The 57400-nt window shown below is 64.2% G+C and carries 46 protein-coding genes and 1 pseudogene (2 of these 47 cut by a window edge); 21 read left to right on the forward strand and 26 right to left on the reverse strand.

What is annotated here, in order from left to right; genetic code table 11:
* The 5 genes from dnaE to EPD81_RS06455 form a co-directional block, all read right to left on the reverse strand.
* Positions 1-3224 carry the 5' portion of a DNA polymerase III subunit alpha gene (gene dnaE / locus EPD81_RS06435; RefSeq protein ID WP_142804626.1) on the reverse strand. The gene continues 241 nt to the left of window position 1, outside the view, so 3224 of the gene's 3465 nt are visible here — the first part of the coding sequence; the start codon lies at positions 3222-3224; the stop codon falls past the left edge of the window.
* Entirely contained in the window at positions 3224-4207 is a 984-nt protein-coding gene (locus tag EPD81_RS06440) for a quinone oxidoreductase (RefSeq protein ID WP_142804680.1), read from the reverse strand. Before EPD81_RS06440 ends, dnaE begins: the two co-directional genes overlap by 1 nt.
* A gap of 19 nt (positions 4208-4226) precedes the next feature.
* Positions 4227-6527: an NADP-dependent malic enzyme gene (locus EPD81_RS06445; RefSeq protein WP_142804627.1), complete on the reverse strand. Its 2301-nt coding sequence runs from the start codon at positions 6525-6527 to the stop codon at positions 4227-4229.
* Between the two features lie 99 nt (positions 6528-6626).
* Positions 6627-8159, reverse strand: coding sequence for a diguanylate cyclase (locus EPD81_RS06450; protein ID WP_142804628.1), 1533 nt, complete (start codon positions 8157-8159; stop codon positions 6627-6629).
* Positions 8160-8198: 39 nt separating this feature from the next.
* The gene (locus tag EPD81_RS06455; RefSeq protein ID WP_142804629.1) at positions 8199-9101 is read right to left on the reverse strand and encodes a LysR substrate-binding domain-containing protein; all 903 of its coding nucleotides are present in this window, start codon (positions 9099-9101) and stop codon (positions 8199-8201) included.
* Positions 9102-9260: 159 nt separating this feature from the next.
* On the opposite strand from EPD81_RS06455, the gene EPD81_RS06460 reads away from it, so the two are divergent.
* From EPD81_RS06460 to EPD81_RS06475, 4 genes are read left to right on the forward strand one after another with little or no spacing between them, the layout of a single operon-like run.
* On the forward strand, positions 9261-10115 hold the full coding sequence (locus EPD81_RS06460; protein WP_142804630.1) for a MaoC family dehydratase N-terminal domain-containing protein: 855 nt from the start codon (positions 9261-9263) through the stop codon (positions 10113-10115).
* Between the two features lie 24 nt (positions 10116-10139).
* Positions 10140-11309 carry an acyl-CoA dehydrogenase family protein gene (locus EPD81_RS06465; RefSeq protein WP_142804631.1) on the forward strand — a complete coding sequence of 390 codons (1170 nt, stop codon included), beginning with the start codon at positions 10140-10142 and terminating at the stop codon, positions 11307-11309.
* An 11-nt stretch (positions 11310-11320) separates the two neighbouring features.
* Entirely contained in the window at positions 11321-12499 is a 1179-nt protein-coding gene (locus EPD81_RS06470; RefSeq protein ID WP_142804632.1) for a CaiB/BaiF CoA-transferase family protein, read from the forward strand.
* 9 nt (positions 12500-12508) lie between these two features.
* Positions 12509-13870 carry an MmgE/PrpD family protein gene (locus tag EPD81_RS06475; protein WP_142804633.1) on the forward strand — a complete coding sequence of 454 codons (1362 nt, stop codon included), beginning with the start codon at positions 12509-12511 and terminating at the stop codon, positions 13868-13870.
* A 190-nt stretch (positions 13871-14060) separates the two neighbouring features.
* Here the strand turns inward: EPD81_RS06475 and EPD81_RS06485 are convergent, their stop codons facing one another.
* The 5 genes from EPD81_RS06485 to EPD81_RS06505 form a co-directional block, all read right to left on the reverse strand.
* Positions 14061-15194, reverse strand: a complete 1134-nt coding sequence (locus tag EPD81_RS06485; RefSeq protein WP_142804634.1) for an FAD-dependent monooxygenase — start codon at positions 15192-15194, stop codon at positions 14061-14063.
* Positions 15195-15210: 16 nt separating this feature from the next.
* Complete coding sequence (locus tag EPD81_RS06490) at positions 15211-16560, reverse strand: aminopeptidase P N-terminal domain-containing protein (RefSeq protein WP_142804635.1); 1350 nt, start codon at positions 16558-16560, stop codon at positions 15211-15213.
* Complete coding sequence (locus tag EPD81_RS06495; protein ID WP_142804681.1) at positions 16557-17261, reverse strand: nucleotidyltransferase family protein; 705 nt, start codon at positions 17259-17261, stop codon at positions 16557-16559. Before EPD81_RS06495 ends, EPD81_RS06490 begins: the two co-directional genes overlap by 4 nt.
* 13 nt (positions 17262-17274) lie before the next feature.
* A complete protein-coding gene (locus EPD81_RS06500; RefSeq protein WP_142804636.1) occupies positions 17275-18270 on the reverse strand; it encodes an aminoglycoside phosphotransferase family protein in 996 nt (331 codons plus the stop codon).
* A 313-nt stretch (positions 18271-18583) separates the two neighbouring features.
* Positions 18584-18805 (reverse strand): hypothetical protein, encoded by a 222-nt coding sequence (locus EPD81_RS06505; RefSeq protein WP_142804637.1) that lies wholly within the window; start codon positions 18803-18805, stop codon positions 18584-18586.
* 37 nt (positions 18806-18842) lie between these two features.
* Here EPD81_RS06505 and EPD81_RS06510 point away from each other — a divergent pair, with 37 nt between their 5' ends.
* The 4 genes from EPD81_RS06510 to rsmA all read left to right on the forward strand — a co-directional run bounded on the left by EPD81_RS06510 (position 18843) and on the right by rsmA (position 23852).
* Positions 18843-21026 (forward strand): LPS-assembly protein LptD, encoded by a 2184-nt coding sequence (locus EPD81_RS06510; RefSeq protein ID WP_221929253.1) that lies wholly within the window; start codon positions 18843-18845, stop codon positions 21024-21026.
* Between the two features lie 119 nt (positions 21027-21145).
* Entirely contained in the window at positions 21146-22078 is a 933-nt protein-coding gene (locus EPD81_RS06515; RefSeq protein ID WP_185955377.1) for a peptidylprolyl isomerase, read from the forward strand.
* On the forward strand, positions 22075-23052 hold the full coding sequence (gene pdxA, locus EPD81_RS06520) for a 4-hydroxythreonine-4-phosphate dehydrogenase PdxA (RefSeq protein ID WP_142804639.1): 978 nt from the start codon (positions 22075-22077) through the stop codon (positions 23050-23052). The genes EPD81_RS06515 and pdxA overlap by 4 nt, the downstream gene beginning before the upstream one ends.
* On the forward strand, positions 23049-23852 hold the full coding sequence (rsmA, locus tag EPD81_RS06525; RefSeq protein ID WP_255446495.1) for a 16S rRNA (adenine(1518)-N(6)/adenine(1519)-N(6))-dimethyltransferase RsmA: 804 nt from the start codon (positions 23049-23051) through the stop codon (positions 23850-23852). Before pdxA ends, rsmA begins: the two co-directional genes overlap by 4 nt.
* Positions 23853-23855: 3 nt before the next feature.
* Here rsmA and EPD81_RS06530 read toward each other — a convergent pair whose 3' ends face one another.
* Positions 23856-24068: a DUF2892 domain-containing protein gene (locus tag EPD81_RS06530; protein ID WP_142804640.1), complete on the reverse strand. Its 213-nt coding sequence runs from the start codon at positions 24066-24068 to the stop codon at positions 23856-23858.
* 77 nt (positions 24069-24145) lie between these two features.
* On the opposite strand from EPD81_RS06530, the gene rmuC reads away from it, so the two are divergent.
* Entirely contained in the window at positions 24146-25618 is a 1473-nt protein-coding gene (gene rmuC / locus EPD81_RS06535) for a DNA recombination protein RmuC (protein WP_142804641.1), read from the forward strand.
* A 48-nt stretch (positions 25619-25666) separates the two neighbouring features.
* Here the strand turns inward: rmuC and EPD81_RS06540 are convergent, their stop codons facing one another.
* From EPD81_RS06540 to EPD81_RS10840, 3 genes and pseudogenes are all read right to left on the reverse strand, one after another.
* The gene (locus EPD81_RS06540) at positions 25667-27409 is read right to left on the reverse strand and encodes a cation acetate symporter (protein WP_221929254.1); all 1743 of its coding nucleotides are present in this window, start codon (positions 27407-27409) and stop codon (positions 25667-25669) included.
* Positions 27410-27411: 2 nt separating this feature from the next.
* Positions 27412-27720 carry a DUF485 domain-containing protein gene (locus tag EPD81_RS06545; protein ID WP_142804643.1) on the reverse strand — a complete coding sequence of 103 codons (309 nt, stop codon included), beginning with the start codon at positions 27718-27720 and terminating at the stop codon, positions 27412-27414.
* Between the two features lie 70 nt (positions 27721-27790).
* Positions 27791-27990 (reverse strand): annotated as a pseudogene (locus EPD81_RS10840) (hypothetical protein); the annotation flags it as partial.
* 172 nt (positions 27991-28162) lie between these two features.
* Between EPD81_RS10840 and EPD81_RS06550 the strand changes: the two are divergent.
* A complete protein-coding gene (locus EPD81_RS06550; RefSeq protein WP_142804684.1) occupies positions 28163-29809 on the forward strand; it encodes a fatty acid--CoA ligase in 1647 nt (548 codons plus the stop codon).
* Here the strand turns inward: EPD81_RS06550 and mnmH are convergent.
* Positions 29794-30921 carry a tRNA 2-selenouridine(34) synthase MnmH gene (mnmH, locus tag EPD81_RS06555; protein ID WP_142804644.1) on the reverse strand — a complete coding sequence of 376 codons (1128 nt, stop codon included), beginning with the start codon at positions 30919-30921 and terminating at the stop codon, positions 29794-29796. The genes EPD81_RS06550 and mnmH overlap by 16 nt on opposite strands.
* A 49-nt stretch (positions 30922-30970) precedes the next feature.
* Between mnmH and selD the strand changes: the two genes are divergently transcribed.
* Positions 30971-32029 carry a selenide, water dikinase SelD gene (gene selD / locus EPD81_RS06560; RefSeq protein ID WP_142804685.1) on the forward strand — a complete coding sequence of 353 codons (1059 nt, stop codon included), beginning with the start codon at positions 30971-30973 and terminating at the stop codon, positions 32027-32029.
* Positions 32030-32042: 13 nt separating this feature from the next.
* On the opposite strand, the gene EPD81_RS06565 is transcribed toward selD, so the two are convergent.
* Entirely contained in the window at positions 32043-32717 is a 675-nt protein-coding gene (locus EPD81_RS06565; RefSeq protein WP_142804645.1) for an arylesterase, read from the reverse strand.
* Here EPD81_RS06565 and EPD81_RS06570 point away from each other — a divergent pair.
* Positions 32716-33411 carry an ABC transporter ATP-binding protein gene (locus EPD81_RS06570; protein WP_142804646.1) on the forward strand — a complete coding sequence of 232 codons (696 nt, stop codon included), beginning with the start codon at positions 32716-32718 and terminating at the stop codon, positions 33409-33411. The genes EPD81_RS06565 and EPD81_RS06570 overlap by 2 nt on opposite strands.
* Here the strand turns inward: EPD81_RS06570 and EPD81_RS06575 are convergent.
* From EPD81_RS06575 to EPD81_RS06585, 3 genes are read right to left on the reverse strand one after another with little or no spacing between them, the layout of a single operon-like run.
* Positions 33405-34310, reverse strand: a complete 906-nt coding sequence (locus EPD81_RS06575) for a DMT family transporter (RefSeq protein WP_142804647.1) — start codon at positions 34308-34310, stop codon at positions 33405-33407. The genes EPD81_RS06570 and EPD81_RS06575 overlap by 7 nt on opposite strands.
* A gap of 27 nt (positions 34311-34337) precedes the next feature.
* Positions 34338-35657 (reverse strand): FAD-dependent oxidoreductase, encoded by a 1320-nt coding sequence (locus EPD81_RS06580; protein WP_142804648.1) that lies wholly within the window; start codon positions 35655-35657, stop codon positions 34338-34340.
* Positions 35654-36499 carry a squalene/phytoene synthase family protein gene (locus EPD81_RS06585; protein ID WP_142804649.1) on the reverse strand — a complete coding sequence of 282 codons (846 nt, stop codon included), beginning with the start codon at positions 36497-36499 and terminating at the stop codon, positions 35654-35656. The genes EPD81_RS06580 and EPD81_RS06585 overlap by 4 nt, the downstream gene beginning before the upstream one ends.
* Positions 36500-36744: 245 nt before the next feature.
* Between EPD81_RS06585 and apbC the strand changes: the two genes are divergently transcribed.
* From apbC to EPD81_RS06610, 5 genes are all read left to right on the forward strand, one after another.
* On the forward strand, positions 36745-37833 hold the full coding sequence (apbC, locus tag EPD81_RS06590; protein ID WP_142804650.1) for an iron-sulfur cluster carrier protein ApbC: 1089 nt from the start codon (positions 36745-36747) through the stop codon (positions 37831-37833).
* 85 nt (positions 37834-37918) lie between these two features.
* Entirely contained in the window at positions 37919-38485 is a 567-nt protein-coding gene (dcd, locus tag EPD81_RS06595) for a dCTP deaminase (RefSeq protein WP_028874211.1), read from the forward strand.
* A gap of 57 nt (positions 38486-38542) precedes the next feature.
* Positions 38543-40777, forward strand: coding sequence for an arginine/lysine/ornithine decarboxylase (locus EPD81_RS06600; protein WP_142804651.1), 2235 nt, complete (start codon positions 38543-38545; stop codon positions 40775-40777).
* A 41-nt stretch (positions 40778-40818) separates the two neighbouring features.
* On the forward strand, positions 40819-42132 hold the full coding sequence (locus tag EPD81_RS06605) for an ABC transporter substrate-binding protein (RefSeq protein ID WP_142804652.1): 1314 nt from the start codon (positions 40819-40821) through the stop codon (positions 42130-42132).
* 10 nt (positions 42133-42142) lie between these two features.
* A complete protein-coding gene (locus EPD81_RS06610) occupies positions 42143-44254 on the forward strand; it encodes a bifunctional diguanylate cyclase/phosphodiesterase (RefSeq protein WP_185955378.1) in 2112 nt (703 codons plus the stop codon).
* Here EPD81_RS06610 and EPD81_RS06615 read toward each other — a convergent pair.
* Positions 44226-44723 carry a dihydrofolate reductase gene (locus EPD81_RS06615; RefSeq protein WP_142804654.1) on the reverse strand — a complete coding sequence of 166 codons (498 nt, stop codon included), beginning with the start codon at positions 44721-44723 and terminating at the stop codon, positions 44226-44228. The genes EPD81_RS06610 and EPD81_RS06615 overlap by 29 nt on opposite strands.
* Positions 44720-45514: a thymidylate synthase gene (locus EPD81_RS06620; RefSeq protein ID WP_142804655.1), complete on the reverse strand. Its 795-nt coding sequence runs from the start codon at positions 45512-45514 to the stop codon at positions 44720-44722. Before EPD81_RS06620 ends, EPD81_RS06615 begins: the two co-directional genes overlap by 4 nt.
* 227 nt (positions 45515-45741) lie before the next feature.
* Between EPD81_RS06620 and EPD81_RS06625 the strand changes: the two genes are divergently transcribed.
* A complete protein-coding gene (locus EPD81_RS06625; RefSeq protein ID WP_142804656.1) occupies positions 45742-46506 on the forward strand; it encodes an MBL fold metallo-hydrolase in 765 nt (254 codons plus the stop codon).
* Positions 46503-48674, forward strand: a complete 2172-nt coding sequence (locus EPD81_RS06630) for a bifunctional diguanylate cyclase/phosphodiesterase (RefSeq protein WP_185955379.1) — start codon at positions 46503-46505, stop codon at positions 48672-48674. Before EPD81_RS06625 ends, EPD81_RS06630 begins: the two co-directional genes overlap by 4 nt.
* Before the next feature lie 26 nt (positions 48675-48700).
* Here EPD81_RS06630 and EPD81_RS06635 read toward each other — a convergent pair whose 3' ends face one another.
* Genes EPD81_RS06635 through EPD81_RS06645 form a run of 3 tightly spaced genes read right to left on the reverse strand, consistent with a single transcriptional unit; the run spans position 48701 to position 51425 of the window.
* Positions 48701-49000: a lipid-A-disaccharide synthase N-terminal domain-containing protein gene (locus tag EPD81_RS06635; RefSeq protein ID WP_055422788.1), complete on the reverse strand. Its 300-nt coding sequence runs from the start codon at positions 48998-49000 to the stop codon at positions 48701-48703.
* Positions 48997-49725, reverse strand: a complete 729-nt coding sequence (locus tag EPD81_RS06640) for a glycosyltransferase family 2 protein (RefSeq protein WP_142804658.1) — start codon at positions 49723-49725, stop codon at positions 48997-48999. Before EPD81_RS06640 ends, EPD81_RS06635 begins: the two co-directional genes overlap by 4 nt.
* 5 nt (positions 49726-49730) lie before the next feature.
* Positions 49731-51425, reverse strand: coding sequence for a glycosyltransferase family 39 protein (locus EPD81_RS06645; RefSeq protein WP_142804659.1), 1695 nt, complete (start codon positions 51423-51425; stop codon positions 49731-49733).
* 125 nt (positions 51426-51550) lie between these two features.
* Between EPD81_RS06645 and EPD81_RS06650 the strand changes: the two genes are divergently transcribed.
* Positions 51551-52243 (forward strand): response regulator transcription factor, encoded by a 693-nt coding sequence (locus tag EPD81_RS06650; RefSeq protein WP_142804660.1) that lies wholly within the window; start codon positions 51551-51553, stop codon positions 52241-52243.
* Positions 52221-53477 (forward strand): HAMP domain-containing sensor histidine kinase, encoded by a 1257-nt coding sequence (locus EPD81_RS06655; RefSeq protein WP_142804661.1) that lies wholly within the window; start codon positions 52221-52223, stop codon positions 53475-53477. Before EPD81_RS06650 ends, EPD81_RS06655 begins: the two co-directional genes overlap by 23 nt.
* On the opposite strand, the gene ettA is transcribed toward EPD81_RS06655, so the two are convergent.
* Positions 53478-55145 carry an energy-dependent translational throttle protein EttA gene (gene ettA / locus EPD81_RS06660; RefSeq protein WP_142804662.1) on the reverse strand — a complete coding sequence of 556 codons (1668 nt, stop codon included), beginning with the start codon at positions 55143-55145 and terminating at the stop codon, positions 53478-53480.
* Between the two features lie 22 nt (positions 55146-55167).
* Positions 55168-57400 carry the 3' portion of a glycosyltransferase gene (locus EPD81_RS06665; RefSeq protein WP_142804686.1) on the reverse strand. It continues 434 nt past the right edge of the window, so the window shows 2233 of its 2667 coding nt (coding positions 435-2667); its start codon lies beyond the right edge, outside the window; the stop codon is at positions 55168-55170.

The following is a 57400-nucleotide window of genomic DNA, read 5'->3' on the forward strand; positions in this document are numbered from 1 at the left end:
GCGCGTTCTTCGCGCAACTGCGCGAGCGTGGTGAATCGCTCGGCCACCACCCTCAAGCCCCCGGAATAGTCGTCGGGGCTCACCTTGACTTCGGCAAAGAGCGGCTCGTCGAGCACGATCGCGCTGCGATGGGCTTCGAAGACTTCGCTATAGGCGAGTACCTCGACCTGGGCCGTGCCGTCGTCGAACTCGACGAAGGCCATTTTGCCGCGATTGCCCATCTTGGTGCGCAGGTTGGTGACCACCCCGGCGATCCACACCGGCTCCCAGCCGGGTTCGAGGCTGGCGAGCGGTCTCGAGACCAGACGGCGTACTTCCTCGGCCCAGGCATGGAAGGGGTGCCCCGAGAGGAAGAAACCGATGGCGATCTTCTCTTCCTTGAGCCGTTCGCGCTCGGTCCAGGGGCGGACGGCGGCGAAGGCCGGCTGCATCGCCTCGGCCTGGGGCAGGTCGTCGAAAAGCCCCCCTTGCAGGACGTTCGCCTGCGCCTGCTCGGCCGCTTCCATCGCAAGCCCGACGGTGGCGAGCAACTGCGCCCGGTCGCGTCCGATGTGACCAGGTAAGGTGTCCAGCGCCCCGGCGCGTACCAGCGCCTCGAGCACACGGCGATTGACCGCCCGCCGGTCGATGCGCGCGCACAGTTCGAAGAGGTCGCGGAATGGACCGTTGCGTTCACGCTCGGCGACGATGGCCTCGGCCGCGGGGCGACCCACCCCCTTGATCGCCCCCAGGCCGTAGCGGAGGGTGCGGGTGTCGACCGGTTCGAAGCGATAGGCGGAGGCGTTGACGTCCGGCGGCAGGATCTCGAGGCCGTTGGCGCGCGCGTCCTCGACGAAGATCTTGACGCTGTCGGTATCGTCCATGTCGGAAGACAGCGTCGCGGCCATGAACGCAGCGCAGTGATGTGCCTTCAGCCAGGCGGTCTGGTAGGTGACCACGGCGTAGGCGGCAGTGTGGGACTTGTTGAAACCGTATTCGGCGAATTTCTCCATCAGGTCGAAGAGGCGCATGGCAAGGGACTCGTCGTAGCCTTTCTTGCGCGCCCCTTCGCGGAAGATCTCGCGGTGCTTGGCCATCTCCTCGGGTTTTTTCTTGCCCATCGCCCGGCGCAGCAGGTCGGCGCCGCCCAGCGTATAGCCGCCGATGATCTGCGAGATCTGCATCACCTGTTCTTGATAGACGATGACGCCATAGGTGGGTTCGAGGCAGGGCTTGAGATCCTCGTGGAAGTAATCGATGGCCTGCTCGCCTTTCTTGCGCAGGATGAAGTCGTCGACCATGCCCGACCCGAGGGGGCCTGGGCGGTAGAGGGCGAGCACGGCGATGATGTCTTCGAAACGGTCGGGCTGCAGCTTCTTGAGCAGCTTCTTCATCCCTTCCGATTCGAGCTGGAAGATGGCGGTGGTGTTCGCGTCTTTCAGGATCTGGTAGGTGGCCGGATCCTCGTAGCCCAGGGTTTCGAGTTTGGGACGGCTGCCGGTGAGCCGCTCGACGTACTCGAGGGCGAGGTCGATGATAGTGAGGTTGCGCAGCCCCAGGAAGTCGAACTTGACGAGCCCGATCGCCTCGACGTCGTCCTTGTCGAACTGCGACACGGGCACGGCGTCCTCGCCGTCGGCCAAATACAGGGGGCAATAGTCGGTGAGCTTGCCCGGGGCGATGAGCACACCGCCGGCGTGCATGCCCACGTTGCGCGTCAGCCCCTCGAGCGGGCGGGCGAGCTGCCACAGTTGCTGGATCGCCTCGCCATCGTTGGCATCTTCCATCAGCTCGCGCAGCTGCGGTTCGAGCTCGAGTGCCTTGTCGAGCGAGACGGGTTTGACGCCCTCGAGCGGGATGAGCTTGGAGAGGCGGTCGCACAGGCCATAGGGTAGGTCGAGCACGCGCCCCACGTCGCGTACCACCGCCTTGGAAGCCATGGTGCCGAACGTGGCGATCTGGCTCACCGCGTCGTGCCCATAGCGCTCGCGTACGTACTCGATCACCCGGTAGCGCCGATCCTGGCAGAAGTCGATGTCGAAGTCGGGCATGGATACCCGTTCGGGGTTGAGGAAGCGCTCGAAGAGGAGCGCATAGCGCAAGGGGTCGAGGTCGGTGATGCGCAGGCTGTAGGCCACGAGCGAGCCCGCGCCCGAGCCGCGTCCCGGGCCGACGGGCACGCCGTTTTCCTTGGCCCAGTTGATGAAGTCGGCCACGATGAGGAAGTAGCCGGAAAAACCCATCTGGACGATGGTTTCGGTTTCGAAGGCAAGCCGTTCCTCGTAGCGCGGACGTTGGCGTTCGCGCTCGGCATCGATGGGGTAGAGCTCGCGCAGGCGCACTTCCAGCCCCTCCTTGGCGCGCGCGACGAGGTAGTCGTCCAGCGTCATGCCCGGTGGCGTGGGGAAGGGCGGCAGGAAGTTCTTGCCCAGCGTGATGGAGAGCGAGGCGCGGCGCGCGATCTCACCGGCGTTCTCCAGCGCCTCGGGCAGATCGGCAAACCGCTCGGCCATCTCGGCGCGGCTGAGGAAGTACTGCTCCGGGGTGAAGGGCTTGGGGCGACGGGGGTCGGCGAGCACCGTGCCTTGGGCGATGCACACGCGCGCCTCGTGCGCCTCGAAATCCTCGGGGCGCATGAACTGGATGGGGTGCGTCGCCACCACCGGCAGCCCCAGACGGGCGGCGAGCTCGACGGCGGCGTCGATGTAGACCTCCGTGTCCGGCTGTCCGGCGCGTTGCAGCTCGAGGTAGAACGCGTCGGGGAAAACCTCGGCCCAGCGTCGGGCCGCGGCCTCGGCTTCGGTTTCTTTCTGGGCGAGCAGCAAGCGTCCCACTTCGCCCTCCATCGCCCCGGAGAGGGCGATGAGGCCGCGGCAGGATTCCCGCTCGAGCCAGGCCGGATGGATCTCGGCGCGGCCGCGGTATTGGTTTTCCAGATAGGCGCGGGTGAGCAGTTCGCACAGCTGGCGGTATCCCTCGCGGTGGCGGGCAATCAGCAGCATCCGCCACGGATGGGCGCGGTCCTCTTCGTTGCTGATCCAGGCGTCCACGCCGATCACGGGCTTGATGCCCTTGGCGCGCGCGGCCTTGTAGAACTTCACCATGCCGAAGAGGTTCATGGCGTCCGAGATGCCCAGGGCGGGCATTCCGTCGTCGGCGGCCGCGGCGACGGCCTCCGGCAGGGTGCAGATACCGTCGGTGAGCGAGTATTCCGAGTGCAGGCGTAGATGGACGTAAGGCGTCATCAGGGCAACAGCAAGGTGGCGCCGGTGGTGCGACGGGATTCGAGCGCGCGGTGGGCTTCGGCCGCTTGGCTGAGGGGAAAACGCTGGCCAATCTTGACCTCCAGCCAGCCGTCGCGCAGCGCCGTGAAGAGTTCTTCGGCCATGGCGAGCAAATCCTCGCGCTTGGCGATATAGGTGAAGAGCGTCGGGCGGGTGAGGAAGAGCGACCCCTTCTGGGCCAACAAGCCGATGTCGAAAGGCTCGACCTTGCCCGAGGCATTGCCGAAGGAAACCATCAGCCCCAGGGGGCGGAGGGAATCGAGCGAGCCGAGGAAGGTGGCGCGGCCCACCGAATCATAGACCACGTCGACGCCGCGCCCGTTAGTGAGCGCCCGGGTGCGTTCGGTGAAATTCTCCCGCGTATAGACGATGACGTGATCGGCACCGTGCGCGCGCACGAGTTCGGCTTTTTCATCGTTGCCTGCGGTGGCGATCACCGTCGCGCCGAGCCGTTTGGCCCACTGCACGAGAAGCAGTCCCACGCCGCCGGCAGCGGCGTGGATGAGGACCGTGTCGCCCGGCTGCACGCGGTGGGTACGGCGCACGAGGAATTGCGCCGTCAGACCTTTGAGCATTACCGCGGCGGCGGTTTCGAAGGAAATGTCGTCGGGCAGGCGCACGGTCCGCTCGGCCGGGAAGTTGCGCACTTCGCTATAGGCACCTACGGGCGACAGAGACCCGCCGCAGTAGACGACGCGATCGCCCGGGCGAAATTCGGTCACGCCGGGGCCGACGGCCTCGACCACGCCGGCCCCTTCTTGTCCGAGTCCGGAGGGAAGAGAAACCGGATAAAGCCCGGTACGGTGGTAGGTGTCGATGAAGTTGACCCCGATGGCGTGGTGGCGGATGCGGATTTCTCCCGGACCGGGATCAGGGAGTTCCAACGCCTCCCAGCGCAGCACTTCGGGACCGCCATGAGCGGAGAAACGGATCGCGTGCGTCAACATGGCCTGCTTTCTCCAATCATTCTGTTTCGAGTTTGTTGCGCAGTTCGAGTGCATCGACCACCGACACGGCCGTCATGTTCACCAAGCGGCGCACGGTGGCCGAAGGGGTGAGGATCTGGACCGGCATGGCCGCACCGAGCAGCATGGGGCCGACGGTGACGCCGTCGCCGTTGGCGACTTTCATCAGGTTGAAGGCGATGTTGGCGGCGTCCAAATTGGGCATCACCAGCAGATTCGCTTCGCCCTCGAGGGTGCACGTCGGAATCAGCCGCTGGCGGATCTCGGGAGAAAGGGCCGAATCGCCATGCATCTCGCCGTCCATGTTGAGCTGTGGGCACAGGGTGCGCAGCAGGTCTCGGGCCTGGCGCATCTTGCGCGCGGATGGGGTGTCGGCCGAACCGAAGTTGGAGTGCGACAGCAGCGCCACGGCCGGCTCGTAGCCGAATCGGGTGAGCTCGACCGCGGCCATGCGGGCGATTTCGGCCACGTCCTCGACGCTGGGGTCGTAGTTGACGTAGGTATCGGTGATGGCGACGGTGCGTTTGGGCAGCATGAGGATGTTCATCGCGGCGAAGAGACGCGCGTCCGGGGCGAGGCCGATGACGTCGCGCACGTGCTGCAGGTGGGCGTGGTAAGTGCCGAACGTGCCGCATACCAGCGCATCGGCATAGCCGTTCTTGAGCAGCATGCAGCCGATCAAAGTGGTGTCGCTCATCATGCGCACCTTGGCGATTTCGGGCGTCACTCCCTTGCGGCACATCAGTTCGAGGTATTGCTGCCACAGCTCCTTGTAGCGCGGGTCGGATTCGGGATTGACGACGTCGAAGTCGCGCTCGGGCACGAGGTTGAGCCCCAGGCGCTTGATGCGCATCTCGATCACCGCCGGGCGGCCGATGAGGATGGGGCGGGCGAGTTTCTCGTCGATCACGGCGCGCGCCGCGTGCAGTACCCGTTCGTCCTCGCCTTCGGCGTAGAGCACGCGTTTTTGTTCGAGCGGGATGCGCTTGGCCACCGAGAACATGGTTTTCATCACCACGCCGGAGTGGTAGACGAAGTTCTGCAGGGTGGCGCGATAGGCGTCGAAATCCTCGATCGGCCGGGTGGCCACGCCCGAGTCCATGGCCGCCTTGGCCACCGCCGGAGCGATGCGTACGATGAGGCGCGGGTCGAAGGGTTTGGGAATGAGGTAGTCCGGCCCGAAAGTGAGCGCAGCTTCTCCATAGGCCCCAACGAGCATGTCGCTCTGTTCGGCGCGCGCGAGATCGGCGATGGCGTGCACGCAGGCGAGCTTCATCTCTTCCGTGATGGTGGTGGCGCCCACGTCGAGCGCCCCGCGGAAGATGAAGGGGAAACACAGGACGTTGTTGACCTGGTTGGGATAATCGGAGCGCCCCGTGGCGATGATCGCATCTGGCCGCACGGCCTTGGCCACTTCCGGCATGATCTCGGGGATGGGGTTGGCGAGGGCGAAGATGAGCGGGTCGCGCGCCATCTTGGCGACCATCTCGGGCTTGAGCACCCCGGCCGAAGAGAGGCCGAGGAAGACGTCGGCGCCGTCGATCACTTCGGCGAGGGTGCGCGCGTCGGTCACCTGGGCGTAGCGCGCCTTGTTCGGTTCCATGTCCGGTTCGCGCCCGACGCGGATCACGCCACGGGAATCACACACATAAACATTTTCGCGTTTCAGCCCCAGGCGCACCATCAGATCGAGACAGGCGATGGCCGCGGCTCCGGCGCCCGAGCACACGAGCTTGACTTCTTCTATCTTCTTGCCGACGACCATGAGGCCGTTGAGGAGCGCCGCGGCCGAGATGATGGCCGTTCCGTGCTGGTCGTCGTGGAAGACCGGAATCTTCATGCGCTCGCGCAGTTTCTTCTCGATGTAGAAGCACTCGGGCGCCTTGATGTCCTCGAGGTTGATGCCGCCCAGGGTCGGCTCCATGGCGGCGATGATGTCGATGATGCGATCCGGGTCTTTCTCGTCGAGCTCGATGTCGAAGACGTCGATGCCGGCGAATTTCTTGAAGAGACACCCTTTCCCTTCCATGACCGGTTTGGCGGCGAGGGGCCCGATGTTGCCCAGCCCCAGGACGGCGGTGCCGTTGGTGATCACGGCCACGAGATTGCCGCGCGAGGTGTATTCCCGCGCGGTGAGCGGATCGCGCACGATCTCCTCACAGGCGGCCGCGACGCCGGGGGAATAGGCCAGCGACAGGTCGCGCTGGTTGCTCAGGCTCTTGGTGGGGACCACCGAGATCTTGCCCGGCGTAGGGTGGCGGTGATAGTAGAGCGCGGCGTCGCGGAAGTTCTTGTCCATTGAATGCTCTCCAGAACGGTTGGATGCGTGCGCCTGCCCTCGGTCGCACGTCGAAACGGGGGTCCATCTATCGGAAGAGAAGTATACCGCGGGTGGGCTTCAGGTGTCGGCGACGAAGACGCGGTTCTTGCCGGCGCGCTTGGCGCGGTACATCGCTTGATCGGCACGCTCGAAGGCGCTCTCCCAACCGTCGTCGGGGTAGACTTCGGTGACGCCGGCGCTGAAGGTGACCACCCGATGGCGCTCGTCGTGGAAGAAAATCTCGCGCGTGAGGATGCGCTGCAGCCGACGCAGGATTTCGGCGGCATTCTCGGCGGTCGTGCCCGGTAGGATGACGACGAATTCTTCTCCACCGTAGCGACCAATGACATCGTGCTCGCGCAGGTGCCTGCGGGCGATCTCGGCGAGGAATTTGAGGGAATCGTCGCCGGCTTGATGACCGAAGAGATCGTTGATGCGTTTGAAGTCGTCGAGATCGATCACTCCCAGCGCGAGCGCAGGGATGGATCCTTGGCGCAGGGTCTCGATCGTGCGGGAAAAAGCGGCCTCCAAGCCGTTGCGGTTATAGAGACCGGTGAGGGAGTCTCGCACGAGTCGTTCATTGAGCGACTGTAGCTGCGCTTCCAATTCACGTACCTTGGCATCGGCATCCTCGGCTTCACGGCGGGTGCGTTCGAGCGCTTCGTGCGCCTGGCGTGTGGTCTCGCTCATGTGGCGCGTCGCCTGAAGCAAGGTGCGGAGCTCGCCCGCGACGGAGGCGAGATCGTCGGCCTGTTCGATGGCCGTTGCCGCCTGCTGGAGCTGGCTCTGGTACTGCTCGGTCTCTCGGCTCATACGCCCCAGGTGCGAGAGAAAATCCGCCAGCAGGCGTTTGAGTTCGGCTTCGGCCTGGCGCTTGCGCTCGAGGGCGCGTTGCAAAGGGTCGAGCAGGGCGTCGAGCCGTTCTTGCAGCAGGCGCACCAACTGCGGGGTGAAGATGGTGGCCGGCTCAAGAAGTTCAGCGCGCAGGTGGGCCAACTCGACCCGGATGCCGTCGTTGTCGCTGCCGACGAGTTCGAGCGCTTGCAGGGAGCGACCGAGCAGCTCGAGGAGCGCCCCGATGAGGGCAACGGTATCGACCTCTTGATTCGCAGTAATCGGAGTTGGAGCAGTCTCCCCGGGCGATTGGCGCAGCCCAGAGATGAAACGCTCGAGCCGTCGGGGAAACCAACGGCTTTGTCCTTCCGCGAGGATCGATTCCAAGGCGTGAAGTTTGCGCTCCGGCGTCCAACCGGGAGCAGCATGCTCCCAGGCGTCGATCAGTTGTCGAATCAGGGCAACCCACGAGATTTCCGTTTCGTGGGCCGGCGGCAGGGCGAGCAGGGCTTCTTCGACGTCGGCCAGCGCTTGGGCCGTTTCGTTGCGCTTGAGGTGATCCCGTGCTCGCCCGAGTGCCGCGCAGGCCTTCTCTCCCGCGCGGGGAAGTTTGGCTACGAGCTGTTCGAGCATGCGAACGAACCTCGGCGGCAGCGGCTCCGGTTCTCCGGCCAGTTCGCAGTAGACACGGGTGTAGTTCTCCGGAGTCGGGGGTTGTCGCAGTTGCGACAGACGCAAGAGGGTTTCTTTGGCGAGATCGACGGGCGAGGTGGGCATCGTTCGAGGCACGCGAGAGGCGGCAAGGGAATCAGTGTATCACTGCGGCCGTTCAGCGGCGGCATCGGCGAGCAGCAGCTCGACCAGATCACGGCCGAAGGCTGGCAGCAGGTCGAGGCTGCGCACGCAGATCTGCAGATCGCGCTTGGCCCACTCGTCGTTGAGACGTATCAGACGAATGTTCATCGATTTGGCATGGCGCCGGGCAGCCGACTCCGGCAAGATGCCGATACCGATGTCGGCCTCGATCATGCGACAGACGGCGGTGAAATTGCCCACTTGGATGCGAATCTTGAGGCGTCGGTTCAGGCGGGTCGCCGCTTCGACGAGAAAACCGTGGATCGCGCTCGTCTCGGTCAGGCCGATGAAGCCGTAATCGAGCGTCTCGGCAAAGTCCGCCGCGGGTTTGGCGGCCAGTGGGTGGCTGGGGGCAACGGCAAGGACGAGCCGGTCGCGCCGATAGGGCAAGGCTTCCAGTCCTTCGGTGCGCACGTTGCCGGCGACGATCCCGATGTCGGCCATTCCCTCGGTGACGGCGCGCACGATTTCCTGGCTGAGGCGCTCGCGCAGCTCCACGTTTACATTGGGGTGCCGTGCCAGATAGGTGCGCAAGACCTCGGGTAGGAACTCGGTGGACGTGGTGTTGGCAAAAATGCGCACCTGTCCTTTTACACCGTTAGCATATTCCAGGAGATCGCCGCACAAGTTCTCGAGCTGGCCGAGTACTTGCCGGGCGTGGTTGAGGAACACCTGCCCGGCGGGGGTGAGACAGACGCCGCGGTTGGTGCGCGTAAACAGCTTCAAGCCGAGGCTTTCTTCGAGGTTCTTGATGCGCATGCTCGCGGCCGGCAGGGAAAGATGGGCGCGCTCGGCTCCGCCGGTGAGGCTATTGGCTTCGGCGATATGCACGAGCAGCCGAAAATCCGCGAGATCGAAATGCATGCTCGGTGTTTGGCCATCTTGAGGATCGGAGAACATTGTACCGTATGCCTTCGGACGAGGTTCAAGCCGGGTGAAAGGGGGGTTTGGCAGATACGAATTGTCTCGGGCGCCAAGCTGAGGCAAACTGCGATGGCTTTCCTTGGGATGAGAGCTGGGATCATGGACGTGAATTTCGATGAATTGCGGCGATGGATCGGCCGCAGTCAGACCCAGGACGATACGGTGACTCCGGTGCCGGTGGCAGCGTTGGCCGCTACCCTCGATCGCGACGATCCCCTACCGCAACCCGGAGACGAACTGCCCCCGCTGTGGCACTGGATTTATTTCCTGCCGCTCGTGCGGCATTCCGAACTCGGGTCCGACGGGCATCCGCGGCGAGGCGGTTTTTTGCCGCCGGTACCTTTGCCGCGGCGCATGTGGGCGGGCGGGCGATTCGAGTTCTTCCACCCGCTGCGTGTGGGGGAAGCCATCCGGCGCACCTCGCGCATCGCCGACGTGAGCCTGAAAGAAGGGCGCAGCGGCACCCTGGTGTTCGTGCGCGTGCGCCACGAAGTGAGCAACGACGCCGGGGTGGCGCTGGCGGAGGAGCAGGACATCGTCTATCGCGAGGCACCACGCCCGGGTGAGACCCCGCCCGCGCCCAAAGCGGCGCCGCTCGATGCTGCGTGGCACAGCGAGATCGTGCCCGATCCGGTGTTGCTCTTTCGCTATTCGGCGCTGACGTTCAACGGGCACCGCATCCACTACGATCATCCTTACACGACTCATATCGAGGGCTACCCGGGTTTGGTGGTGCACGGGCCACTCACGGCAACGCTTCTCGTCGATCTGCTGCGCCGCCATTTGCCGCGCATGCGGCTGGAGCGCTTTTCGTTCCGCGCGGTGCGGCCGCTCTACGCGCCACGGCCTTTTACCGTGTGCGGCAAACTGGAGGCCGACGGCAAGACGGCCACCTTGTGGACGAGGGATGCCGATGGCTGGGTGACGATGGAAGCCAGTGCCACCCTCGCCTGAGTGCCCGTGAGGAGAAGGAACAAGATGAACGAACTCGATCGACCCGATGATCCTTACCGTGACATTCGCGACGGCGTGCGGGCCGTATGTGCCCAGTTTTCCCCTGAATACTTCCGCGCGCACGACGAGGCGCGCACCTATCCGGAAGAATTCGTCGACGCCCTCACCCGGGCAGGCTGGCTCGCCGCACTCATCCCTCAGGAATATGGCGGAGCCGGGTTGGGACTGGCCGAGGCCTCGGTGATCATGGAAGAAATCAACCGCTGCGGCGGCAATGCCGGGCACTGCCACGGACAGATGTACAACATGGGCACGCTGGTGCGCCATGGCTCGGAGGAGCAGAAACGGCGCTATCTTCCCAAGATCGCTTCCGGCGAACTGCGCCTGCAGTCGATGGCGGTGACCGAACCCACCACCGGCAGCGACACCACCAAGATCAAGACGACCGCCGTAAAAAAAGGCGACCGCTACGTGGTCAATGGCCAGAAAGTGTGGATCTCGCGTGTGCAGCACTCCGATCTGATGATCCTGCTCGCGCGTACCACACCCGTCACCGAAGTGAAGAAGAAGTCCGAGGGTATGTCGATCTTCCTCGTCGATCTGCACCAGGCGATCGGGCACGGCCTCACCGTGCGGCCGATCCGCAATATGGTCAATCACGAGACGAACGAGCTCTTCTTCGACAATCTGGAGATCCCGGCCGAGAACCTCATCGGCGAGGAAGGCAAGGGCTTCAAATACATCCTCGACGGCTTGAACGCCGAACGCACCCTGATTGCGGCCGAGTGCATCGGCGACGGCTACTGGTTCATCGACAAGGCACGGCGCTATGCGGCCGAACGTGTGGTCTTCGACCGGCCCATCGGCAAGAACCAAGGGGTGCAATTTCCCATCGCCGAGTGCTACATCGAGATCGAGGCGGCGAACCTCATGCGCTTTCGCGCCTGTGCCTTGTTCGACGCGCACGAGCCTTGCGGCGCCGAAGCCAATATGGCGAAGTATCTGGCGGCCAAAGCCTCGTGGGAGGCGGCCAACGTCTGCCTGCAGACGCACGGCGGGTTCGGTTTTGCCGCCGAATACGACGTCGAACGCAAGTTCCGCGAGACGCGTCTCTATCAAGTGGCGCCGATCTCGACCAATCTGATCCTCTCTTACGTGGCCGAGCACGTGCTCGGACTACCGCGTTCTTTCTGAAGGGGGTCGTGATGCGGCCGCTCGAAGGCATTACCGTCGTCACGTTGGAGCACGCCATCGCCGCCCCGTTTTGCACCCGGCAACTCGCCGACCTCGGTGCGCGGGTCATCAAGATCGAACGCCCCGGCGTGGGCGACTTCGCCCGGGCTTACGACGAGCGGGTGCGGGGGATGTCCTCGCACTTCGTGTGGACCAACCGTTCCAAGGAAAGTCTCACCCTCGATCTCAAGCATCCCGAGGCGAAACCGGTACTCGATCGGCTGCTTGAGCGCGCCGACGTGCTGGTACAAAATCTCGCCCCCGGAGCGGCGGCGCGTCTGGGATTGTCCTTTGCCGCGCTGCAGCCGCGCTTTCCTCGCCTCATCGTGTGCGACATCTCCGGCTATGGCGCCGAGGGTCCTTACCGCGACAAGAAAGCCTACGATTTGCTCATTCAGAGCGAATCGGGGTTCCTGTCCGTGACCGGCACTGCGGAGCAACCGGCGAAAGCGGGCTGTTCGATCGCCGACATCTCCGCCGGCATGTACGCCTACAGCGCCATCCTGGCCGCCCTCTACGAGCGCGAACGCACGGGCAAGGGAAAGGCGATCGAGATCTCGATGTTCGAGACCATGGTCGAGTGGATGGGGTTTCCCCTCTACTATGCTTTCGACGGCGCCCCACCGCCGCCGCGCACCGGCGCTTTCCATGCCTCGATTTTCCCTTATGGCCCTTTCCGTGCCGGCGACGGGCGTACGGTGATGTTGGGCATCCAAAACGAGCGGGAATGGGTGAAGTTTTGCGAGCTCGTCCTTGGTCAGCCGGAGCTCGCGAGCGATTCGCGCTTTTCCTCGAATTCCAAACGCAGCGCGGCCCGCGCCGAGCTCACTGCCATCATCGAGAACGTTTTCGCCGGTTTGAGCGCCGAAGAGGTGGTCGACAGACTCGAAGCCGCGCAGATCGCCAACGCCCAGATGAACACCATGCACGACGTCTGGCGCCATCCCCAGCTCGAGGCGCGCCGCCGCTGGGTGGAGATCGATTCTCCCGTTGGGACCTTGCCGGCGCTCTTGCCGCCCACGGCGCGCACGCCGCAGGAAGTGCGCATGGATCCGGTGCCGGCGCTGGGGGAGCATACGGAAGCCTTGTTGGGTGAATTGGGGTTCGATGCACCGGCGATCGCCCGGCTGCGCGAACACGAGGTGATTTGACGCGGGGAAATGACGATGGATGCGCATCCGAGCAAGACTCTGGCCGAGTTCGCGGCCACCCTTGAACCCAAGGCGATCCCGGAAACGGTGCTGCGCCGGGCCGAAGAGCTCTTCGTCGACTGGTTCGGCTCGGCGCTCGCCGGCAAGGGCGCCCGCCCGGTCGAGGCGATCGAATCCTTGGCACGAGAGATGGGGCCCGGGGCAGGGGAGGCCGAAGTGCTGATCTCGCGCCGCCGTACCAGCCCCTATTTCGCTGCCATGGTCAATGCCGCGGCGTCGCACTATGCCGAACAGGATGACGTGCACAATGGCTCGGTGTTCCATCCGGCAGCGGTGGTGTTTCCGCCGGCGCTCGCCTTGGCCCAAAGCTTGGGGCGCAGCGGCGAGGAATTTCTCACGGCGGTGGTGGCAGGCTATGAAGTGGGGATCCGCGTCGGCGAGTTCCTCGGCCGATCGCACTACAAGATTTTTCATACGACCGGAACGGCCGGTACGCTCGCCGCGGCGGCCGCGGCCGGCAGGCTTCTGCGCCTCACCCCTACTCAGATGCTGGATGCCTTCGGCTCGGCCGGTACGCAGGCCGCCGGCTTGTGGGAATTCCTGCGCGATGCCGCCGACTCCAAGCAACTGCATACGGCGCATGCGGCCTCGGCCGGCTTGGCCGCTGCCCTGCTCGCGGCCAAGGGGTTTACCGGCGCGAAACACGTTCTCGAAGGACCACAGGGAATGGGCGCCGGCATGTCGCGCGATGCCGACCCCGCTCGCCTCACCGATCGGCTCGGCAGCCGTTGGGCTTTGGCCGAGACCTCGTTCAAATACCACGCTTCCTGCCGCCACACGCACCCGGCGGCCGATGCGCTGCTGCACGTGATGCGACAACATGGCCTCGAGGCCGAGGACATTGCGCGGGTGCGCGCCTACGTACATCAGGCGGCGATCGACGTCCTGGGGCCAGTGGTCGAGCCGCAGACGGTGCATCAGGCGAAATTCTCCATGGGGACGGTCCTCGGACTCATCGCGGTGTTCGGTCGCGCCGGGCTGCAGGAGTTCGAAACCGCTTTCCGCGATCCGCGCGTCGTCGCCTTCCGTGGCAAGGTGAACATGGTGCTCGACCCGGAGGTCGACTCGGCCTACCCGCAGCGCTGGATCGGCAAAGTCGTCGTCGAGACCGTCGATGGACGAACTTTGAGCGGTCGCGTCGATGAACCCAAGGGCGATCCTGGCAATACCTTGTCGCGGACCGAGATCGAGGAAAAATTCCGCCAGCTGACCGAGTATGGCAAGGCCGCCACGGGCGAGGAGGTCGATCGCCTGTTGCCGCGGCTGTGGGCCATCGCCCAGGCGCCACGCGTGGCCCGATTCTGGGAGTGAGGTCGATGAAGCTCGCCCGTACCTACCTCTTCGTTCCCGGCAATCGGCCCGAGCGTTTCTCCAAGGCGCTGTCGGCGGGTGCCGACGTCGTGATCCTGGACATCGAGCCTACTCTCGCAGCCCGCGGTGAGCGCCGTGATCTTGCCAAGGCGGAGCGGAGCCATCGAATGGTCGATCGGCCTACGGATGATCATCGCCACCCAAACATCATCTGCCGCGCGAAGCGCGCCTTGAGCGGCAGGCAGGCATCGAGTGCGAGCAGGGCGGCGCCGCGCGTAAGCGGCAGCAGGCCTTCCTGGGGCAGGAATCCGCGCACGAAGCCGTCGGTGAGGCCGATGGTGAGCCGTCGATCGAGGGCGCGGCGCCGGGCGTAGCGCTCGAGCGTCCAGGCGCTGCCGGGATCATCGGCCTCGCGCAGCAGCTCCACTAGGGTGGCGAGGTCGCGCGCGGCGAGGTTGAAGCCTTGGCCGGCCACCGGATGCAGGGTCTGCGCTGCGTTGCCCAACCAGACCGTACGCTCGGCCACCGGTCGGCGGCGCCAGCGCAGCACCAAAGGATAGGCGGCGCGGCCGTGGATTTCGCTCAGGCGCCAGCGGTTGCCGAAGGTATGTTCCAAGCGGTTCAGGTAATCGGCGTCGGGCTGCGCCAGGGCGCGTTCGGCTTCGCCATGCGGCATCACGTGGACGAAGGTCCATTGGCCGTGATCGGGCAGGAGCGCCGCGGGTCCTTGGGAAGTGAAGCGCTCGACGGCGGTCTCCGGCGCGAGCCCCTCGGCGTGCACCCAGCCGATGAGGGCGCTCTGGCCATAGTCGTGGGACACGACCCCTTCGGCCTCGGCGGGAAGCCGTCCCTCGGCGCGGGCGCAGAGCCGGGCATGGAAGGCTCCTTTGGGCGTGCGCAGGGCGATGCGCTCGCCCTGCGCGTCTGCCGACTCGACCGGAGTCTCGTCGAGCACGGCGATGCCGCGGGTTTGTGCCGCGTCGAGCAGGGCGGTGATGAGATCCGAGGCGCGCACGACTGCACCGAAGAAGGGAACTCCCAGTACGTGCGCCTCCAAGCGCACGCGGCCGAAACCTCGCTGCGAGACGTGAATTGTGCGGATCGGCGTGGCCGGGAGCCGCTCGGCGATCTGCAACCGTTCGAACTGACGCCAGGTGCCGAGCGAGAGCGCCAGCACCCGGGCATCATCGGTGAGCCTCGCGAGTGGCCGGGCATCGAAAACGAGGGTATCGCGCCCGAGCTCGTGTAGCCACAGGGCGAGGGTCAGCCCTACGGGGCCGGCACCGACGATGGCGACTTCCGGGGCAGAGGAGGAATGGGGCATGGCGATCGTCCTCGGGTCAAGCCGTTTCGTGCTGCATCAGCGCTTCGATCGCCTCGGGCGCAACCGGCACGTCGCGTGTGAGTAGCCGACAGCCTTCTTCGGTCACGAGGGCGTCGTCCTCGATGCGGATGCCGAGGTTCCAGAAGTCGCGCGGTACGTCGTCGGCCTCTGGCACGTAGAGCCCCGGTTCGACGGTGAGCACCATGCCGGGCACGAGCGTGACCGGCTGGCCGTGCTCGTGCGTGGGCCCGGCGTCGTGTACGTCCAGACCCAGCCAGTGACCGGTGCGGTGCATGTAGAAGCGCTTGTAGGTCTGCCGTTCGAGCGCTTCGTCGAGCGTACCGGAAAGGAGCCCCAGGTCGAGTAGCCCTTGAGTGAGCACGCGCACCGCCGCCTGGTGGGGTTCGTCGAAGGTGGCGCCGGGGCGGATCGCGGCGATCGCCGCCTCCTGCGCCGCGAGCACGAGGTCGTAGAGTAGGCGCTGCGGCGGGCGGAATCGCCCATCCACGGGGAAAGTGCGGGTGATGTCCGATGCGTAACCGTCGTATTCGCAGCCCGCGTCGATGAGTACGAGCTCGCCCGCTTTCAGCCGCGAGCGGTTGTCGGTGTAGTGCAGGATGCAGGCATTGGCGCCGCCGGCGACGATGGAGGGGTAGGAGGGGCCTTGGGCGCCGTGGCGGCGGAATTCGGCGATCAGTTCCGCTTCCAGCGTGTATTCATGCACGCCGGGGCGGCAGACGCGCATGGCGCGGCGGTGGGCATGGGCGGCGATGCTCGCACTGCGCTGCATCAGGTCGAGCTCGAAGGCATCCTTGACGCGGCGCATGCGTCCGATGAGCGCGCGGGCGTCGTGCAGCGTGGCCGGTGCCGGTGGGCCGAGGCGGGCCTTGGTGCGCAGATTCGGTAGCAGCCGCCGCAGGCGGGCGTCGATCTCCTCGCTCTCCGCCAGCGGCAACCACAGCGCCGGCGTGCCGGCGAGAAGTTCCGGCAGCTTCGTGTCGAGCTCGGCGAGCGGGAAAGCCGCTTCCAACCCCAATGCCTGGGGGGCGGCGGCCACGCCCAGACGACGCCCTTCCCACAACTCTTTTTCCGGGTCGCGGTCGCGGCAAAAAAGCGCGCTGCGCGGTTCTTCGTAGGTACGCAGCAACAGCCAGGCGTCTGGTTCGATGTAGCCGGTGAGGTAGTAGAAATCGCTGTCGAAGCGGTAAGGATAGGTGGTACCGCCGTTGCGGATGCGCTCGGGGGCCGTGGGCAAGAGCAACGCACCGCCGCCAGCGCCTTCGAGTTGATGCAAGAGGCTCGCACGGCGCTTGGCGAAGGCACTCAGGTCTTCGTGGTAACGGCCGACGGGAAAATCGGGGTTCATTCGCTCTCCTCGGGTGCTGCCGACAACTGGCGGCGCAGGGCGTGCAATCGTTCGGGGGTGCCGACGTCGACCCACAGGCCATCGTAGCGCTCCCCGCTCACCTTGCTCTCTTGCATCGCTGCGCGCAAGAGAGGCGCGAGCGGTGCGCGCACTCCGGCAGGCAGCGGCCGGAAGAAATCCGCGCGGTAAAAGCCGATACCGGCAAACGTGAGCGGTTCGCCGCGAGCCTCCTTGGCATCAGGATACACCAAGGCATTTGCTCCCAGGGCAAAGTCTCCTTGGGGGTGGTGTACCGGATTGGGGACGAGCAGAAGATGTGCGAGGAACCCGGCTTCGAGCCGGCGCCGGGCGCGGCGTACGAAAGCGGCCACGTCGAGCGGGCAGTAGACGTCGGCATTGACGACGAGAAACGACTCGGCATCGAGCAGCGCCAACGCCTGGCGCACCCCTCCGGCCGTCTCCAGGCCCGGCGCCGGCTCGGGGCTGAAGCGCAATGGCGGGGGTCCTTCGCGCCGCGCGAGGTGCGCAACGATCCGCTCGCCGAGCCAGCAGGGATTGACCACGGCGCGGCGGCAGCCCGCGGCGGCGAGCCGGTCGAGCCAGTGGTCGATGAGCGCCTTGCCGCCTACTTCCACCAGCGGCTTGGGGCAGGTGTCGGTGAGTGGGCGCAGGCGCTCCCCGCGTCCGGCGGCGAGCACCATCGCCACGAATCCCTCAGAAAGTGTACCCAACGGCCAGATCCTCGGGATGCAAGCGCTCCAGCAATCGGCGCAAGGGGGCGAGTTCCCCGTAGCGGCGGCTCGCCAGCAGCAAATGACGGCGCACGCGCGGCAGGTCTTCGAGATAGCGCGTCTTGCCGTCGCGATGTGCGAGCCGGGCGAAGATGCCCAGCACCTTGAGGTGACGCTGTACGCCCATCCATTCGTAGTCGGTATAAAAGGACTCGAACTCGGCGTGGATCGGCAGCCCCAGGCGCTTGGCCACCTGCCAGTAGCGTACCAGCAGGTCGAGCGCGAATTCTTCGGTCAGATCGACGTAGGCATCCTTGAAGAGGGAGACCGCGTCGTACGTGATCGGGCCCCAGACCGCATCCTGAAAATCGAGTACGCCCGGACCGCGCCCCTCGTCGAGCAGCATCAGGTTGCGGCCGTGGTAGTCGCGATGCACGAAGACCCGCGGTTGCGCGAGCGCCCGTTCCACCAGTACCGCGAAGAGGCGATCGAGCATTGCTTCTTCGCTCGGCGTGAGGGTCACACCCAGGTGGCGACGCACGTACCATTCGGGAAAGAGGCTCAGCTCGGTGAGCAGTTTTTCCCGATCATATTCCGGCAGCCAATCGGGGCGCGGCAGGGCCTGCAGGGTGGCGAGCGTTCCCATGGCCTGGGCGTAGCGCTCGTGGGCGGATTCTGGGGAAACGTTGCCGGCGTAGGGTCGATCGCCGAAATCTTCCATGAGAACGAAGCCCTCGCTCGCATCGACCGCCTCCACGCGCGGCACGGCGATGCCGGAATCATGCAGCAGCCTCTGCACGGCGAGCCACTGGCCGATAGGCTCCTTGTCGGGCGGGGCATCCATGACGATGCGCGTGCCGCCTTCCGGCAGGGCAACGCGCCAGTAGCGGCGAAAGCTGGCATCGGCGCTCGCCGGACGAGGTTCGGCGGCAATGCCGAGATCGGCCAACCAATGGCGCAGGCGCGCGAAGCGATCCATGAGGGCGGGCTCCTTGCGGTACAATGGCGGACGATTTTATCAAAGCCGAGGCTGTGTGCCCGTGACTTCGGGGGAGTCGAATTTTGCGTGACGGGGAAAATTTTGGTTTGCTTGCCTGGGCGGCGGTGTTCCTGGCCTGGAGCCTGCCGTGCGCTCGAGCGATCGCCCAACCCTTGTCGCCTTTACCGGTGAAACCGGAGCTCCTTGGCCTGCCACCGGCGCCCAAGCCCGTCCTCGTCGCACCAACTTCGCCTACGGCGACGCCCTCTGGAGCCTCGGTCACCGTCGTTCCTTCGCCAACGGAAGGAACCGCTCAGCCTTTACCGCCGGCAAGCGCGCCGCGACCCTCGGCGTCGCAGCAAGATTCGCCGACACCGCCGCCCCCTGTTCCCCTTTCCGCCACGGTCGAGCCCGAACCCGCATCGGAGGACGCTGCGCCGCGCACCCCGACTCCTCCTTCCGCCTCGCCCGGAACGTCATCGAGCCCCGCGCCGGCTTCTTTGCCCGCGGCGCAGCCCGGTGCGACGTCCAGCACACAGCAAGCGTCTCGTATCCGCCTTTCTGCCGATGCGGTGAGTGGCACCGAAACCTCCCTCCTACCTCAGGGGACGATCGTCGAAGCCGACGAGATCCGCGGCGAGCGAGGGGTTGCCGTCGAAGCCATAGGTAATGCTGAAATCATACGAGACAGCCTTCGCATCCGAGGGGATCGCTTGCGCTTCGACGAGCTCACCGATGAGGCGAGCGGCGAGGGACGAGTCGTCATCCAGGACACGGCCAAGGGCTTCCAGGTCGAGGGACCGCGGGGGCGTCTCTATGTCACGGCCAAAGAGGGCGAGATCGAGCAGCCGGTCTATCGCTACGATCCACCGGAGCACGTCAAGGATCAGAGCCGCGCGGGTCACGGTCAAGGGCAGAAGCTCTTCTTCGAAGGGGAAAACCAGTATCGCCTGCTCAGGGGCACCTGGACGAGCTGTCCTGCCCCGGATCCGGCCTGGTACGTCAAAGCCGATGAGCTAAAGCTCGACTATGACCGAAACCAGGGGCAGGCAAGGAACATGTCGCTCGTTCTGCACGGAGTGCCGATCCTGGCTGCGCCTTACGCCGAATTTCCGCTGAGCAAAGAGCGAAAGTCTGGTTTCCTTACGCCAACCGCGGGGATGTCCACCCAGTCCGGATTCGACGTGGCGGTTCCGTATTACTTCAACTTGGCCCCGAATTACGACGCCACCCTGACGACGCGCCTGATGGCCAAGCGTGGGGTACAACTGGGGGGGGAATACCGCTACCTCACCCCGAGCTATCAGGGGCAGCTGCGTGGGGAATTCCTGCCCAGCGACCGCCAGGCCGATCGTAACCGTGCGTTGGGCTCCCTGCAGCATCAACAATCGATTTCCCCCAGCTGGTCGTATTCACTAGACCTCAACGCCGTCAGCGACAAAAACTATTTTCGTGATCTGAGTAGTCGCATCGAACTGTCTTCGATCTCGCACCTGGTTCGCCAAGGACAGCTCAATTACTACAATCCGGCAGGTTGGGGTGGATCGCTGTTGATGCAGGAATACCAGACGGTAGACCGAGACGTCACCGAGCCTTACCGCCGTTTGCCTCAGCTGACTTTGTGGCACGATCCGCTCGATCTTCCCGGCGGCCTTCAGCTCGATTTGGGCGGGCACTATACTGAATTCCGGCATGATCAGGCCGGTTCTCCCGGTCTCTATGGCATGAACTGGGTCGACGGAAGCCGGTTCGTGCTCGCTCCGAGTCTTTCCCTGCCGATCTACCGCAGCTGGTGGCATTTCGAGCCCAGGGTTCAATGGCATTACAGCCGCTACGACCTGGATCAGGCAGCCATCGAACAGGGAAGGACCCAGATCACCCGCAGCATCCCCATCACCTCGCTCGACATGGGGCTCGCTTTCGAGCGTGACGCGGCCTTCTTCGGCCGGGATTGGTTACAGACCCTCGAGCCGCGTCTTTTTTACGTGAACACTCCTTATCGGCGGCAGTCGGACATCCCCTTGTTCGATTCGAGCCGTTTCGGCTACGGATTTGCCCAGATTTTCTACCCCAACCGCTACGTCGGGGACGATCGGATTTCCGATGCCGACCAGATCACTTTTGCCGTCACGTCGCGTTTGCTCGAATCCCAAACCGGTTGGGAACGCCTGCGCGTCACTTTGGGTCAACGCTACTACTTCGAAACGCCTCGAGTGCTGATGCCCTATGAGAGCCCCATTCTCGATCGACGGACCGACGTGCTCGGTGAAGCCGATGTACACCTGACCCGACAGATGCAGTTCAAAACCTTCTGGCAATACAACCCCAACGAAAACCAGACGCAGCGCCTGAATACGGGCGTGCGCTATCAACCAGGTTTTGCCCGGGTGCTCAATCTCGACTACCGTTATACTCGAGATCTCCTCGAAGACGTGGGCATAGGCGTGCAGTGGCCGCTGGCCAAACGATGGGTCGGGGTGGCGCGCATGAGCCGCTCTTTGCTCGAAGAGCGCCTCACCGAGGCCATCGTGGGGTTGGAGTATGACGGCGGCTGCTGGGTGCTGCGCACCGCCTTCCACCGTTATGCCTTGTCTGCTGATGACGAGAACACGGCATTTTTCGTGCAACTCGAACTCAATGGATTGGGTAGCCTCGGCTCCAGCCCAGAAACGCTATTGCGCCGCTCGGTTCCCGGGTACGGCAAGATTCAACCAACCGCCACCAGCACGATGCTCGGAACCGAAGGGGGGATGTGATGGGTACCTCGATTGGCCAACTGCGTAGCCACATGGCCTGGTTGCGCAGTGCTTGCATGATTGCACAACGACGCCCAAGAGGGCTGCGTGGGCTATTGCCCTTTCTTCTGGTGCTCTGGATGTGGCCGGCCTCCGCGCTCGAGCTGACCCGGGTCGTGGCCGTGGTCAACAACGAGCCCATCACGTCTACCGAATTGAACCAATACCTCGTCCGCGCTCAGAATCAAGTGGCCAAACAGGGGCTGCAGATCTCCGAATCCGACTTGCGCCAGCAAGTGCTCGAACAGATGATTTTGGAGAAACTGCAACTGCAGGTAGCCAAACGCATGGGGATCTCCGTCGATGATGCGGCCGTTTCCCGGGCAATCGAGGACATCGCCCAGCGCAATGCCCTCACTTTGGATGCCTTGGAACAGGCACTCGCCGCCGACGGGATCAGTTTCGATCAGTTTCGCGAGCAGATTCGCCGCGAAATGACCATCGCTCGGCTGCGTGAGCGAGAGATGGAGGGGCGGGTGACGGTGTCGGATACCGAGGTCGACCACTTTCTCGCCAACAACCCCGATCTGATGCGCCGCATCGAGGCGGAAGCAGGCAATGTGATCCAGACCCGCGTACGCCACATCCTGATCCGTACCAACCAGGCCACCAACGACGAATCGGCTCGAGCACGGCTCCTTGCGTTGCGAGAACGCATTCTCAATGGGGCAGACTTCGCCGAGCTTGCCCGGGCCAATTCCGACGACGGCTCCGCCTTCAAGGGAGGAGATCTCGGCTGGATCAACCCGGGCGATACCGTGCCTGCCTTCGAGGAAGCGATGAACCGACTCGAACCGGGCGAGATTTCCCAACCGGTGAAAACCCCCTTCGGCTGGCACCTGATCCAGGTTTTGGAGCGCCGTCCGCTCACTGCCTCCGAAGACTATCGCCGTAACTACGCCAGGCAGATCCTACGTCGCCAAAAACTCGAGCAGGCCTACAATGCTTGGTTGCAAACCATTCGCGCCGAGGCCTTCGTCGAAATCCGTCGCGACGCTCTGGAGGGAACATGAAACCGATCGCCCTCACCACGGGCGAACCTGCCGGGGTCGGCCCCGAGCTCTGCGCCCGGCTTGCCGACCGTCTGTGGCCCGCGCCGCTCGTGCTGATCGGCGATCGGGAATTGCTGCGCCAACGCGGTGCGCCGCCGCTGCCCGAATTCGATCCCGCCGATCCTGCGCCCTTGTCGGTACGCCATGTCCCGCTGCGCGCCCCTTCCAAGCCCGGTTGCCTCGAACCGGCCAACGCGCCTTACGTGCTCGAAGTGCTTGACACGGCGATCGACGGCGTGCTCGAAGGCACCTTCGCCGCGATCGTCACGGCGCCGATCCAAAAAAGCCTCATCGCCGATTCGGGGCGCATCTTCACCGGACATACCGAGTATCTTGCCGAGCGTAGCGGCACGCCGTTCGTGGTGATGATGCTTGTGGGTGCGGGGTTGCGCGTCGCGCTGGTCACCACTCATTTGCCCTTGACTGAAGTGCCTGCCGCCGTCACGCCGCAGCGGCTCGAAGCCGTGCTACGCATCCTCCATCGGGATCTGCAGCGCCGTTTCGGCATCCCCCGGCCGCGCATCCTCGTGACCGGCCTCAACCCGCACGCCGGCGAGAGCGGCCATATCGGACGGGAAGAAATCGAGGTCATCACTCCCGTGCTCGAGCGGTTGCGCGCCGAGGGGATGACCCTGGTCGGCCCTCTGCCGGCCGATACGCTCTTTACGCCCCGAGTGATTGCCGGCAGTGACGCCCAGCTCGTCATGTACCATGACCAGGGCTTGCCGGTGCTCAAGTACGCCAGTTTCGGCAACGGCGTCAATGTTACCCTCGGTTTGCCCTTCATCCGCACCTCGGTCGATCACGGTACGGCCCTCGATCTGGCCGGTACCGGGCGCGCGGATCCGGGTAGCCTCTTCGAGGCGGTCACGCTCGCCTGTCTGCTTGCTTCCGTCGAGGAGCGTCTTGCCGCTCAGGGAGAAAGCGGCACGTGATCGCCGAAGTACAAGGCCACCGGGCGCGCAAGCGCTTCGGGCAGAATTTCCTGCGTGATCCCAACGTGATCCGGCGCATCGTCGCCACGATCGACCCGAAACCAGGCGAGCACCTCGTCGAGATCGGCCCGGGGCTCGGCGCGCTCACCGAGCCGCTCATCGAAGCCGCCGGCCAGCTCACGGCCATCGAACTCGATCGCGATCTCGCCGCCCGCCTGCGGCAGCGCTTCCCCGCGGAGCGGCTGCGGCTCATCGAAGCCGACGCCTTGCGTTTCGATTTCGCCACTCTGCCGGCCCCTTTGCGGGTGGTAGGAAATCTGCCATACAACGTGTCGACGCCACTACTGTTTCACCTCGCGGACTACGCCGATCGCATCGCGGACATGACCTTCATGCTGCAAAAGGAAGTCGTGGAGCGCATGGCGGCCGCTCCGGACAGTGCTGCCTATGGGCGATTGTCGGTGATGCTGCAGCAGCGATTTGCCGTGCGCAAGTGTTTCGACGTGCCGCCGGGTGCATTCGTGCCCACGCCGAAAGTCACTTCCAGCATCGTGCGCCTCACTCCTTTGCCCGAGGGGACGCATACCCTCGAAGATCCCGAACGATTCTCCCGGCTGGTCGCCGCCGCCTTCAATCAGCGGCGCAAGACGTTACGCAACGCCTTGAAAGCGTCGATTCCGGATCCGGCTCTCTTCGTTCAGGCGGGGATCGATCCAAACGCCCGTGCGGAGACCCTCGCGGTCGAGGATTTCGTGCGGCTGGCAAACGTGCTCGCGCACGCGCCAGCCTCTGGGGCATGAGGCTCAGGAATTCTGGCCGGAGCCGGATTCCTTGGTCTTGCAGGTGTTCACCCCGATGAGGGTATAGAGCGGGCACCAGTTGAAAAGCCCGGTGGCAAGCGGCAGCACCCCGATCCACGTCCAGGGCGTACCGATACCCATCAAAGCGAGCACGATCAACAATACGCCCACGACGATACGAACGATCTTGTCGACGCCTCCGACATTTGGTTTCATGGCGCTATTCCTCCTGGTTGATGGGGGATTCCGCATTTCATCTTAGCACTTTCACTCGATGCGAGGGGGTCGATTCCATGGATTTTTTTCTTCTCATTCTCTTGGCGATGCTCATCGGCGTTGCGTCGTCCTTTTTCTGGGCGCGTTTATCGCTCTCGGCTCAGCGCTCCAGTTTCGAGCGTGAGCTCGCCCAACGGCAAGAAGCGGAACTGCGCTTGCAGAGCGAATTGCGCCAGCGCATCGAGTCCCTGGAGAGCGAGCGCCGCCTGCTGCACGAAGAAGTGGCGCAACTGCGCGGCGAGCTGACTCATCGCGCCGGCTTGGCAGAGCGCCTGGCCGAAACCAACCAGCGCCTCGCGGAAGTGCAAACCCGCTGGCAGCAAACCTTGGAAGAAAACCGGCGCTTGGCCGAACGTCAAGCGGCTCTGACCCAGGAACTCGAAGCCGAACGCCGGGCAGCGGCGGCCAAATTGCGCTTGCTCGAAGACGCCCGTCAGCAGCTCACCGAGCAATTCAAGAACCTGGCCAACGAGATCCTCGAAGAGAAGTCTCGCCGCTTCACCGATCAAAATCAGGCGCAACTCGCCGGCTTGCTCGAACCGCTCAAGATGCGCCTGACCGAGTTTCAGCGCAAGGTCGAGGAAGCCTACGTCAATGAAGGCAAGGATCGCACGGCACTGGCCGAGCAGGTGCGTCAGCTCATGGCGCTCAACCAGACCTTGAGCCGGGAGGCGCGTCAGCTCACCGAGGCGCTCAAAGGCTCGAGCAAGACCCAGGGCACCTGGGGAGAGCTCGTGCTCGAACGTGTGCTGGAGGCCTCGGGCCTGCGCCGCGGCGAGGAGTACGAGGTGCAGGTGTCGCACACCGATGGCGAAGGACGCCGCCTGCAACCCGACGTCGTGATCCGCCTCCCCGAGGGGCGGCACCTCGTCATCGACGCCAAAGTCTCGCTCAATGCCTATGAAGACTACACGGCCGCTACGGACGAGAATGCCCGCCAGGCGGCGCTCAAACGGCACCTCGATTCGGTGCGTACGCACATGAAAGGACTGTCGCAACGACGCTATGAAGAACTCTACGGCGTGGGGTCGCTCGACTTCGTGCTGCTCTTCGTGCCGATCGAACCCGCATTCATGCTCGCCGTCACGCACGACCGGGACCTCTTCATGGACGCCTGGCAACGCAACGTGCTGCTGGTGAGCCCCTCGACGCTGCTCTTCGTCGTGCGCACCGTGGCCCATCTGTGGCGCCAGGAACAGCAGAACCAGAACGCCCAAGAAATCGCCCGACGGGGTGCCGAGCTCTACGACAAGTTCGCTGGATTCGTTGCCGACTTGCAGGCGCTCGGGCAGCGCCTGGAGCAGGCGCGCAGCGAGTACGACAAAGCGATGGGCAAGCTCGCCACCGGCAAGGGAAATCTGCTGCGCCGTGCCGAGTCGCTAAGGGAACTGGGGGTGAAACCGGGAAAGAATTTGCCGCTCGGTCTGCTTGCTGACGATCCCACGGGAGAGGATCCGTTGGCAGAGTCGGCAGGGAAATCCGAAACATGAAAAACCCCCGGCCGGAGCCGGGGGTGTAGGGGTTTTCTGATTGAACGATCAGTGGTCCGAAGCGGCCGCAGCGCCCAGGCCGGTTTCGGAGCGTACCCGTTGGGCAGCATAGGCCGCCCGCTCTTTCTTCGCCTGCTCGCTCTGGTCGAGCACCGAGAAGAGCCAGGTGCCGATGAAGCCGACCAGCATGGAGAAGAGCGCCGGCGAGGTATAGGGGAACCAAGCCGAACCCTTCGCATTGCCGAGCACGTCTTCCCACACCGCGGGTGAGACGACGGTGAGCCCCACCGAGGCGATCAGGCCGAGGAAGCCGCCGGTCACCGCCCCGCGCGTGGTGCAGTCTTTCCACAGCACCGAGAGCAGCAGTACCGGGAAGTTGGCCGAAGCCGCGACCGCGAAGGCGAGCGACACCATGAAGGCGACGTTCTGTTTCTCGAAGGCGATGCCGAGCAACACGGCCACGACGCCCAGGCACAGCGTGGCGATGCGCGAGACGCGCAGCTCGGAGGCCGAATCCGCCTTGCCTTCCTTGAAGAGCGTCGCATAGAGGTCGTGCGACACGGCCGAGGCGCCCGACAGGGTGAGTCCCGCCACCACTGCGAGGATGGTAGCAAACGCCACTGCCGACATGAAGCCGAGGAAAATGTTGCCGCCCAGGGCGTTGGCGAGGTGGATCGCCGCCATGTTGCTACCGCCCTTGAGCGCGCCCTTGGCGTCGAGGAAGCTTGGATCGGTGAGCACGAAGATGATCGCGCCAAAGCCGATGATGAAGGTGAGGATGTAGAAGTAGCCGATCCAGGTGGTGGCCCAGAGCACGGATTTGCGCGCCTGCTTGGCATCCGGCACCGTGAAGAAACGCATGAGGATGTGCGGCAGGCCGGCCGTGCCGAACATCAGCGCCATGCCAAAGGAGATCGCCGAGATCGGATCCTTGATGAAGTTGCCCGGCCCCATGATCGAGTGCCCGACGTTCTTCGCCACCTCCATCACGTCCTTGCCCTGTTCGGCCGCCGTGGCGACCACCTTGGGATCATTGAGGGCGAGGTTGGTCTTGATCTCCACCGCTTTGGCGAACATCGCCTCCAGGTTGAAGCCGAAGTGGAAGAGCACGGCGAAGGCCATGAAAGAAGCACCCGCGAGCAGGAGACACGCCTTGATGATCTGCACCCAGGTGGTGGCGGTCATCCCGCCGAAGAGCACGTAGACCATCATCAGCACGCCGACGATCACCACCGCCATCCAGTAGTCCAGACCGAAGAGCAGCTTGATGAGCTGACCGGCACCGACCATCTGCGCGATGAGATAGAAGGCGACGACCACCAACGTACCGGCAGCGGCGAAGGTGCGGATCGGTCCTTGCTGGAAGCGGTAGCCGGCCACGTCGGCGAAGGTGAAACGACCGAGGTTGCGCAGCCGCTCGGCGAGCAGGAAGGTGATGATGGGCCAGCCGACCAGGAATCCGATCGAGTAGATCAGCCCGTCGTAGCCGTTGGCCATGATCGCCGCCGAGATGCCGAGGAAGGAGGCCGCGGACATGTAGTCGCCGGCGATCGCCAGGCCGTTCTGGAAGCCGGTGACTCCGCCGCCGGCAGTGTAGAAGGCCGCTGCCGTTTTCGTGCGTCCCGCTGCCCATTTCGTGATCCACAGCGTCAGGCCGACGAAGGCCACGAACATGAGGATCGCGGTCCAGTTCGTTTCCTGCTTGACGGTTTGCCCCAGGTCGCCGCCGGCCGCGAAGGCGACCCCCGTGATCGCGAGTAGCGCCAGTGGGCCGCCGAGTTTCGTTGCCATTCTCATTTGCGCACCTCTTTGAGAATTTCTTCGGTCAGCGCATCGAACTCGGTATTGGCCCGATGCACGTAGATGCCCGTGATGATGATGGCGAAGAGAATGACACCGACGCCGATGGGGATACCAAGGGTGGTGACGCCGGTGCCGATGGGCTTGGCGAGGAACTCCTTGTCGAAGGCGATCAGCGCGATGTAGCCGTAGTAGACGATCAGCATGAGGATCGTCAGGATCCAGCCGAAACGCCCGCGCTCCTGCACCAGGCGCTGGTACTTTGGATTCGCGCGAATCCGCTCGTAGATGTCGTTTTGCATGCTGCTCTCTTCCTTAAGCGTTTGCGGGAGTCTGCAGGCCATAGACTAGGATGAAAGTCTTACAAAATGCTTACGTGTCACGCCCTTGAAAATGACAAAATATTATTTTAATGAAGATTTCCGGTGTTTGACTTTGTCGAAACTCGCTTCGCTCGTTTTTCGCGTACCATCTTTTCATGGCTTCGATGGGTGTGACATGTCCCTGGGCTTTCTGGGGGATGCGGTGATTGACGGCCAGAAGTCTCGCTGAGTCGTCGCTTCGAGCGCTTCGATCGACTCGCGCATCGTCTCACGACCCAAAAATGATGCACGATGTCGCGGATCGATGTAATCGTCCGGGACCTGACAATCATTTAACGACGAAGTCCTCAAAACGAAAGTGCTTTCCGCGTTATGCTTTGCAGCACTCGGTCGTTTTTCCAGAGGAGACAAAACCATGAACATGGCAGCTCGGATCGAACGAACCCCTTCGGCCTATCCCTATCCCTTGCTGATACGGCACATGCTCGAACGGGCGGTATCCGATCATCCTAACGCCCAGATCGTCTATGGCCAGACGTGCCGTACCTATCGTCAATTGCACGAACGGGTCGGGAGGTTGGCCAATGCGCTTGCCGGGCTGGGCGTGGAAGCGGGGAGCACCGTCGGCGTGATGGACTGGGATACGAACCGCTATCTCGAATGCTTTTACGCCGTACCGATGATGGGTGCGGTGTTGCACATGGTGAACGTGCGCCTCTCGCCGGAGCAGATCGTCTATACGATCAACCACGCCGCCGACGACATCTTGCTCGTCAATGTCGAGTTCTTGCCGCTGCTGCAGCGCATCGCCGGGCAATTGCGCACCGTTAGGGCGGTCGTGCTGCTCGACGACGAAGGAAGGGCTCGCGAGGCAGATTTGCAGGGCTTGCGCTGCGCGGGGGAGTATGAATCCTTGCTCGAAGAATCCGCGCCGGATTACCTCTTCCCCGAGCTCGACGAAGACACCCGTGCCACCACTTTCTATACTACGGGCACCACGGGCCTACCCAAAGGGGTGTTTTTCAGCCACCGCCAGCTGGTGCTGCACACGCTCGCTTGTCAGCTCGCACTGAGCAGCGCAGCGCACTGCCGTCTCGACAAACGGGACGTCTATATGCCGATCACCCCCATGTTTCACGTCCATGCCTGGGGCATGCCTTACGTGGCGACGAACCTCGGCCTGAAGCAGATCTATCCCGGCCGCTACGTGCCGGAGCGTCTCTTGAAATTGCGCGCCGAGCATGGCGTGACGTTCTCGCATTGTGTGCCTACCATCTTGCAGATGCTGCTTATGAGTCCGGCGTCGGCGTCGGCCGATCTCTCCGGCTGGAAGGTGATCATCGGTGGTTCGGCGTTGCCGGCTGCGTTGGCCAAGTCCGCCTTGGAACGTGGTATCGACGTCGTCACTGGCTATGGTATGTCGGAGACCTGCCCCATTCTCACCGTGGCGTTCCTCGATGAAGAGATGCTGTCGTGGGATCTGGAAGCTCAGGCCAGGCAACGATCCAAAACAGGGCGGCCGATTCCTTTGGTACAGCTGCGCATCGTCGACGGGGCGATGAACGAACTGCCGCACGACGGTAAGAGCGCCGGGGAAGTGGTGGTGCGCGCGCCTTGGCTCACCCAAGGCTACTTGCACGATCCCGAGGGTTCCGAGCGTCTGTGGCGCGGCGGATGGCTGCACACGGGGGACATCGGTGTGATCGACCCCGACGGTTTCCTGCGCATCACCGATCGCCTCAAGGACGTGATCAAATCGGGCGGCGAATGGATCAGCTCGCTCGAAATCGAAGGGCACATCCTCCGGGTACCGGGGGTGGCCGAAGTGGCGGTGATCGGTGTGCCGGATGAGCGCTGGGGTGAGCGTCCTCTGGCCTTCGTCGTACCGTCCCGGCCTGGCGCGGTGAGTTCCGAGGACATCCTCGAGGCACTACGGCGCGCTGCCGAGGCAGGGGAAATTTCGCGCTATGCCGTGCCCGATCGCATCGTCTTCCTCGAGGAAATTCCTAAAACCAGCGTAGGCAAGATCAACAAGCGGGCACTGCGCGAGCGCTATGGTGCTGCGTGAGGAGGGCGGGCCGAGACCGCAGCCGCGGACGGCTGGAGAAGGCGCTCGGAAACCGAGCTCCACGCTCCGATCTCCCGGCAGGCGACCTCCAGTGCACCGGGATCCAATCCCGTGAGCCGTACCCGGGGCGCTCGGCCAAGCTCCGGGTGGCGGGCGAGCGAGCGGCGGTAGAGTGGGTCGTAATGCCGGGCGATGAGCTCGGCAAAGAGCGTCGCCAGATCACGGCGAAAGGCGAGTTCCTGCCAGCGGCGCAAGGTCTCGTTCGGGACGAAGCCTTTGAATCGCTCGAGCCGTCGTGCGAGCGATCCGGGCTCGTCGCCCATCCAGGCATAGTCTTCGAGCAGGAGCTGCATGCGGCACTCGCGGGGCGTGTCGAGCACGATCATCGGGGCGAGCCGGATCGCCTCGTGGAGCGCATCGGGGAGCTGCAGTAGGCCGATGCGCTTGCTCTCGGCTTCGACGAAGACGGGTTTTTGCGGGTTGAACCGACGCAGCGCCGCCACGAGCGCCGTATCGAAGGCTTTCTGCGAGGGCTGTGATTCTCCTCCGGGCCAGGCGCCGAGAATGGAGCCGCGATGGCGCGCGAGCGTCTCCAGATCGAGTACCTGGTGACCGCGTTGGGCGAGCGCCTGCAGTACGCGCGTCTTGCCCGAACCGGTGGGCCCGGCGAGCACCCGCCAGGCAAAACGCCCCGGCAGATCGACGAGCCGCTCCAACACCCACCGGCGATAGGTCTTGTAGCCGCCCGCCAGTTGCGCCGCCGGCCAGCCGATCAGGCGCAACCAGGTGACGAAGGCGCCGCTGCGTTGCCCGCCGCGCCAGCAGTAGACGAGGGGGCGCCATGAAGGGGGGTACTGCTGCAGGCGCTCCTGCAGGTGGCGCGCCAAGTTCTTGGCTACCCAGGCAGCTCCGAGCCGGCGCGCCTCGAAAGCCGAGCGCTGCTTGTAAATGGTGCCGACGATGCGCCGTTCGGTGTCGTCGAGCACCGGTAGGTTGATCGCACCAGGGAGGTGGTCTTCGAGGAATTCGGACGGGGAGCGCGCGTCGATGATCGTGTCGAATTCCTCGATTCGTTCGAGCGGTACAATTCTATCTTTGTCTTTGGCGGCCATGGATAGCGAGGAGGTCGATATGGAAGGAGCGGAAGGAACGAAGGCGGCGGTGCACGGCATCCGGCTCACCGAATGGGCCCACGGCGGCGGCTGCGGTTGCAAGATCGCGCCGGCGGTGCTGCAGCGCCTGCTCGGTTCGCTGCCACCGGGGCTGTGTCCGCCGGAACTCCTCGTGGGCACCGAGGCGAGCGACGATGCGGCAGTCTACCGCGTGCGCGAGGATTTGGCGATCGTCGCGACCACCGATTTCTTCACGCCCGTGGTCGACGATCCCTACGATTTCGGCCGCATCGCTGCGACCAATGCGCTCTCCGACGTCTATGCCATGGGCGGGCGGCCGATTTTGGCGCTGGCGATCGTCGGCATGCCCGTCGGCAAGCTGCCCGAGGAGGCGATCACGCGCATTCTGGAAGGCGGGGCGAGCGTGTGCCGCGAGGCGGGCATCCCGCTCGCCGGCGGGCATTCGATCGACACGATCGAGCCGATCTACGGCTTGGTGGCATTGGGCGTGGTCCATCCCGAGCAGGTGAAGACCAACGGCGGGGCGCGGCCGGGCGACGTGCTGATCCTGAGCAAACCCTTGGGCATCGGCATCCTCTCGGCGGCGCTCAAGCAGGGCCGGCTCTCCGGCAGCGAATACGCCGAAATGCGGCTGTGGACGATGACGCTCAACCGCGCCGGGCAGGCGCTCGCCAGTCGCGAGGCGGTGCACGCCATGACCGACGTCACCGGCTTCGGCTTGGCGGGACATCTCTTGGAAATCTGCCGTGCGAGCGGCGTGTCGGCGGTGCTCGACCGCGAAGCGATCCCCGTGCTCGCCAGCGCCCGGCGATATGCCGCAGAGGGCGTGGCCACGGGGGCTTCCAAGCGCAACTGGGCGAGTTACGGCGAGGAGGTCGATCTGTCGGCGCTCGCCGACGAAGAAAACGAGGCGGCGCTGTGGCGTACCTGGCTCACCGATCCGCAGACGAGCGGGGGGCTGCTGATCGCCTGTGCGCCGGAGGCAGCCGAAGGGGTGATCGCCGAGATTCGCGCCCATCAGGCGCTGGGCGGCTGGAAGATCGGTGAGATCGTCGAGGCGCCCGTGCCGCGCGTCGTGCTGCGCTGAAATGCACCGTGTTTCAACGCCCGGAGGTGGCGCTGCGTTTGCGCACCGCCTCCAGCGCCGTGGCGATCGCCGGCCACACCGTCTCGAGCAACTTGGGCACGGCCTCCAGCACGGGATGCAGTCCGTCTTCCTGGAACGCGTCAGGGTCGAGCGCGATCGCCTCGAGCAAGAAAGGGACGAAATGCACAGGATGGCGGGCCGCGAGGCGCGAATAGACCGCTTCGAATTCGTCCGTGTAATCCGGCCCGAGGTTGGGAGGTAGCCTCATACCTACGAGCACGACTTCGCAGCCGGCTTGGCGCGCCATGAGGATCATGCGCTCTAAGTTCGCCTCCATGGCTGCAGGGGGAAGTCCCCTCAGGCCATCATTGGCGCCCAGTGCGAGGACGAGCACATCGGGTCGGTGTCGCTCAAGGAGCGCCGGCAAGCGGGCAGCCCCTCCGGCGCTCGTTTCTCCGGAGACACTCGCGTCGATGACCCGGTGCATCCCGGGTTCGAGGGTATCGAGCTTGGCCTGCAGCAAATGTGGCCAGCCGCTCTTTGGGGGTAGACCATAACCGGCCGAGAGACTGTCGCCGAACACGAGGAGGGTGGCCGCGGCAACGGGGGAAGTGACGCAGACGAGTGCCAGGAAAACCGTGTGGGCAACAAGACGTCCAATTCGAGACGAGGAAGGAAAGGAAGGCATGGGTGAACAAACTCCGCAAACGAAGAACGTGATCTTGAGCGCCGAAAAACTCCGTAAAGTCGTGTCCCGTCGGGACGACCCCCCTCTCGTCATTCTCGACGACGTCGATCTCAGCGTCTCGCAGGGCGAGGCAGTGGCGATCGTCGGCTCCTCCGGTTCGGGGAAGTCTACCTTACTCGGCTTGCTCGCGGGACTGGATTCGCCGACCAGCGGCGAGGTTCGACTCGCTGGAGCGTCGATCTTCGCACTGGACGAAGACGAACGCGCGGCTCTGCGGGGGCGTACGATCGGCTTCGTTTTTCAGGATTTTCAGCTCCTGCCGACCCTCAGCGCCCTGGAAAACGTCGCGTTGCCGCTGGAACTCGGTGGTGTTGCGGCTGCGCAGGAGAAAGCCCGGGAATGGCTGGAACGCGTCGGCTTGGCGCACCGGTTGCATCACGACCCACGCACGCTCTCGGGCGGCGAGCAGCAGCGTGTGGCTCTGGCGCGCGCGTTCGCCACTTCGCCCAAGGTGATTCTCGCCGATGAGCCGACGGGCAACCTCGACACGGCCACGGGAGAGGCGGTGATCGAACTGATGTTCTCCTTGCGGGCGCGGGAAGGCACCACGCTCGTGCTCGTCACGCATGATCCCAGCTTGGCAGCACGATGCGATCGTGTCCTGAAAATGCACGCGGGACGACTCGTTCAATGAGGTATGCGCGTCTCGGCACGCTTCAGAGCTTCCTCGCGGGACGTTTCGTGCCATTGAGCCAAAAAAATACCCATCAGCAAAATGGCGGCCCCCAGCCATTGGCGTGCGCTCAACGTCTCGCCGAGCCAGAGCGCACCGGCTAGTGCCGCAAATACGCTCTCGAGCGAGAGGATCAGCACCGCGTGTGTCGGGCGTACGGTGCGCAGAGCGACCACCTGTAAGGTAAAGGCCAGAGCACTGGAGAGGATCCCCGCCCAAAGGATGGGGCCTAGGGTTGCCGTCACGTCCTCGATGGTTGGACGCTCCCAAAAAAGGGCCACCGGCGCGGACAGCAGCGTCGCCACGAGGAATTGTCCCGCCGTCAGGCCAATGGGGGACAAGTGTCGGCCGTAGCGGCTGAGGGCAATGACGTGAGCTGCCCAGAAAAAGGAACCGGCCAATTCGAACGCATCCCCACGGTGAATTTTCAATCCTCCTTGGGTCGAGAGTAAATAGAGCCCGAGGATGCATGCGGATAGGGCATACCAGAATGGTTTTGGCGGGCGGATCCCTTGCAGCAAACCGAACAAGGGGACGAAGACGATGTAGCTCGCGGTGATGAAGGCTGCATTCGAGGCGGTCGTTTCGAGCAAACCGATCTGTTGTAAGGCAAATCCACCAAAGAGTAGGGTTCCCGTGATCGTCGAGGCCCGAATCCAGCGTCGCAAGGGTACGCGGCCCCAAGGGCGTTCATACCACCACCACATGGGCAGGAGAAAGGATGCCGCCAGCGCAAAACGGGCCATGTTGAAGGAAAATGGCTCCATGGTAGTCATAGCCTGGCGCTGGGCAACGAAGGTACTGCCCCAGATGGCGGCAACGAGCAGGAGCAGGAAATGGTCGCGGGAAAATCGCATCATGGGGTAGGAGGAACCGACATCCGCTTGCTATCCTGCCACCGTTTCCGCGTTCAGGATCGCACCGGCGGTATGCCAGCCGCTCGCGGCCGACGCTTCCGGCCCCGCAAAGGTCGGCGCTGGCGCCAGCCATCCACCAGCGAGCCAGAGACCTGGAGCGATGTCCGGGGTCAGGGAAGAGGACTCTGGTAGAGGCAGGAGGCAATCATGCCAGGGTTCCTCGATCGCTGCCGTACCCAGGGGTGCGAGACGTTCCGCAGAGGGCTGAGCAAGGCTAGCCCATCCCGTGCGGGCGCCTCCGGCTGGCGCACACCAGGCATCGGCTGCCGGGGTGAAACGCCATTCGCCGGAAGGGCGTGACCGGATCGCGCTCCAGAGCGAGGTTTTCGGCCAATTCGAGAGCCGGTGGCGCAGTGCACCGAGCCCCTGGATTTCTCGGAGCAGAACTGCCGCATCCCAAGGAGCGACGGCGAGGACGACGTGATCGAATCGTCGGCCGTCGGTCTGAGGCAGGCGCCATCCGCCGTCACAGGGCTCCAGGGTGTGCACCGGCGCGGCGATCGCCACCTCGCTGCCGCAACGCCCCAAAGTACGAGTGAGCGGTACGGAAAACCATTCGACGAAGGAATCGGGTAACTGGACCCATTGGCGTTGGAGCCTCGTACCCAGCGCAGCGGCGAGAAGGCGGGCGAGGCGGGGCAGGGGGGTTTCTTCGGCCGCCGTGAGACACAGAAGACGACACAATGGGCGCCACAGCAGACGGAGTCCTTCCTCGCCGCCCCAAGGCAGCGCCGCCTGGGCGAGCGGCACGTCGGGCAGGGTGCTTGCGCCGTGCCGGCCGGCGCGCAGCAGCCGCCTCAGGGCTCGGCCGGCCGCGCGCCGTGCCGTGCCAGAGAGCATCCCCTCTGGCTCGACCCGTACTTCCAGTCCGCTCCAGCGCGTGCGCAGGATGACCGTCCCGGCACCGGCCACCGACCATGTCGGCGCGATCGTCCTCAAGCGGCGTGGCGACAGGCCTAGTCGGCGGGCACAGGCAAAGAGATGGAGGCTCGCCCCCCACAGGGGCAGAATCTCCGCGCTCAGGCAGGACGTTCCCGCGTCCAACCGCGGCGCGCGCTCGAAGACCGCCACCTTGGCTCCGGCTTCTGCCAGGCGCAGTGCACATACCAGCCCTGCCACCCCTGCGCCGACGACCGCCACCTGCAGAGCCTGTGAATCACTCCGTCGCGCAGCCCGATTGCTTCGTTGCGCGGTGCGTGTTCCTTGCGGATCTGCCCGATAGGTCTCGTCGCCTCGCTCGGGGTACCGTCCGCGCGAACCGCTCGCGACGATTTCTTCACCAGCGCTCATCGGCCGGGCTTTCGCCGCCAGCCCCGCCAGGTCAGCCACAGCTGCCGCAGCGGCGGCAGCTCGAGGCGACGATCGAGCAGCCGATAGTCGAGAGCCTCGGCTTCGGCGAGCAGGGCTTCGGTCACCGTGCGGCGTGCCATCAGGGGGCGCAGCGCCTCGCGCATTCCCGGCGAGGCCATTTCGTCGACGGCACGGAAGTGGTGCCGTACCCGCTCGGCTTGGGCTCGCATCAGCGCCGCAAAGGATTCGCTCCAGCGCCCCTCGAGGATCTGCTCCGCGGGCACGTCGTGGCGCTGCAGTTGTTCCACGGGTACCAGAATGCGGCCGGCGCGCGCGTCCGCGCCGACGCCGAGCAAGAGTTCGGCAAGCGCCAGTCCCATGCCCAATTCCTGGGCCGCCTGTTGCGCCTCGCGCTCCATGCAGCCCAAGGCGCGCACCGTGAGCAAGGCGGGCACCGCGCCCAGGCGATAGGTCAGTTGCTGCAGCTCGGCGCTGGAGGCGCAGCGCATCGTCGTCGCCCTCAGCCGCGCGGCGAGCACCAGCTCGTCGAAGAAAGCCCGTTCCCAGGGCATGTCCGCCAGCACGAGGCGCAACGCTCGCGTGATGGGGTGGGTCGGTGTTCCGGCAAAGGCGGCTTCGACTTCGTTCGCCCACCAGGCAAGGGTCGTAAGGGTCACCTGAGTTTCACGGCAGGAATGCACGACCTCTTCGAGCGCGTCGATGAGGGCGTAGAGTACGAAAAGCGCCTCCCGCCGGGGGCCCTTCAGAAGCAGCAGGCTGTAGTAGCGGGCGTTGGGACGGCGGGCGAGACGTTCTCGGCAATGCTCGATGTCTGGAATCATCCTTGGACCTGGAAACCCTGAAGGGCGGCGGGTTTGCCGTATCGGGTTTTGCAGTAAGATCGGCGAAAAGTGTCTGCTTCGATGCACACCTCGAAAAACGCACACCTCGAAAAACCGTCACGAGCAGTCGCCGGGCGAGACGCCCGTGGGCCCATCCGTGTAGCGGAGAGCGCTGCCATGCGGCCACGCTGTAGATCATTCGAGGTGTCCCCTATGATACCCGAACCTCTGTCGGAGTTCTTGCAATGAGCTTTTCAGCCGATACCCTTCGCGACACGTTGGCCGCGATCCCCGATCCCAACCTCGGCACTCCTTTGGGTAAAAGGGCGATCGTCGGGTTCGAGGTCGAAGGCGGCACGGTGCGCGTGCGCCTCGCCCTGGATTATCCGGTGGCGACGCTGGGGGAGGTAGTGCGTGAGGCGGTGACGCAAGCGCTCGCCGGGCAGCCCGGCGTGGCGTCGGTGCAGGTCGAGCTTCTCTCCCGCATCGAGATCCACAAGATTCCGCCCGGCACGCAACCCCTGCCCGGGGTGGCCAACGTGATCGCGGTGGCCTCCGGCAAGGGCGGGGTGGGCAAGAGCACTACGGCGGTGAACCTCGCCTTGGCGCTCGCCTCCGAAGGCGCGCGCGTGGGCGTGCTCGATGCCGACATCTACGGCCCGTCGATTCCCCAGATGCTGGGGTTGGGGCATCAGCCACCCGAATCGACCGACGGCAAGAGCATGGAGCCGCTGCGCGCGCACGGCCTGCAGGTCAATTCCATCGGTTTTCTCGTCGATCCCGAGACGCCCATGATCTGGCGCGGGCCCATGGCCTCCCAGGCGTTGCTGCAGCTCCTCACCCAGACGAATTGGCACGAACTCGATTATCTCGTCGTCGACCTGCCGCCGGGCACGGGCGACATCCAGCTCACTCTGTCGCAGAAGGCGCCGCTCACCGGTGCGCTCATCGTCACCACGCCACAGGACATCGCGCTGCTCGATGCGCGCAAGGCGGTGAAGATGTTCCAGAAAGTGAATGTCCCGGTCCTCGGGCTCGTTGAGAACATGAGCATCCACGTCTGCTCGAACTGCGGTCATGCCGAGCCCATCTTCGGCAGCGGCGGGGGAGAGCGCATGGCCCAGGAGTATGGTCTGCCGTTCTTGGGGGCGCTACCGCTCGACATCCGTATCCGCGAGGAGACCGACTCGGGAACGCCCACCGTCGTGGCCGAACCCGAGGGCCCCCTCGCTGCGCGCTATCGTGACATCGCCCGGCGCGTGGCACTTGCGCTTGCGCGCTCGCCGCGCGACCTCAGCCACAAATTCCCTACCGTCGTGGTGCAAAATCGCTGAGTTTTGGCGTACACTTCGCGGCAATCGCGGGCGTGCAGGGTTGCCGGCCGCGCCGTTTTCGACCAAGGCCACGAACGGGAGTACGATGAGCATCAAATCGGATCGCTGGATACGGCGCATGGCGCAAGAGCACGGCATGATCGAACCTTTCGCGCCCGAGCTCGTGCGCCAGACCGAGCGCGGCAAGATCGTCTCCTACGGCACCTCGAGCTACGGCTACGACGTGCGCTGTGCCGACGAATTCAAGATCTTCACCAACATCAACTCCACCATCGTCGATCCCAAGGCCTTCGACGAGCGCAGTTTCGTCGATTTCAAGGGCGAAGTCTGCATCATCCCGCCCAATTCCTTCGCGCTCGCCCGCACGGTGGAATACTTCCGCATCCCGCGCAACGTCCTCACCGTCTGCCTGGGCAAGAGCACCTATGCGCGCTGCGGCATCATCGTCAACGTCACGCCGCTCGAGCCCGAATGGGAAGGATACGTGACGCTGGAATTTTCCAATACCACGCCGCTGCCGGCCAAGATCTACGCCAACGAAGGCGTGGCGCAGATGATCTTCTTCGAGTCCGACGAAGTCTGCGAGACCTCCTATCGCGACCGCGGCGGCAAGTACCTCGGTCAGCGCGGCGTGACCTTGCCGCGACTCTGATCGCCATACGTAGCCGTTTTTCATCCTTTGCCGAATCTTGCTGCGAGGGCGAGTTCCATGCGCTTCCATTTCCCCATCGTCATCATCGACGAAGATTTCCGTTCCGAGAATGCGAGCGGCCTGGGCATCCGGGTGCTCGCCAAGGCGATCGAGGCCGAAGGCATGGAAGTGCTGGGCGTGACCAGCATCACCGATTTCTCCTCTTTTGCCCAGCAGCAGAGCCGTGCCTCGGCTTTCCTCCTCTCGATCGACGACGAGGAATTCCAGGCGCCGGAAGATGCCGCGCGTGCCATTGCTCGGTTGCGCGGCTTCGTGCGCGCCATCCGCTTCCGCAACCGTGACATCCCCCTCTTTCTCTACGGCGAGACCAGGACCAGCCGCCACATCCCGAACGACGTGTTGCGCGAGATGCACGGGTTCATCCACATGTTCGAGGACACGCCCGAATTCATCGCGCGCTACGTGGTGCGCGAGGCGCGCAACTACCTCGACAGCCTGCCGCCGCCGTTCTTTCGTGCGCTCACGCATTATGCCGCCGACGGCTCCTACTCCTGGCACTGTCCGGGGCATTCGGGGGGTGTGGCCTTCTTGAAGAGCCCCGTCGGGCAGATGTTCCACCAGTTCTTCGGCGAGAATCTCCTGCGCGCCGACGTGTGCAACGCCGTCGAGGAACTGGGGCAGTTGCTCGACCACACCGGGCCGGTGGCCGCTTCCGAACGCAATGCCGCGCGTATCTTCCACTGCGACCACCTCTATTTCGTCACCAACGGCACTTCCACCTCCAACAAGATGGTGTGGCATTCCACCGTTGCACCCAACGACATCGTGGTGGTGGATCGTAACTGCCACAAGTCGATTCTCCATGCCATCATCATGACTGGGGCCATTCCCGTCTTCCTGACGCCCACACGCAACCATTACGGCATCATCGGTCCGATTCCGCTCGAGGAGTTCGAGCCTGCGTCGATCCAAGCCAAGATTGACGCGCACCCCCTCATCGACCAGGCCAACAGCCGCACGCCGCGCATTCTGACGATCACGCAATCGACCTACGACGGCATCGCCTACAACGTCGAGACCATCAAGCAAAAGCTCGACGGCGTCATCGACACGCTGCACTTTGACGAGGCCTGGCTGCCGCACGCCGCTTTCCACGATTTCTACGGCGACTACCACGCCATCGGCGAAGATCGGCCCCGCTGCGAGCACTCGCTCATCTTCTCGACGCAATCGACGCACAAGCTGCTCGCGGGCCTGTCCCAAGCCTCGCAGATCCTGGTGCAGGAGTCGCGCACGCGCACGCTCGACCGCGATGTGTTCAACGAATCTTATCTCATGCACACCTCCACCTCGCCCCAGTACGCCATCATCGCCTCGTGCGACATCGCCGCGGCCATGATGGAACCGCCCGGCGGCACGGCGCTCGTCGAGGAATCCCTCATGGAGGCGGCGGAATTCCGCCGTGCCATGCGCGATGTGGAAGCCGAGATCGGCGGCTGGTGGTTCAAAGTATGGGGACCCGAGTATCTCGCTGCGGAAGGAATCGGCCAGCGCGAAGACTGGTTGCTGCGCCCCAACGAGCGCTGGCACGGCTTCGGCGCCGTGGCCGAAGGATTCAACATCCTCGATCCGATCAAGGCGACCATCATCACGCCGGGGTTGGACGTGGGGGGCGAATTCGACGAATGGGGTATCCCGGCCGGAGTCGTCACGCGCTACCTCGCCGAGCACGGCATCGTGGTCGAGAAAACGGGTCTTTATTCATTTTTCATTATGTTCACCATCGGCATCACCAAGGGCCGGTGGAATACCATGGTCACCGAACTGCAGCAGTTCAAGGACGACTACGACGAGAACCGCAAGCTGTGGCGCGTGATGCCCGAATTCGTCGCCAAGCACCCGCAGTACGAGGACTGGGGGCTGCGCGACCTGTGCCAGCGCATCCACGCTTTCTACAAGGTGCACGACGTCGCGCGGCTCACCACCGAGATGTACACCTCCGAAATGGTGCCGGCGATGCGTCCGTCCGATGCCTTCGCCATGATGGCGCACCGCAAGATCGACCGCGTCCCGATCGACGAGCTCGAAGGCCGGATCACCGCCATGCTCGTCACGCCTTATCCTCCAGGCATTCCGTTGCTGATCCCCGGCGAGCGCTTCAACGCTACCATCGTGCGCTACCTGCAGTTCGCCCGCGACTTCAACCGGCGCTTTCCCGGATTCGAGACCGATATCCATGGTCTGGTCAAGGACTCTGAAGGGGACTATCATGTCGACTGCGTGCGCTCGTAGTCCAAGGGCGCATCCTTCCTCGGCTGGCCGGAGTGTGCGACATGCAGCAGAAAACGCTTTCCCTGATGCGGTCCGTCGTGGCCAAGGCGCGCTGCTTCGCTGCGGGACTTTTCCCCACCGGCGCCTCGCCGTGGCGTAGCTTCCTGTCGTTCCTCGGTCTGATGCTGCTCGGCGGCGGGGTCTTTGCCCAACAGCCGCCGCTGCTCATCGCGCACGTGATGCCCACCACCGGGCGCTTTGCCCTGCACGCCGAGGCCGACCGGCGCGGCGTGGAGATGGCGCTCGAGGATTTCGGCGGAAAGGTGCTGGGGCGCGAGCTCGTGCTGGTGGTGCGCAATTCCACCACCGATCCGGCGCAGGCGGCGAAGGTGGCTGAAGAGCTGATCACGCGCAGCCGCATCGCCTTCATGGTGGGAGCGATCGACTCGGGCGTGGCCGCCGCCATGTCGGCGGTATGCCAGAAATACGGCGTGATCTTCATCAATACCAACTCCTCGGCGCCCTCGGAGGCGGTGGAAAACGCGCATCGCACCAAGTTCGTGTTCGACGCCAACGGGGCCAACTTCAACAAGGCGCTCCTGAAATACGCCCTCGATCGACATCCGCGTAAATGGGCCATCCTGCTCACCGAGGACAACGTCTGGGGGCACAGCAACGCCGCGGCCTCGCGCGGTTACATCGAGCGCTACGGCGGCAGCGTGGTCGAGGAGATCGTCGTGCCCGTCTCACTGCCCGATCCGGCGGGGCTTGCCGCGCGCATCGCCGCCATGGACATCGACGTCGTCGCCGTCAATCTGAGCGGCAACAACCAGATCCGGCTCTTCGCCCAGATCGACCCCGCCCTCTTCGAGCGGCAGTCGTGGGTAGTGGGGGAGGTCGATTGGGAGGAACTCTATCCGGCCCCCGGCACGCCGCGGCCGCTCTTCGGCACCACCTGGGCGTGGAATCTCGACACGCCCGGCACGGCCGAGTTCGTGGCACGCTATCGCCAGCGCTACGGCAACACGGTGCTCGATTATCCCGGTGACGTGACGCACGCCGCCTATCTGGCCATGCGCGCCCTGCTGCAGGCGATCGAGGCCGCGGGCACCACGCAGAACCACGCCGTGATCCGTACGCTCGAGACGATGCGCTGGAGTGCGCGCGAGCGTATGCAACACGACGACGCCTGGATGGATCCGGTGAGCCATCACCTGCAGCAGTCCGTCTATACCGCCACCTGGCGCCATGATCCCGCCAACCCCGCCGCCGGCATCGAAATCCTTGGGCACCTGAGCCCCGAGGAGGCGCGCTACGAGGGGGAAGATCACACTCGCCTCGAATCTTTCGATGAGACCCCGCTCTATACCCCCTGAGGGGAAGCCCATGACCCGCCCGCGCTTCGGCCTGATCGCCCGCATCGCCTGGCTGGTCCTCGCGATCGAGGCGCTCGCCTTCGGTGCGCTCACGGCGGTGTATCTCGATCGCTCGCGCACCATCATGGAGCGGCGCATCGAAGCTCAACTGCAGCGCGTCGGCCGCATGCTGCAGGAAGAAAACCTGCCGCTCAACGCGGTGGCCACCCCTTGCCTCATGTCCGACCTGATCGGCCTCGAATACCAGGGCGGATTCGTCTTGGGCGGCAACGGCCGGGTGATCGTCGCGAGCGACCCGTTTCTCCTGGGGAAGAAAGCCGAAGAAGTGCCGGGATTCGATCCTTCCTGGTTGAACGATGCCGCTCGCCCTCCGATCGAAGCGTCCTTCACGTCCGAGCGGCTGACTGCCGTCCTACGTCTGCGAGGGCCGCAAACCCCCATTCCTCTCTATACGGTGGTGCTCGATTTCGACACCGCCGAGTTGCGTGCCGCCAAACGCGAGGTGATCGCCTGGGGGACGGCCTTGTCTCTGGCCTTCCTCCTCTTCACGTCGCTTGCCATCGTCTTCGTCGCGCACCGTCTCATCACGCGCCGGGTACAGCGCACCCTCAGTGCGCTCGCACAGATCGAGGAAGGGGCGCTGGAGACGCGCATCCCGATCACCTACGCCGACGAATTGGGCGACTTGCAGCAGGGCATCAATTCGATGACGGAAAAACTCGCCGCTTACATCGCCGAACAGAAGCGGGCGCAGGCGCGCATCCGCCAGCTCGCTTTCTATGATCAGCTCACCGGCCTGCCCAATCGTATCGCCGCGCTCGAGCACCTACGGGAGATTTTACTGTCACGCCCGCAAGAGTACGGCGCATTGCTGCTCGTCGATCTGGACGACTTCAAAACGCTCAACGATACCTTGGGGCACGAAGCAGGGGACGAGTTGCTGCGCCAGATCGCCGAGCGTTTGCGCGTCGAATTCGAAAGCCAAGGGTTGATCGCCCGGGCCGGGGGTGACGAATTCCTGGTGATCCTGTCGCGGCTCGGAGCGACCGAAAACCAAGCCAAGCAGCGCGTCGAGGCCGTTTTTTCCCGCCTGCGCGAGTCCCTTGCCCTTCCTTGTCGGATCGACCATGCCTCGGTGCGCACCACCGCCAGCGCGGGGGGCGCGCTGTTCCACGATGGCGAGCCTGGGCTGGAAGAACTGCTCAAACGCGCCGACGTGGCGATGTATCACGCCAAGGCGAGCGGCCGTGACCGTCTCTGTTTCTTCGACGAAGAGATGGCGCGCGCCGTCCGCCGGAGAGCGGAACTCGAGCGGGATCTCGTCAAGGCGGTGGAGACGGGGCAATTCGTCCTTTACTATCAGCTGCAGGTGCGCGGTCCCAGTTGGCCGGTCGGCGCCGAAGCGCTGATCCGATGGCCGCATCCCGAACGTGGTTTGATTTCTCCGGCCGAATTCATCCCCTTGGCCGAGGAGACGGGACTCATCGTACCGCTTGGTTGGTGGATTCTCGAAAACGCCTGTCGGCAATTGGTGGCATGGGAACGCAAGGCGGAGACGGCAGGGCTTACGCTCTCGGTCAATGTGAGCGCGCGTCAGTTCTATCAGCCCGATTTCGTCGAGCGGGTGCTCGAAATCCTCGAGAAGACGGGGGCCGATCCTCGCCGCCTCAAGCTCGAACTCACCGAGAGCACGCTCGCCTCCGATCTCGGCGGCATCATCGACAAAATGCGCGTCCTGAAACAACGGGGCATCGGTTTTGCCTTGGATGATTTCGGTACGGGATATTCCTCGTTGGGATACCTCAAACGCCTGCCGCTCGATGAGCTCAAGATCGACCAGTCCTTCGTGCGCGACGTGCTCACCGATCCCAATGATGCCGCCATCGCCCGTACCATCGTCGCCTTGGCCGAAAGCCTCGGATTGCAAGTGATCGCCGAAGGGGTGGAAACGCCCGAGCAGTGGAAATTCCTCGCCGAACTCGGGTGCCCCGCCTATCAAGGGTACTATTTCGCTCGACCGTTGCCGATCGAGCAATTCGAAGAAACCCTGCAACAAATGCTGACCACTGCCTCCAGCGACGGGCAGGGAACGGTCAAATTCGAGGCCGGCGGTGGTACGTGACCACCACGGCCGGATACTCGTCGCTTTCTTCAGGAGGTAACGCCTGACGGCCGACTTCGACGAAGTGTGCTCGATCCCACTGGGGGAAAAAGGCATCTCCCGGTGGCTCGGCGTCCACTTCCGTGAGCACCAGGCGATCGGCAAACGGCAGGGTCTGGCGATAGAGCTGCGCGCCGCCGATCACGAAGACGACCGGCTCATCGGCGAGCGCAGCCCGCGCGGCATCCAGCGACGGATAGACCTCGGCGCCCGGGGCCGTGAAAGAGGGATCGCGGCTCACCACCACGTTTCGCCGATCGGGCAGGGGGCGGCCGAGCGATTCCCACGTCTTTCGCCCCATGAGCACCGCGTGCCCGGTGGTGAGCCGGCGGAAGTGCCGCAAGTCGGATCTCAGCCGCCACGGCAGCGCCCCGCCACGGCCGATCACCCCGTTTCGCGCCACGGCGGCGACGATCACCCACTCGCTCATACGGCCACCGGAGCGGGGATGTGGGGGTGCGGATCGTAGCCTTCCAGCGTGAAATCCTCGTAGCGGAAAGCGAAGAGATTGGTCACCTCCGGGTTGAGCTTCATCTTGGGCAATGGCCTTGGTTCGCGACCGAGCTGCAGCCGAGCTTGTTCCAGGTGGTTGAGATAGAGGTGGCAATCGCCGCCCGTCCAGATGAACTCGTGCGCCTCATAGCCGCAGACCTGGGCCACCATCAGGGTGAGCAGCGCATAGGAGGCGATGTTGAACGGCACGCCGAGAAAGACGTCGGCGCTGCGCTGATAGAGTTGGCAGGAGAGCCTGCCCTCGGCAACGTAGAATTGAAAGAGCGCATGGCACGGCGGCAGCGCCATCTGGTCTACCTCGGCCGGATTCCAGGCCACGACCAGATGCCGGCGTGAATCCGGATTGGTCTTCAACCCTTCGACGAGGAGAGCGATCTGGTCGATGGTGCGACCGTCCGGGGCCTCCCAGCGGCGCCACTGTTTGCCGTAGACCGGGCCGAGTTCGCCGTGCTCGTCGGCCCACTCGTCCCAGATCGTCACACCGTGCTCGCGCAGGTAAGCGACGTTGGTGTCGCCGCGCAAGAACCACAGCAATTCGTAAATGATCGATTTGACGTGCAGTTTCTTGGTGGTGAGCAGCGGAAAGCCTTCACGCAGGTCGAAGCGCATCTGCCAGCCGAAGACCGACAAGGTCCCCGTACCGGTACGGTCCGCCTTGCGGGTGCCGTGTTCGAGGATGTGGTGCAAAAGGTCGAGATAGGGGCGCATCGCCGTGCCGCAACGAATTTTGACCGTCCATTTTAACGCAGCAAGGGCGCGGAAACGGCACCCGGCAGCGTCGTGCGGCCTCCCCTCGCCAGCAGAGCATGTTCCCCGTGACTGCACTCGTTCCATGTCTCCACACCCTCTGATGGGGTTTTATCCCTGGGCTAGTCGGTGTTATTCTTATCGAACTCGAAGCAGAGCCCTTTTTCTCACGAGGTGAGACGAAATCGATGCACAACATAGAGCTCTATCGGGACGATGCTCACCTGTGCGTGCTCCTCAACGAAAGCGAAGAGCTCGACGAAGGCGGCATTCACTCCAACCAGTACCTCATCCTGCATCAGGAGTTCGGCGTCCTGCTCGATCCCGGCGGTTTCGGCGTGATGGCCGACGTGCTCGAGGCGATGCTCGCTTACTGCGAGCCCGAGCAGATCCGCTACATCGTGCTTTCCCATCAGGATCCGGACATCGTCGGCGGCCTGGCTTCCTGGCTCGAGCTCACCCGCGCCACCGTCCTCATCTCGCGCCTGTGGACGCGCTTCATCCCCCATTATGGTCTTCCGAGTACCGATCGCATCGTCGCCATTCCCGACACCGGCGCCCAGATCGACCTCGGAACCTCCGCCGTCCTCGAGCTGATCCCGGCGCATTTCCTCCATTCGGAAGGCAACTTCCAGGTCTACGACCCGCGGGCGAAGATCCTCTTCTCCGGCGACGTGGGGGCTTCCGAACTGAGCGGCGCCGAGACGCAGACTTTCATCGAGGATCTGGCGCCGCATCTGCCCCGCATCGAGGGGTTCCATCGCCGCTACATGGCGAGCAACCGCGCCATCAAAGCGTGGAGGGAAACCTTGGGCGAGCGGCCGGTCGAGCTGCTGGCGCCACAGCACGGGCCGGTCTATCGCGGCGCTGCCGTTGGCCAGTTCCTCGGCTGGCTTGAGGGGCTCGAATGCGGCGTCGATCTCCTGCAGCCCGGGGGAGTGTTTCGGCGATGAACCGTTTCATTCCCCCCGATCTCTTGCGTCTGCGGCGCGATAGCCTGCGAGCGATCACCGGTATCCTCGAGCATGAGACCCGTTTCCGTCTCGGGTTTTCGGCCATGGCGGCTGCACTCGAGCGCGCCCATCGCCGTCTGGCGGCGACGCTCGAGCATCCGCCGGCCGAAGGAACGGCCGAGGCGGAATCTCCCCGCTCCCAGCTTGCCCGCCTCGACCGTATGGTCGGTCTGCTCCACGAGCTCCTCGACCAGGATGGGCGGGCCCAGACCGAGGCCATCGTCTCCTTGCTGCACCACTTTGAAGCAGCCAGCGCCGAACTCACCCAGACCCTGGTGGAGAAGGAGCTCATCGACCGGCAGCGCGCCGTGCTCGAACGCATCATCTTTTCCTATGAGCGCATCTCCCAATGGATGGAGTTCCTCAAGAAGATCCTCACCGATTTTTACCAGATCTTTCCGTTCGATGCGTTCTTCGTCGCTTTTGCCGAGAAGCACGGGCTGACGCTCAAGGTCTTCCACCCTGCGGCGCTGGAATCGGCCATGCGAGAGCAGCTCTTGCATCGCGTCTCGCAGCACGTCCTCGCTTCCCTGGGTCAGCCTCCCGATGCGGCGTTTGACATCGAAGAGCATTTCCTCACGACCCAACCCGCCGAGGCGAAGCCGGTCGAATCGATGATGTTGATCACCGAGCGGGTGCCGGAGCGGCACACCAAGCTCGCCGGCATCCTCGGGGCGGCCTTCGGCGTGCATGAGAAGCTCTCGCCGCAGGAAGAGGCGGTGATCCGCTCGCTTCTGGCGATCGTCGTCATCGTGGTCGGCTCCAGCCGCGCGTTGGGGCAGTCGCTCGCCGAGCTCGAATACTATTCGCTGCACGACCCCCTCACCAACCTCTACAACCGGCGGCATTTTCTCTCCATGCTGCAGTACGAGATCACGCGCAGCGAGCGCCACCAGCACGAATTCTCTCTGCTGATGGTCGATCTCGACGATTTCAAGGACGTCAACGACACCTTCGGCCATCCCGTGGGCGACGAAGCCTTGTGTCAGGTAGCCAATCACCTCAAGGGCAGCGTGCGCCCGGGCGATCTCGTCTGCCGCATCGGAGGCGACGAATTCGTCATCCTCTTGCCGGAGACGGGCAAAGAGGAAGCCAAACGCCTTGCCCGTACCATCCGTGACCGTCTGCGCGAGCATCCCGTCCACGCTTCCCAGCTCGAATTCCATCTCACCGCCTCGATCGGCATCGTCACCTATCCCGCCGACGGAGCCAATCAAAACGATCTGATGACCCGGCTCGACTTCGCCGCCTATGAAGCGAAGAAACGGGGCAAGAATGGCATCTTCCTCTACAGCGACATCGATCGTGGAGAGGAGGCGCAGCGCATCGCCCAGCACCGCCGCCAAGAAGCGGAGATCGTGCGGGCCGCTTTGCGCAAAGGGCGCATCGTCCCTTATTTCCAGCCCATCATCGAAACGGCGAGCGGCAGGGTCGTCGCCTATGAGGTGCTCGCCCGCCTCATTGCCGACGATGGGGAGATCGTCTCCGCCGCCCGCTTCATCGATGCAATCGAGAAGTATGGCATGGGGCGAGAACTCGATCGTCGCATGATTGCCGCTTCCCTCGATACTTTGCGCCGTCTTCCCGCCGAGTCGAAGGAAACTGCGCCGATGCTTTTCCTCAATCTCTCGGTGCAGGAGATCCAGAACCGCAACGTACTGACCTTTGCCTCCCGCCTTTGTTATCAGTGGGAGATCGACCCTCATCGCATCGTCTTCGAACTGCTGGAGCGCGATGCCATCTCCGACATGGAGAAGATCCGCCTTTTCCTCTCCACCTTGCGCAAGAAAGGGTTTCGTTTCGCCCTCGACGATTTCGGCAGCGGCTACAACTCCTTCCACTACCTGCGCGAGCTGGAATTCGACTTCGTCAAGATCGATGGCGCCTTCATCCGCGGCATCGAGCACTCGAAGACCGACGAAGCGCTGGTGCGCAACCTCGCCCGCCTGTGCCACGATCTCGGCATCCAGACGGTGGCCGAATTCGTCGAGAGCCAGAGCCTGCTTGAGCACCTGCGTGCCCTTGGAGTGACGCACGCCCAGGGGTATTACATCGGTTTGCCTAGACCCGACATTCTGCTTTTCGCGGACAAGACCGTCGGGCGCTGAGCGCTCGTGAAGAAATCAGCTGCGCTTCAGGCCGAGACCTCGGAGGCGCCGTCCCGGGCGTGACGCTTGCGCTCGCGCCAGATGAGATGCAGGTTGCGGGCGTAGATGAAAAGGCCCGTGAGCTGGCCGATGATGAAGACGGGATCGGCGCGATAGATGGCGTAGGCAAGCAGCGTCGCCCCGCCAGCGAGGCTGAAGTACCAAAATGCTATTGGCATAACGCTTCGCCGCTGGCGTTCGCTCGCGAGCCACTGGACGAGAAAACGCATCGAGAAAAGCGCCTGACCGGTCAGGCCGATGCCGAGCCAGATGAGGTCGGGGTTCATCTTTGTTCTCCGTGCCGTGAAGGGTAGGGCAAGCGGCGACGGTGCAGCAGCCACCACACACCGAAAAGATCGACCAGACCGACCCAGAGGCGATTACCGATGCCGTATTTCGACGTGCCGTGCCGCCGCGGTCGATGGTGCACCGGCACTGAGACCACGCGCCCGCCCTCGCGTCGCACCAGAGCGGGAAGGAAACGATGTAGGTGATCGAAGTAGGGCAGGCGCAGGAAGCGCTCGCGCCGGATGAGTTTCACGCCGCAGCCGCTGTCGGGCACGCCATCGTGCAGCAGGGCCGAGCGAACCGCATTAGCGATGCGCGAGGATAGCCGCCGAATCCACGTGTCGTGGCGATCGACGCGGTGGCCGATGACCATGTCCGGTGGGTTTGGCTCCTGCTGCACCAGGGTCCAGAAACGCCACAGATCGGCCGGATCGTTCTGTCCGTCGCCGTCGAGCGTCCCGAGCCATTCTCCCTGTGCGGCGAGCGCCCCGGTGAGCAGCGCCGCGCTCTGACCGGCATTGCGCTCATGGCGCACCACGTGCCAGTTCGGCCCCTTCTGGGCGCAGAGGTCTTGCAGCACGGCAAACGTGTCATCGGTGCTCGCGTCGTCGACGAAGATCACCTCGAAATCGAGCTTGTCGCCGAGTGCCGTGGCGATCTCCTCGGCGAGGGTGGCGACGTTGTCGCGTTCGTTGTGTACGGGGATGACGATGGAGAGGTCCATGAAGTTCACTCCGACGCGTCGTCGGCCTCGTCGTTGGAAGGGTGGGTGGATGCGTCGCCGGAAACCGACATGACGTCGGAGGCGGCGACCACGAGTAGAATCCGGCCGCGGTAGGGTTGCTGAAAAACCGGCGCAGCGAATTCAGAGGGCGGGGTGTTGGCGAAAGTCTCGATGATCAACCCATGAGGATGGTCTTTGGCCCAGGCGTGCAGACTCGACCAGGAAATCTCTTCGATCGGTTGCGTCAGACGACCGTAGAAATGAAATTGGTCGTAGTATTTACCGACGAAACCCACCGGGCGCCCCTCGGCCTGAGCTTGGGCGATGAAGCGGCTCGTAGGACGTACGTCGTAATAAGGAGCTGCGGCACGACCCAGCCCCAGAGCGAGGATCACGAGCGACAGGACGGTGGCGCCCGCGAGCGACGATACCCTCGAATACAGCGTGCGCCTGGGAGCCAGCCAGCCGAAAAAGGCTACGGCGGCGAGCGCAGGGATCGGCCACCAAGCGCTTTCGGCAATGACAGGGGGAAGATGAGCCGGGGGCCGCAGACGAAGGAAGAGGAGCGCCGTTGCCGCGAGGAACGGCAGAAGCAAGGGGAAATGGTCGAAACGGGTGGCAAGTATCCCCCGCGTCGCGAGGGTGCGCGCGAGCAGGAGCGATACGGCAGGGAAGAGCGGCAGGAGGTAATGGGCTTGTTTGCCGCTGATGGCGCAGAACGCGACGAACGGGACCACTGCCCAAGCCAAGAGAAAGCGCTGCGCCGGGTCGGTTCGCCATTCGAGCCGCGCGAGCGCCCGCCAGGCGCTCGGCCACAGCAGCCAGGGGTAGAGGAGCAGCGGCAAGAGGGGGAAATACCACCACCAGGGGCGCTGGTGGGCAAAGGATTTGACGATGCGCCCGGCGCTCTGCCCCCAGAAGATCATGTGCGCGTACTCGGGGCCGCCGCGGATCGCCGCCGGCACCGCCCAGGCGAGCGCGATCGCCGCGCCCCCCAGGACGGCGAGCGCCAGGCGTCGGTACCAGCGCCCCAAGGGCTGTGCCAGAGGCCGCCACCACGGCCACAGCAGCGCCGCGGGCAGCACGTGCAATAGTACGACCGGCCCCTTGGCGAGTACCCCCGAGCCGATACCGACCACCACCCATAGCCAGGCGCGTGGCTTGCCCTGAGCGGCATCCCACAGTCCGTTCATCGCCAACAGAACGCAGGTGGCGAGCAGCATGTCGAACATCACGGCCGGCGTATAAGCCGCCCACAGCCCCATTCCCAGCAGGATCGTGCCGGCCCAGCCGCCGAGAGAGAGCGCATCCGGCCACATGCGGCGGGCGAGACGGGCGGTGAGGAGCACTCCGGCAAAGGAGAGGCTGGCGCTCGCCACCCGCGGCCACCAGTCGTTCACCCCGAAAATGGCCCAGCCTGCGTGGAGTATCCAGAAGAGCAGCGGCGGCTTGTGGTGATAGGGGTGTCCGTTCAAATAGGGTACGAGGAAGTCGCCGCGGGCGAACATCTCCCAGGCCACGCCGAGGTAGCGCGTCTCGTCGATGGGAATGAATGGCAAGGCGTAGAGAAAGGCGAAGGTGAGCAAACCGATGCCGGCGAGCCAGGTCAAAACATAAAAAGGGATCGAATGGCCTGCTGCAGCCGCTGGCGATGGTTTTTCGAGAGGACCGCGGGGAAAGATCGTCGGGGAAGCGGGCATGCTGCGTAGGGAGGCGTTCGTGGAGGCGCCATGATAGGCGCAGCCACGTCAACGCGGTGTGAAGGTGTCGAGGGAACGGAGCCCTCCTGTGCCCTCGATCGACAACTCTCCTATAATGAGTCGCCATGGACGTTTTGCTCATCGAAGACAATCCCGATCTGGCGGGTAATATCGTAGATTATCTCGAATCGCGAGGACACCGCGTCGATCTGGCGCGCGATGGCCTCAGCGGCCTGCATTTTGCCGCCAGCAAGGCGTTCGACGCCATCGTGCTCGATCTGGGCTTGCCCGGCATCGACGGCGTCGAGCTGTGCCGGCGCCTGCGAGAGGAAGGCCTTGCCACCCCCATCCTCATGCTCACCGCCCGTGGTGAGCTCGATGACAAGGTGCTCGGCCTCGAAGCCGGGGCCGACGATTACCTCGTCAAGCCGCTGTCGCTGCGCGAGCTCGAAGCGCGCTTGCGTGCGCAAGTGCGCCGCGCCGCCGGAGGGTTGGAGCAGCAACGCTTGCAAGTGGGAGATCTGCTGCTCGACGAGCGCACCCGGCAGGTATCGCGACAGGGGCGCCGGATCGCGCTGGCACCTTTGGATTATCAATTGCTGCGCCTGCTGATGCGTGCCTCACCCGCCGTGCTGCCGCGCGAGCGCCTGGAAGCCCTGCTGTGGGGGGATGATCCGCCCGACAGTGACGCCTTGCGCGCCCACATCCACCGCCTGCGGCTGGCGATCGACCGTCCCTTCGACGTCCCCTTGCTGCACACGGTGCCGCACGTGGGCTACCGGCTGGCCGTGCCCGATGAAGCAGAAACGTCCTCCTAGCCTGCGCCTGCGGCTCATCGCCGCCTTCGTCTTTCTTGGCGTAGCCTTGGGGCCCCTGGTGTCGGGCGCCATGCTCTGGGTGAGCTATACCCTGGAAGAGGAAGCGGTAAAGGCGACGGTGCAGGAGCGGTTGCAGCACCTCTTGAGCACCCCGGAGCATTACGTCCTGCGCGAGCATCCCCGCCATCCCAAGGTCTATGTTTTGTCCTCGTTCGAACTCGAGGGCGTGCCGGATCGCATTTTTTCCCGCGCCGACGGAATCCATGAATTCGAACTGGGGCACCGGGCCTGGATCGTCGGGCTGGCGAGCCTCGGCGACGGGCGGCGTTACGCCGTGCTCGAGGACATCTCCAGCATCGAACGGCGCGAATGGGTGAGCGTGTTCATCGTGCTCGGCGGCGCGGCTTTTTCCGGCTATGTCGCGCTGTGGTTCGGTTTCTACTTTTCACGCCGGCTGCTCGCGCCGCTCACCCGGCTCGCCGGGCGCCTGGGCGAGGCGAACGATCTCGCCGCCGAGGTGCGGCTCGCCGAAGAAGGGCTGGACGAAGAGGTGCTGGTGCTGGCGCGAGCGCTCGACGAGTATCGCTGGCGCATGTCCGAGCTGCTGGCCCGAGAGCGGGAATTTTCCGCCGACGCAAGCCACGAGCTGCGCACGCCGCTGACCGTGATCCGCCATGCAGCAGAGCTGCTCGCGTCAGATCCCTCTCTCTCGGAGCGTTCCCGGAGGGCTCTGGCGCGTATCGATCACGCGAGCGCACGGATGGCCGAGACCATCGAGACCCTCCTGCTGCTCGCGCGCGAACCGGAAGCGACGCGGGAGGAATTCGACGTGAGCGAAATCGTTCGCAATTGCCTTGCTCAGGTCGAATTCACTCCACGAGACGGAGGTCCTGTCCTGCATTTCAGCGTCGAGGCGAGCCCGACGCTGCATGGATCGCCCCAGACGCTCGCGGTGATCGTGACCAATCTGGTGCGTAATGCCCTGCAGCACGCCCGCTGCCACCGGGTCGAGGTAAGCATCGATGCGCAGGGGGTGAATATCGAAGACGACGGGATCGGCCTTCCTGATCAGGACGCGGCTCGAGCCCAGGCTCGTGGCCGTGGGTTGACGATCGTACGCCGGCTGTGCGAACGGGAGGGGTGGGTCCTGCACTTCGAACGACCCGCTACGGGGGGCACCCGAGTCCGGGTCGCGTTTTCCCGGCCGGAGGAAGAAGATTCCGGCCGGGAATGATCAGGCGCGCGCGAGCGGCTTGTAACGGACGCGCCGCGGGCGGGCGGCGTCTTCGCCGAGGCGTTTTTTCTTGTCCTCTTCGTATTCGCGGTAGTTGCCCTCGAAGAAGGTCCACTGCGAGTCGCCTTCGGCCGCGAGGATGTGGGTGCAGATGCGGTCGAGGAACCAGCGGTCGTGGCTGATCACCAGCGCACAGCCGGGGAATTCGAGGAGCGCTTCTTCGAGCGCTCGCAGCGTTTCCACGTCGAGGTCGTTGGAGGGTTCGTCGAGTAGCAGCACGTTGCCCCCCTGGATCAGGGTCTTGGCGAGGTGCAGCCGTCCACGCTCACCGCCCGAGAGTTTGCCCACGGGTTTTTGCTGATCCGCTCCCTTGAAGTTGAAGCGGCCGAGGTAAGCCCGGCTGGGCATCTCGAAAGCGCCGACCTTGAGGATGTCGAGCCCACCGGAGACTTCTTCCCACACCGTCTTGTTGGGATCGAGCCCTTCGCGGGATTGATCCACGGCGGCGATCTTTACCGTCGGGCCGATCTCGATCGTGCCGGAATCGGGCTGTTCCTTGCCGAGGATCATGCGGAAAAGGGTGGATTTACCCGCGCCGTTGGGGCCGATGATGCCGACGATCGCCCCCTTGGGTACGGAGAAGGAGAGGTCGTCGATGAGCAGCCGATCGCCGAAGCCTTTGCTCACGTGGTGGAATTCGATCACCTTGTCGCCGAGCCGCTCACCGGGCGGAATGAAGATCTCTTGGGTCTCGTTGCGGCGCTGGTATTCGATCGAGGCGAGCTCCTCGTAGCGCGCCAGACGCGCCTTGGATTTCGCCTGCCGCCCTTTGGGGTTTTGGCGCACCCATTCGAGCTCTTGTTTCATGGCTTTGAGGCGAGCAGCTTCGGCCTTGGCTTCTTGCTCCAGGCGCTTTTCCTTCTGCTCCAGCCAGGAAGTGTAATTGCCCTTCCAGGGGATGCCCTCGCCGCGGTCGAGTTCCAGGATCCATTCCGCGGCGTTGTCGAGGAAGTAGCGGTCGTGCGTGACGGCCACCACCGTGCCGGGAAAACGCACGAGGTATTGCTCGAGCCATTCGACCGATTCGGCGTCGAGGTGGTTGGTGGGTTCGTCGAGCAGCAGCATGTCGGGCTTGGAGAGCAGGAGCTTGCACAGCGCCACGCGCCGCTTCTCGCCGCCGGAGAGGTGCGCGATCTTGGCGTCCCACGGGGGCAGGCGCAGCGCGTCGGCAGCGATCTCCATCTGGTTTTCGAGGTCTGTGCCGGCGCTGGCGAGGATGGCCTCGTATTTGGCCTGCTCTTCGGCGAGTTTCTCGAAGTCGGCGTCGGGCTCGGCATAGGCGGCGTAGATTTCCTCGAGCTTGCGCCGCGCCTCGACGAGTTCGCCCAGCCCCTCTTCGACTTCTTCGCGCACGGTCTTTTCCGGGTCGAGCTGGGGTTCTTGCGGCAGGTAGCCGATGCGGATACCGGGCTGCCATTGCACCTCGCCGTCGTACTCCTTGTCGACGCCGGCCATGATGCGCAGCACGGTGGATTTGCCCGCGCCGTTCAGGCCCAATAGCCCGATCTTGGCGCCGGGAAAGAAGGAAAGCGAGATGTCCTTGATGATCTGACGCTTGGGGGGAACGATTTTGTTCACCCGAAGCATGGACATGACATACTGAGCCATGGTACTCCTGAAGAATTACGGTTCAATGGGTCATTGTACCCGAAACGCCGGCCGGAGTTCCCGGGACTGGTTCATGGCTCCCCAGAGGCGGCGAGGACGTTTGGGGAAGTCTCTCTTGCGCTGGGCCATTGTCGGGCAAATAGGCGATGATCTGGCACAGCACGGCGGCCAGATAGGGGATCGCCTGCAGCATGAGGATGGAGACCCAGAGTTTGATTTCCAGGTCGAGCAACCCTCGTTCGGCCACGAGAACCCCTGCACCCAATACGATCGTCGCGAGCAGGCCGAGTTCCTCGCGGATGGGGCCAAAGAAGGCAAACGTTCCTTTGGCGCGCCAACCTTTGGGGGTGCGCACGAAGGTGCCTTTCTTCTGGAAGAGCCCGGCGAAGACGCCGCGCGCGATGGTGTGCGCCAAGCCGACCGAGAGAATCGAGGCGCCGAGGATGTCACTCCAGCGCGTGTGCATGGTGCGCCGGTAGAGGACGGGCCCGAGTGCGGTCTTGAAGGCCATGAAACCGAGCACGGGCATGGCGAGCGAGGCGACCGGCAGGGCGAAGGTTTTGGGGAAGTGGATCATGCCCAGCGTCCAGTAGATGGAGGCGAGCGCGAAGACGAGGTGCAGGGCATCACCGAACCAGGCGAACCAGCCGGTGAGGAAGTGGTAGCGCTGAGCGAAGTTCAGCTTCGAGGGTCGCAGCCCCAGGAGCTTGGGCAAGTGGGCCTTGAGGATCTGCATCGCACCGAACGCCCAGCGGAAGCGCTGCGACTTGATGGCGGCGAAGTCCGAAGGGGTGAGGCCACGGCCGAAGATGTGATCCACGTAGCGGGTTTCGTAGCCGAGCTCGATCAGGCGCAGGCCGAGTTCGGTATCCTCGCAGATGCACCATTCCGACCAGCCGCCGACTTCCTCCAGGGCCCGGCGGCGGATGAGCGTCATCGTACCGTGCTGGATCAGGGCGTTGCGTTCGTTGCGGTGGTGCATGCCGATGCGGAAGAACCCTTCGAACTCCCAGTTGCACATGCGCTGGAAGAAACTGTGTTCGAAGTCGCGGTGCGCCTGCGGCGCCTGGACCACCGCCACCTGAGGGCTGTCGAGGAAGTGCGGCACGAGTCGGGCGAGCCAATCGGGTTCGACGACGTAGTCGGCATCGACCACACCGACGATCTCGGCGCGCGGATCCGTCTGCTCGAGGGCGAAATTGAGCGCCCCGGCCTTGAAGCCGGGCCACTTCGGCAGGTGGAAGAAGCGGAAACGCGGCCCGAGCGTGGCGCAGTGCGCCTCCACCGGCTTCCACAGGGCCTCGTCGGTGGTGTTGTTGTCGACGACGATCACCTCGAAGTTAGCGTAATCGAGCCGGGCGAGGGAGTCGATGGTGGCGATCACCATCTCGGGCGGCTCGTTGTAGCAGGCGAGGTGAATGGAGACGAAGGGCTGCTGCTCGGGCGGCAGGGGTTCTCGGGGGATGAAGCGCCGGCGCCATTGGCGCTTGAAGAGCACCTCGCCGAACTCGAAGCCGTGCGACAGCAGTACGGCGATGGTCATGAGGGTGGCAAAGATGAGGAAGACGAGACCGACGAGATCGCCCCGCGAGAGGTAATAATCCTTGGGTAGATAGACGCCGACCACGAGTACGGCCGCGGAGAGTTGAACCAGCCCCATGAGCCACAGGCGTCCGAGCACGTTCCAGCTACCCAGAGCGAAGGCGATGAGGAACATGGGCACGGCTGCGACCGCTACCGCCAGGCGCGCTTTTTCTTGCCAGCGTACGTCGCTCACGATGAGACCGTCGAGGGAATACTTGAGCTGACGATCGGCGTCGAACATGCCCCAGTAGGAACCCGCCCAGCCTTCCACGGCGACTTTCCAGGGCTGATCGAACGCCTCCATGATGAAGTAATCGAGGAAGGCGGAACGTGGATCGGCGAGGAATCCGCGCACGAAGCGCACGGCGTCTTCGAGGGTGGCGCGGGCGTATTCGTCCCCGCCCATGAGGTTGGGCATCACTTCACCCTTGGTGGGCCAGCCGATCTCGCCAATGACGATGGGCTTCTTGGGAAATCGCTGCCTCAGCTCTTCGTATCGGCTGAAAGCGTATTCGAGCGCCCGTGCAGAGGAGATGCCCTCGTGATAGGGCAACAGGTGCACCATGAGGTAATCGACGTGGTCGACGAGCTCGGGGTTGGCGAGCCAGACGTGCCAAGGTTCGGCGGTGGAGACCGGAGGACGTTGTCCTTTGCGGAACTGGCGGCGGATG

The sequence above is a fragment of the Tepidiphilus sp. J10 genome (genome assembly GCF_006980785.1).
Lineage (GTDB): Bacteria > Pseudomonadota > Gammaproteobacteria > Burkholderiales > Rhodocyclaceae > Tepidiphilus > Tepidiphilus olei.

What these genes read in the sequence shown, in the direction of transcription:
- rmuC (WP_142804641.1), top strand. Translation starts at nt 24,146, where the DNA reads ATGGATTTTTTTCTTCTCATTCTCTTGGCGATGCTCATCGGCGTTGCG.
- EPD81_RS06655 (WP_142804661.1), top strand. Translation starts at nt 52,221, where the DNA reads ATGAAGCAGAAACGTCCTCCTAGCCTGCGCCTGCGGCTCATCGCCGCC.
- EPD81_RS06490 (WP_142804635.1), bottom strand. Translation starts at nt 16,560, where the DNA reads ATGAACCCCGATTTTCCCGTCGGCCGTTACCACGAAGACCTGAGTGCC.
- EPD81_RS06620 (WP_142804655.1), bottom strand. Translation starts at nt 45,514, where the DNA reads ATGCGCCCCTATCTCGACCTTTTGCACCACATCCTCGAACACGGCACC.
- EPD81_RS06530 (WP_142804640.1), bottom strand. Translation starts at nt 24,068, where the DNA reads ATGAAACCAAATGTCGGAGGCGTCGACAAGATCGTTCGTATCGTCGTG.
- EPD81_RS06570 (WP_142804646.1), top strand. Translation starts at nt 32,716, where the DNA reads ATGGGTGAACAAACTCCGCAAACGAAGAACGTGATCTTGAGCGCCGAA.
- EPD81_RS06475 (WP_142804633.1), top strand. Translation starts at nt 12,509, where the DNA reads ATGACGATGGATGCGCATCCGAGCAAGACTCTGGCCGAGTTCGCGGCC.
- EPD81_RS06635 (WP_055422788.1), bottom strand. Translation starts at nt 49,000, where the DNA reads ATGAACCCCGACCTCATCTGGCTCGGCATCGGCCTGACCGGTCAGGCG.
- EPD81_RS06545 (WP_142804643.1), bottom strand. Translation starts at nt 27,720, where the DNA reads ATGCAAAACGACATCTACGAGCGGATTCGCGCGAATCCAAAGTACCAG.
- EPD81_RS06645 (WP_142804659.1), bottom strand. Translation starts at nt 51,425, where the DNA reads ATGCCCGCTTCCCCGACGATCTTTCCCCGCGGTCCTCTCGAAAAACCA.
- EPD81_RS06450 (WP_142804628.1), bottom strand. Translation starts at nt 8,159, where the DNA reads ATGCCCACCTCGCCCGTCGATCTCGCCAAAGAAACCCTCTTGCGTCTG.
- EPD81_RS06550 (WP_142804684.1), top strand. Translation starts at nt 28,163, where the DNA reads ATGGCAGCTCGGATCGAACGAACCCCTTCGGCCTATCCCTATCCCTTG.
- pdxA (WP_142804639.1), top strand. Translation starts at nt 22,075, where the DNA reads ATGAAACCGATCGCCCTCACCACGGGCGAACCTGCCGGGGTCGGCCCC.
- EPD81_RS06615 (WP_142804654.1), bottom strand. Translation starts at nt 44,723, where the DNA reads ATGAGCGAGTGGGTGATCGTCGCCGCCGTGGCGCGAAACGGGGTGATC.
- EPD81_RS06610 (WP_185955378.1), top strand. Translation starts at nt 42,143, where the DNA reads ATGACCCGCCCGCGCTTCGGCCTGATCGCCCGCATCGCCTGGCTGGTC.
- EPD81_RS06640 (WP_142804658.1), bottom strand. Translation starts at nt 49,725, where the DNA reads ATGGACCTCTCCATCGTCATCCCCGTACACAACGAACGCGACAACGTC.
- EPD81_RS06650 (WP_142804660.1), top strand. Translation starts at nt 51,551, where the DNA reads ATGGACGTTTTGCTCATCGAAGACAATCCCGATCTGGCGGGTAATATC.
- EPD81_RS06585 (WP_142804649.1), bottom strand. Translation starts at nt 36,499, where the DNA reads ATGATTCCAGACATCGAGCATTGCCGAGAACGTCTCGCCCGCCGTCCC.
- EPD81_RS06445 (WP_142804627.1), bottom strand. Translation starts at nt 6,527, where the DNA reads ATGGACAAGAACTTCCGCGACGCCGCGCTCTACTATCACCGCCACCCT.
- EPD81_RS06515 (WP_185955377.1), top strand. Translation starts at nt 21,146, where the DNA reads ATGTGGCCGGCCTCCGCGCTCGAGCTGACCCGGGTCGTGGCCGTGGTC.
- EPD81_RS06600 (WP_142804651.1), top strand. Translation starts at nt 38,543, where the DNA reads ATGCGCTTCCATTTCCCCATCGTCATCATCGACGAAGATTTCCGTTCC.
- EPD81_RS06495 (WP_142804681.1), bottom strand. Translation starts at nt 17,261, where the DNA reads ATGGTGCTCGCCGCCGGACGCGGGGAGCGCCTGCGCCCACTCACCGAC.
- EPD81_RS06625 (WP_142804656.1), top strand. Translation starts at nt 45,742, where the DNA reads ATGCACAACATAGAGCTCTATCGGGACGATGCTCACCTGTGCGTGCTC.
- EPD81_RS06455 (WP_142804629.1), bottom strand. Translation starts at nt 9,101, where the DNA reads ATGCATTTCGATCTCGCGGATTTTCGGCTGCTCGTGCATATCGCCGAA.
- apbC (WP_142804650.1), top strand. Translation starts at nt 36,745, where the DNA reads ATGAGCTTTTCAGCCGATACCCTTCGCGACACGTTGGCCGCGATCCCC.
- EPD81_RS06605 (WP_142804652.1), top strand. Translation starts at nt 40,819, where the DNA reads ATGCAGCAGAAAACGCTTTCCCTGATGCGGTCCGTCGTGGCCAAGGCG.
- EPD81_RS06465 (WP_142804631.1), top strand. Translation starts at nt 10,140, where the DNA reads ATGAACGAACTCGATCGACCCGATGATCCTTACCGTGACATTCGCGAC.
- EPD81_RS06500 (WP_142804636.1), bottom strand. Translation starts at nt 18,270, where the DNA reads ATGGATCGCTTCGCGCGCCTGCGCCATTGGTTGGCCGATCTCGGCATT.
- ettA (WP_142804662.1), bottom strand. Translation starts at nt 55,145, where the DNA reads ATGGCTCAGTATGTCATGTCCATGCTTCGGGTGAACAAAATCGTTCCC.
- EPD81_RS06575 (WP_142804647.1), bottom strand. Translation starts at nt 34,310, where the DNA reads ATGATGCGATTTTCCCGCGACCATTTCCTGCTCCTGCTCGTTGCCGCC.
- EPD81_RS06630 (WP_185955379.1), top strand. Translation starts at nt 46,503, where the DNA reads ATGAACCGTTTCATTCCCCCCGATCTCTTGCGTCTGCGGCGCGATAGC.
- EPD81_RS06565 (WP_142804645.1), bottom strand. Translation starts at nt 32,717, where the DNA reads ATGCCTTCCTTTCCTTCCTCGTCTCGAATTGGACGTCTTGTTGCCCAC.
- mnmH (WP_142804644.1), bottom strand. Translation starts at nt 30,921, where the DNA reads ATGGCCGCCAAAGACAAAGATAGAATTGTACCGCTCGAACGAATCGAG.
- EPD81_RS06460 (WP_142804630.1), top strand. Translation starts at nt 9,261, where the DNA reads ATGGACGTGAATTTCGATGAATTGCGGCGATGGATCGGCCGCAGTCAG.
- EPD81_RS06580 (WP_142804648.1), bottom strand. Translation starts at nt 35,657, where the DNA reads ATGAGCGCTGGTGAAGAAATCGTCGCGAGCGGTTCGCGCGGACGGTAC.
- EPD81_RS06485 (WP_142804634.1), bottom strand. Translation starts at nt 15,194, where the DNA reads ATGCCCCATTCCTCCTCTGCCCCGGAAGTCGCCATCGTCGGTGCCGGC.
- EPD81_RS06470 (WP_142804632.1), top strand. Translation starts at nt 11,321, where the DNA reads ATGCGGCCGCTCGAAGGCATTACCGTCGTCACGTTGGAGCACGCCATC.
- dcd (WP_028874211.1), top strand. Translation starts at nt 37,919, where the DNA reads ATGAGCATCAAATCGGATCGCTGGATACGGCGCATGGCGCAAGAGCAC.
- EPD81_RS06540 (WP_221929254.1), bottom strand. Translation starts at nt 27,409, where the DNA reads ATGGCAACGAAACTCGGCGGCCCACTGGCGCTACTCGCGATCACGGGG.